At 63.0% G+C, this 45471-nt stretch carries 37 protein-coding genes (1 of these 37 running past the window's edge); 22 read left to right on the top strand and 15 right to left on the bottom strand.

All coding sequences use genetic code 11. The features are described 5' to 3' along the window. The 5 genes from HMPREF2604_RS00995 to HMPREF2604_RS01015 all read left to right on the top strand — a co-directional run. Positions 1–1945 carry the 3' portion of a hypothetical protein gene (locus HMPREF2604_RS00995; protein WP_070562399.1) on the top strand. 62 nt of this gene lie to the left of the window's left edge, so only the last 1945 of its 2007 coding nucleotides appear in the window; its start codon lies beyond the left edge, outside the window; its stop codon occupies positions 1943–1945. A gap of 36 nt (positions 1946–1981) precedes the next feature. Continuing rightward, a complete protein-coding gene (locus tag HMPREF2604_RS01000; protein WP_070522692.1) occupies positions 1982–2284 on the top strand; it encodes a rhodanese-like domain-containing protein in 303 nt (100 codons plus the stop codon). 297 nt (positions 2285–2581) lie between these two features. Beyond that, on the top strand, positions 2582–2911 hold the full coding sequence (locus HMPREF2604_RS01005; RefSeq protein ID WP_070562402.1) for a type II toxin-antitoxin system HicB family antitoxin: 330 nt from the start codon (positions 2582–2584) through the stop codon (positions 2909–2911). A gap of 61 nt (positions 2912–2972) precedes the next feature. Beyond that, positions 2973–3449, top strand: a complete 477-nt coding sequence (locus HMPREF2604_RS01010) for a MarR family winged helix-turn-helix transcriptional regulator (protein ID WP_070562405.1) — start codon at positions 2973–2975, stop codon at positions 3447–3449. Next, positions 3450–7424, top strand: a complete 3975-nt coding sequence (locus HMPREF2604_RS01015) for a Pls/PosA family non-ribosomal peptide synthetase (protein WP_070562408.1) — start codon at positions 3450–3452, stop codon at positions 7422–7424. Positions 7425–7505: 81 nt separating this feature from the next. Here HMPREF2604_RS01015 and ppk2 read toward each other — a convergent pair whose 3' ends face one another. The 4 genes from ppk2 to HMPREF2604_RS01035 form a co-directional block, all read right to left on the bottom strand. Then, on the bottom strand, positions 7506–8405 hold the full coding sequence (gene ppk2, locus HMPREF2604_RS01020; RefSeq protein ID WP_070562411.1) for a polyphosphate kinase 2: 900 nt from the start codon (positions 8403–8405) through the stop codon (positions 7506–7508). Positions 8406–8850: 445 nt separating this feature from the next. Then, a complete protein-coding gene (locus HMPREF2604_RS01025) occupies positions 8851–9030 on the bottom strand; it encodes a PorH family porin (RefSeq protein WP_070522674.1) in 180 nt (59 codons plus the stop codon). A gap of 491 nt (positions 9031–9521) precedes the next feature. Continuing rightward, positions 9522–11168 (bottom strand): chaperonin GroEL, encoded by a 1647-nt coding sequence (gene groL, locus HMPREF2604_RS01030; protein WP_070522669.1) that lies wholly within the window; start codon positions 11166–11168, stop codon positions 9522–9524. 290 nt (positions 11169–11458) lie between these two features. After that, positions 11459–13432: an OPT family oligopeptide transporter gene (locus HMPREF2604_RS01035; protein WP_070532206.1), complete on the bottom strand. Its 1974-nt coding sequence runs from the start codon at positions 13430–13432 to the stop codon at positions 11459–11461. A gap of 97 nt (positions 13433–13529) precedes the next feature. On the opposite strand from HMPREF2604_RS01035, the gene HMPREF2604_RS01040 reads away from it, so the two are divergent. The 8 genes from HMPREF2604_RS01040 (at position 13530) to HMPREF2604_RS01075 (ending at position 22805) form a co-directional block, all read left to right on the top strand. Then, positions 13530–14897 (top strand): dipeptidase, encoded by a 1368-nt coding sequence (locus tag HMPREF2604_RS01040; protein ID WP_070562414.1) that lies wholly within the window; start codon positions 13530–13532, stop codon positions 14895–14897. 227 nt (positions 14898–15124) lie between these two features. Beyond that, positions 15125–18040: a Na+/H+ antiporter subunit A gene (locus HMPREF2604_RS01045; protein ID WP_070562417.1), complete on the top strand. Its 2916-nt coding sequence runs from the start codon at positions 15125–15127 to the stop codon at positions 18038–18040. Continuing rightward, complete coding sequence (locus tag HMPREF2604_RS01050; RefSeq protein WP_070562420.1) at positions 18040–18540, top strand: Na(+)/H(+) antiporter subunit C; 501 nt, start codon at positions 18040–18042, stop codon at positions 18538–18540. The genes HMPREF2604_RS01045 and HMPREF2604_RS01050 overlap by 1 nt, the downstream gene beginning before the upstream one ends. Continuing rightward, entirely contained in the window at positions 18533–20329 is a 1797-nt protein-coding gene (locus HMPREF2604_RS01055) for a Na+/H+ antiporter subunit D (protein WP_070562424.1), read from the top strand. Before HMPREF2604_RS01050 ends, HMPREF2604_RS01055 begins: the two co-directional genes overlap by 8 nt. Continuing rightward, on the top strand, positions 20326–20844 hold the full coding sequence (locus tag HMPREF2604_RS01060) for a Na+/H+ antiporter subunit E (RefSeq protein ID WP_070562427.1): 519 nt from the start codon (positions 20326–20328) through the stop codon (positions 20842–20844). Before HMPREF2604_RS01055 ends, HMPREF2604_RS01060 begins: the two co-directional genes overlap by 4 nt. Next, positions 20844–21116, top strand: a complete 273-nt coding sequence (locus tag HMPREF2604_RS01065) for a monovalent cation/H+ antiporter complex subunit F (protein WP_010188770.1) — start codon at positions 20844–20846, stop codon at positions 21114–21116. Before HMPREF2604_RS01060 ends, HMPREF2604_RS01065 begins: the two co-directional genes overlap by 1 nt. Further along, complete coding sequence (locus HMPREF2604_RS01070; RefSeq protein ID WP_070522648.1) at positions 21113–21493, top strand: monovalent cation/H(+) antiporter subunit G; 381 nt, start codon at positions 21113–21115, stop codon at positions 21491–21493. The genes HMPREF2604_RS01065 and HMPREF2604_RS01070 overlap by 4 nt, the downstream gene beginning before the upstream one ends. An 88-nt stretch (positions 21494–21581) precedes the next feature. After that, entirely contained in the window at positions 21582–22805 is a 1224-nt protein-coding gene (locus HMPREF2604_RS01075; RefSeq protein WP_070562430.1) for a glycosyltransferase 87 family protein, read from the top strand. Between the two features lie 165 nt (positions 22806–22970). Here the strand turns inward: HMPREF2604_RS01075 and HMPREF2604_RS01080 are convergent, their stop codons facing one another. Genes HMPREF2604_RS01080 through HMPREF2604_RS01090 form a run of 3 tightly spaced genes read right to left on the bottom strand, consistent with a single transcriptional unit; the run spans position 22971 to position 25186 of the window. Then, positions 22971–24107: a glutamate--cysteine ligase gene (locus tag HMPREF2604_RS01080; RefSeq protein WP_070562434.1), complete on the bottom strand. Its 1137-nt coding sequence runs from the start codon at positions 24105–24107 to the stop codon at positions 22971–22973. 48 nt (positions 24108–24155) lie between these two features. Beyond that, positions 24156–24905 (bottom strand): LytR C-terminal domain-containing protein, encoded by a 750-nt coding sequence (locus tag HMPREF2604_RS01085; protein ID WP_070562489.1) that lies wholly within the window; start codon positions 24903–24905, stop codon positions 24156–24158. A gap of 26 nt (positions 24906–24931) precedes the next feature. Next, on the bottom strand, positions 24932–25186 hold the full coding sequence (locus HMPREF2604_RS01090; protein ID WP_070522640.1) for a DUF3263 domain-containing protein: 255 nt from the start codon (positions 25184–25186) through the stop codon (positions 24932–24934). 16 nt (positions 25187–25202) lie between these two features. Here HMPREF2604_RS01090 and HMPREF2604_RS01095 point away from each other — a divergent pair, with 16 nt between their 5' ends. From HMPREF2604_RS01095 to HMPREF2604_RS01110, 4 genes are read left to right on the top strand one after another with little or no spacing between them, the layout of a single operon-like run. Continuing rightward, a complete protein-coding gene (locus HMPREF2604_RS01095; RefSeq protein ID WP_070562492.1) occupies positions 25203–25817 on the top strand; it encodes a peptide deformylase in 615 nt (204 codons plus the stop codon). Then, positions 25817–26815 carry an N-acetylglutamate synthase, CG3035 family gene (locus tag HMPREF2604_RS01100; RefSeq protein WP_070562437.1) on the top strand — a complete coding sequence of 333 codons (999 nt, stop codon included), beginning with the start codon at positions 25817–25819 and terminating at the stop codon, positions 26813–26815. The genes HMPREF2604_RS01095 and HMPREF2604_RS01100 overlap by 1 nt, the downstream gene beginning before the upstream one ends. 5 nt (positions 26816–26820) lie before the next feature. After that, entirely contained in the window at positions 26821–27630 is an 810-nt protein-coding gene (locus HMPREF2604_RS01105; protein ID WP_070562440.1) for an exodeoxyribonuclease III, read from the top strand. Between the two features lie 6 nt (positions 27631–27636). Beyond that, positions 27637–29100, top strand: a complete 1464-nt coding sequence (locus HMPREF2604_RS01110) for a phospholipase D-like domain-containing protein (protein WP_070562443.1) — start codon at positions 27637–27639, stop codon at positions 29098–29100. A gap of 232 nt (positions 29101–29332) precedes the next feature. Here the strand turns inward: HMPREF2604_RS01110 and HMPREF2604_RS01115 are convergent, their stop codons facing one another. Genes HMPREF2604_RS01115 through HMPREF2604_RS01130 form a run of 4 tightly spaced genes read right to left on the bottom strand, consistent with a single transcriptional unit; the run spans position 29333 to position 32735 of the window. Continuing rightward, the gene (locus HMPREF2604_RS01115) at positions 29333–30508 is read right to left on the bottom strand and encodes a multidrug effflux MFS transporter (RefSeq protein WP_070562446.1); all 1176 of its coding nucleotides are present in this window, start codon (positions 30506–30508) and stop codon (positions 29333–29335) included. Then, positions 30505–31269 carry an ABC transporter permease gene (locus tag HMPREF2604_RS01120; RefSeq protein WP_070532165.1) on the bottom strand — a complete coding sequence of 255 codons (765 nt, stop codon included), beginning with the start codon at positions 31267–31269 and terminating at the stop codon, positions 30505–30507. Before HMPREF2604_RS01120 ends, HMPREF2604_RS01115 begins: the two co-directional genes overlap by 4 nt. Before the next feature lie 5 nt (positions 31270–31274). Further along, complete coding sequence (locus HMPREF2604_RS01125; RefSeq protein WP_070532162.1) at positions 31275–32207, bottom strand: ABC transporter ATP-binding protein; 933 nt, start codon at positions 32205–32207, stop codon at positions 31275–31277. Between the two features lie 39 nt (positions 32208–32246). After that, positions 32247–32735: an NUDIX domain-containing protein gene (locus HMPREF2604_RS01130; RefSeq protein WP_070532159.1), complete on the bottom strand. Its 489-nt coding sequence runs from the start codon at positions 32733–32735 to the stop codon at positions 32247–32249. Between the two features lie 84 nt (positions 32736–32819). On the opposite strand from HMPREF2604_RS01130, the gene HMPREF2604_RS01135 reads away from it, so the two are divergent. The 3 genes from HMPREF2604_RS01135 to HMPREF2604_RS01145 are packed head-to-tail and all read left to right on the top strand — an operon-like array spanning position 32820 to position 37968. Next, positions 32820–34256 carry a hypothetical protein gene (locus HMPREF2604_RS01135; protein WP_070562449.1) on the top strand — a complete coding sequence of 479 codons (1437 nt, stop codon included), beginning with the start codon at positions 32820–32822 and terminating at the stop codon, positions 34254–34256. After that, on the top strand, positions 34256–35347 hold the full coding sequence (locus tag HMPREF2604_RS01140; protein WP_070562452.1) for a glutamate ABC transporter substrate-binding protein: 1092 nt from the start codon (positions 34256–34258) through the stop codon (positions 35345–35347). Before HMPREF2604_RS01135 ends, HMPREF2604_RS01140 begins: the two co-directional genes overlap by 1 nt. Then, positions 35347–37968, top strand: a complete 2622-nt coding sequence (locus tag HMPREF2604_RS01145) for a tetratricopeptide repeat protein (RefSeq protein ID WP_070562456.1) — start codon at positions 35347–35349, stop codon at positions 37966–37968. Before HMPREF2604_RS01140 ends, HMPREF2604_RS01145 begins: the two co-directional genes overlap by 1 nt. Before the next feature lie 24 nt (positions 37969–37992). On the opposite strand, the gene HMPREF2604_RS01150 is transcribed toward HMPREF2604_RS01145, so the two are convergent. Beyond that, on the bottom strand, positions 37993–39213 hold the full coding sequence (locus tag HMPREF2604_RS01150) for an acetate kinase (RefSeq protein WP_070562459.1): 1221 nt from the start codon (positions 39211–39213) through the stop codon (positions 37993–37995). Beyond that, positions 39214–40578, bottom strand: a complete 1365-nt coding sequence (gene pta, locus HMPREF2604_RS01155) for a phosphate acetyltransferase (RefSeq protein WP_070562462.1) — start codon at positions 40576–40578, stop codon at positions 39214–39216. Positions 40579–40926: 348 nt separating this feature from the next. Here pta and HMPREF2604_RS01160 point away from each other — a divergent pair, with 348 nt between their 5' ends. Continuing rightward, positions 40927–43035 (top strand): glucose PTS transporter subunit IIA, encoded by a 2109-nt coding sequence (locus HMPREF2604_RS01160; RefSeq protein ID WP_070562465.1) that lies wholly within the window; start codon positions 40927–40929, stop codon positions 43033–43035. Positions 43036–43178: 143 nt separating this feature from the next. Continuing rightward, positions 43179–44006 carry a PRD domain-containing protein gene (locus HMPREF2604_RS01165; protein WP_070445754.1) on the top strand — a complete coding sequence of 276 codons (828 nt, stop codon included), beginning with the start codon at positions 43179–43181 and terminating at the stop codon, positions 44004–44006. On the opposite strand, the gene HMPREF2604_RS01170 is transcribed toward HMPREF2604_RS01165, so the two are convergent. Continuing rightward, entirely contained in the window at positions 44003–44851 is an 849-nt protein-coding gene (locus HMPREF2604_RS01170) for a class F sortase (RefSeq protein WP_070562468.1), read from the bottom strand. The genes HMPREF2604_RS01165 and HMPREF2604_RS01170 overlap by 4 nt on opposite strands. Before the next feature lie 203 nt (positions 44852–45054). Then, the coding region (locus tag HMPREF2604_RS14020; RefSeq protein ID WP_210383595.1) for a hypothetical protein at positions 45055–45471 on the bottom strand (417 nt) is incomplete at its 5' end.

Below are 45471 nucleotides of genomic sequence, written 5' to 3' on the forward strand. Positions count from 1 at the left end.
TCTGGAGTTAATTCAGACGGAAGGGCTGGACTCCTTCCGGAAGCCGGATCCAGAAATGGAAGAAGCATCGGCGGCGCTCTCGAAACTCTTCGGACAGGATGTGCCCGCGCATTCGGCCGTCACGGTCACGATGGATTCGAGCAATTTAGAGCTCCAAGAAAAGCTAGCTTTGCTGGCGTATTACCACGGCTTGGTGGTCTTCATTGGAACCACGGACATCCTCTTTAATGCGACTGGAATCCCCACGAGCAGCAATGGCCTTTCCTCCATCAGGAACTGCATGGGAACTATGTGGCGACAGGTCAGCAGACCGATGCTTGATCGCGCCTTTGAGGACGCCCTGCGCCTGCCGGTGTCCGAACAGACGTGGATTCAGGTAGTCAACTATGGCTCGGAAGAACGCAGCTACGGCCTCGATATGTCCATGCACGTGCGCGCAAGTGGTCAGTTCGAACTGATATGGTCCAGCCTCCCTCCAGAGGCCACTGAACCAGCATTCCGCACGCTCACTGTCGATACCTATGAAGAAGCACGAGAGATTCTGCTTTCCTTCAGTGATCACAACCCGTTGATCGAAGAACTTGCGTGGGAGCCGTTGCCTCAACGTGAATCTAAGCCAATCCTGGATGCTTCAGTCCGCCACGAAACACCCTGGCGCCGGCTGGACGCGGTGAAGGAGCTCCCCGCAGGCGTGATGGTCCACCTACACAAATGGCCAACGTTTTCCCTGGCCTACGGCCGCAATGCGCAAGGACAGTGGACCGCGAAGGTTTACGATAACCTCGGCACCGATAATGTGCAGACCTTCGACATCGCAGACGAAGTCATCGCAGTGGCGGAGCACTATTTGGACGGCAACGGCAAGATGATTTCCACAGTCTTCCCGGACTCTTCCTTGTCGGACCCGGCGCCGTACACCACGGTCACCGCAATGGAGCTTCCAGAGCGCGAGGAGCAGTGGACAGAAGCATCAGTATGCATGATGCACCGCATCCGTGCTGACCATAATGGCGAGCCCAGCCCTCGGATGCAGAAATATATTGAGAGGATTAACGCAAAGCTCGGAAGCGAAATCCTCCTCGCCGAGGAGCACGTGGAAGCACAAGCACTCACTCGGCTGCTCATCCCTGCTGATGTCAGGTCGGTCACGATAGAGAGGCTTACTCATCTGGCGCAGGATCATGGCATTTCGCTTGTTGTCGATGATTCCCTGGCACTGTACAACCCGTCGGGCAAGCCGCTTCCAGGGGCTGAGAGCTGCCAGTTGAAGCTACTCGCGGATAAGTTGTATGTGAACACCTGGGAGGTGGCCACATCCTCCTCCGTACTCGAAGCAGGGCTTCGCCTCTTCACAGGATGGAGGCTTGAGGTTCGATCCGGGAGTCAGGTGGACTTCCAGGAGCGTTATACCTTGGAAACAACCTATACGGGCGACAACGTTTCGCTTGACCTTGTCACCCCCGACGGGAACCTACACGAAATCCCATCCATCCCACTGCCCCTTGCTCTAGATTTGATGGTTGAATTCACCTACTCCCCGGCGCAGTTGGTGGACAAAGTGAATTGGCAAGATCAGAAGTCGTCCTCAGATATCCCTGAGGATGAGCGCTTCATGGTCAACGCCACGGTCTTCGGCTCAGCTGCGTATCTTTTCAACGATGACCTTCTCGAGGCAGTTCGCCAGGACGGCTTCCCCGAAGTGGGAGCGTGGGTAGCAGCCTTTGACCGAATAGTCCCGGGCGACTACTGCCAGGTCGACCGCGTGCAACCCTCAGAAACAGGAGCGGCACGCTACCTCGTCGAATGGGGCCACAACAACGGTGAGGAAGAAAACTTCCAGATGCTCCTAGAGGACATCGACGAAGCCTTGTCCCTCCTTGAACGGTTTGTGAACGGGGACCGCGCAGAGTTTGAAGCCCTTCCCTGGACGCGGCGAGTGGAGTAACAGCACTAGGCCCTATGCGTGACTAGGGTATGGGGCATGAGAAACGTAACGCCACAGGAAGTACCTGAGAACGCCCAGCTTATCGACGTCCGCGAGGACCACGAGTGGAACACCGAGCACGCCCAGGGCGCCACGCACATCCCGATGGGCGAACTAGTTGATCGCATCGACGAGATTGACCCGGACCAAGACATCTACGTCATCTGCCACCTAGGCGGGCGCAGCATGCAGGTCTGCCAGTACTTGGAGCACACCAAGGGCTGGGACGTCATCAACGTCGAGGGTGGAACGGATGGTTGGAAGGCCCAAGGCTGCCCTATGGTTTACCCAAACCACTAGTGGTACCATTTGCGGTACCATACAGGTGTGGTTTCCAAGATAGAAAAGATCCTCACAAAGATGCGGACCTCACGGACAAACGTCCGCTTCTCAGAGCTGCAACTTGTATGTGACTTCTATTTCGAACGCCAAGAAAGCGCCGGAAAGAAACGGCGTGGAACTTCGCACATCGTTTATAAAACCCCATGGCAGGGAGACCCCCGAGTCAATATCCAAGAGGGCCACAACGGGAAAGCGAAGCCCTTTCAGATTCGCCAAGTTTTAACCGCCATCGACCGCCTCCCCTAGGAGCAGATCATGAATCTCGCAGACAAATACACCTACCAAACCGCTTGGTCAGAAGAAGATGGCGAGTTCGTTGCCACAGTCCTAGAGTTCCCTTCCCTGTCATGGCTGGCCACAACCGCGGCCACCGCAGAAGCCGAATTGCGCAGCGTCGTCGAAGAAACTCTAGAAGATATGCAACGCAACAATGAACACATCCCAGAACCATTCGGGCAGCGAAGCTTTTCGGGGAAGTTCAACCTCCGCATACCTCAGTCACTTCACCGAGACCTGACCATCGAAGCAGAACGGGAAGGCGTTTCCCTCAACACACTCATCGTGCAGAAGCTAGCCTCTGCCTAAAACTAGTGGGCCGTAACCCATAATTTAGGAATGCCACCGTAGGCGCGTTAGAATCATCGGCATGCCTTCATTGAATTCTGTTTCCATCCCTACCGCGCTCCTGGAGTCCCCCTCCTTCCAGCTGGAGCGCCTCCGCCGCCGCACCCGCGAAGGCGTCGAGGCCGCGCTGCAAACACAGCGGACCACCTTGCGCGAATACTGGGTTCTCACCTGCCTCGTTGCGGAGACCGCGTCCTCCCAGTCCGCCCTGTCGGAGACCCTGGCCATTGATGCCTCCGACATGGTGCGCCTCCTCGATTCACTGGAGTCCCGCCACTGGGTCAAGCGTGAGCGTGACTCCAAGGACCGCCGCCGCCAAATCATTGCCTCCACCAAGAAGGGCGTCAAGGCCCACAAGGAGCTCGCGGTCTTGGTAGCGAAAGCGGAGGACGAGGCCCTCGACGAATCCACCAACAAGCAGCTCAAGCACCTGCGCAAGCTGGCCACCGCCATCATCGCGGCCGACGCGCCCGGTGATGCAGAAAGCAGTGATGCCTAAATGACGGAGCCCGATAATCTTCCTAGTACCGGAGGCCGCCACGCCCTCCAGGCGGACGAGCCCGAGACCCCAGCAACGCCCGAGGTTCCCGCGCACTACCTCCTAGGCTCCGAGGCCGCCCCCGCGCGCACTCTGTGGGACGTCGTGCGCACCACAGCAGAAAACTATCCAGAGGCTGCCGCCCTGGATGACGGCGAGATCCTGACCTACGCCGAGCTGCTTGCCGACGTCTCCGCCTGGGCCACCGAACTCCACGCCAGCGGTGTGCGGCGCGGGGACCGCATCGGCATCCGCATGACCTCCGGCAAGCGCGAGCTCTACCTGGCCATCCTGTCCACGCTCGCCGCCGGCGCGGCCTACGTACCCGTCGACGCCGACGACCCCGATGAACGCGCCGAGATGGTCTTCGGCGAGGCTGACATCGACGGCGTCTTCACCGACGAAGGTTTCCGCATGCTGCGGGAAGGTGGGGTGCGCCCCACGTTCGACGAAAAGGACGGTGGCGGCACCGCGCCCTTCGAGGAACCGCGCCCCGAAGACACCGCCTGGATCATCTTTACTTCCGGTTCTACGGGCAAGCCCAAGGGCGTGGCGGTGAGCCACCGTTCCGCGGCCGCCTTCGTTGACGCCGAGGCAGCCCTCTTCCTGGCGGATAACCCGCATGGCCCGCTCGGCTCGGACGACCGCGTCCTCGCGGGCCTCTCCGTAGCCTTCGACGCCTCCTGTGAGGAGATGTGGCTGGCCTGGGGTCACGGCGCCTGCCTGGTCCCGGCCCCGCGCTCCCTAGTGCGCTCCGGCATGGACCTAGGCCCCTGGCTCATTCGCCGCGACATCACGGTGGTCTCCACCGTGCCAACCCTGGCCGGCCTGTGGCCCGCCGAGGCCCTGGATAGTATCCGCCTCCTCATCGTCGGCGGCGAGGCTTGCTCCCAGGAGCTGGTGGACCGCTTGGCCACCGAAGACCGCGAAATGTGGAATACCTACGGCCCCACCGAGGCCACCGTCGTGGCCTGCGCGCAGCGCATGCTGCCGGGCCAGCCCGTGTCGATCGGGCTGCCGCTGAAGGGCTGGGACCTGGTGGTCGTCGATAAGCACGGCGTCCCCGTAAACACCGGTGAGGTGGGCGAACTCGTCATCGGTGGCGTGGGCCTGGCCGCCTACCTGGACCCGGTCAAGGACGCGGAGAAGTACGCGCCGCTGGAGTCCCTGGGCTGGGAGCGCGCCTACCGCACAGGTGACCACGTGCGCCTTGAAGAGGACGGCCTGTACTTCGTGGGCCGCGTCGATGACCAGGTCAAGATTGGCGGCCGCCGCATCGAGCTCGGTGAGGTCGAGGCCAACGTGGCGGCCCTTCCCAACGTGTATAACTCCGCCGTGGCCGTGCAGAAGACACCGGGCGGCGAGTCCGTGCTCGTCGGTTACGTGTCGCTGGAGGAGCCCACGGTGGGCTTCGACCACGAGGCGGCGCACGCCCGTCTCGCGGAATCCATGCCGGCAGCGCTCGTCCCCCGCATTTGCGTCATGGAAGAGCTGCCGATTCGCACCTCCGGCAAAGTAGATAAGAAGGCCCTGCCGTGGCCACTGCCCGGCGTGGGTGTGGAGGCATCCGGCCTCAACCCCACAGAGCAGTGGTTGGCGGAGCTATGGGTGGACACCCTGGGTGTGTCCGTCGAGGACGTCAACGCCGACTTCTTCTCCCTCGGCGGCACCTCCCTGGCCGCGGCGACCCTGGTCGGCCGCATCCGTGAGCGCTTCCCCACCGTGGCCGTGCGTGATCTCTACGACCACCCGCGCCTCGGCTCCCTGGCGGAGCAGCTTGCCGACGCCGAATCCGCCGAGGACTCCGGCCCCGCCCGCGAGGTAGCGCCCGTGCGCGCCGGCACGCGCATCGCGCAAACGCTCATCCAGATCCCGGTGATGACCATGGCCGCCACGAGCTGGCTGGCGTGGTTGCTCTTGGGCTCCAACGTGGCGAACCTGCTGGGAGTTGACTGGGCCATGACCACCCCGTGGTGGCTGGTGGCCATCCTGCTCGTCGTCTTCGTCACCCCGGTTGGGCGCATCCCACTGGGTGGTTACGGCGCGCGGCTTATCACCGCCGGCATCACGCCTGGCGAGTACCCGCGCGGCGGTTCCACGCACCTGCGCATTTGGGCCGCTGAGCGCTGGGTTAATGCCATAGGCGCCAGCTCCCTGGCGGGCGCTACCCGCGTCAATAACTATGCCCGCACCTTGGGCGTGAAGATTGGCCGCGGCGTGGACCTTCACTCCTTGCCACCCGTCACCGGCCTGCTGACCTTGGGCAAGCACGCCGCTATCGAACCGGAAGTGGACCTCACCGGCTACTGGCTGGACGGCGACATCCTCCGCGTCGGTGCCATTGAGGTCAAGGAAGGCGCGCGCGTGGGTGCGCGCTCCACGCTGCTGCCGGGCACCGTCGTGGGCAAGTACGCCCACGTAGAGGCCGGCTCCACCGTGACGGGGCGCAAGAAGGTCAAGGACGGCCAGCGCTGGTCCGGCTCCCCCGCCAAGAAGGTGGGCCGCTCCAAGCACCGCTTCCCGTCCCATTCCCCGAAGCGCCGTCCGCTATGGGTTCCTGTGTATGACTTCACGTCCGTCCTGCTAGCCGTGCAGCCCATTGTGGCGCTGGCGGTCGGCGCGGCTGTCGTCGTTAGCCTCATCGCGCTGACCGATGGCTCCGCCTTCGTCGGCTCCATCTTCTTCGCGCCGCTCGGCGCCCTGGTGGCATTTGCTACTTATATGCTGCAAACCTGGCTGGGCGTGCGCCTCCTTTCGATTGGCATCACGCCCGGTGTTGCACCGGTGCGCTCCGCCAAAGGTTGGCGCTTGTGGACCATCGAGAGGCTCATGGATGAAGCTCGCACTCAGCTCTTCCCCATCTATGCCTCGCAGCTCACCCCGGCGTGGCTGCGTTCGCTGGGTGCGACGATTGGCAAGGACGTGGAGATTTCCACGGCCGTCATGGTGCCCAAACTCACCGAGGTCAAAGACGGCGCCTTCCTGGCGGATGACACCATGATCGGCGGCTACGAGCTCGGCGGCGGTTGGATGCTCACGGGTGAGACCAAGGTGGGCAAGCGCTCCTTCGTGGGTAACTCCGGCATCACGGGTCCGGGCCGCAAGCTGTCGAAGAACTCGCTGGTTGCCGTTCTCTCGTCGACGCCGAAGAAGACTAAGTCCGGCGCCAACTGGTGGGGTTCCCCGCCGGAGCGCATGCGCCGCGTCGAGGCCCACGTGGAGGGCGTGCAGGGCGAGTCCCTCACCTACTCCCCGGGCTTTGGGGTCAAGGCCGCACGCGGTGCGATTGAGACCATGCGCCTGTTGGCGCCGATGACCTCGGCCATGCTGCTGGCGGGGACCCTGGCATCGCTCTACGCGCTTGCCGACGCCCTCGGCATCGCCGCCGCCTGGGCCCTCGGCGGCCTCATCCTCATGGTGGCGGGCGCTATCGCGATGACGGTCACAGTAGCCGCGAAGTGGATCAGCGTGGGCACGCAGACCGCCGGCGACCACCCGCTGTGGTCTGCCTTCGTGTGGCTCAACGAGCTGCAAGATACCTTCGTTGAGGCGGTTGCTGCGCCGTGGTTCTTTAGCCACACCTATGGCATGGGTGAGATCAACCTGGGCCTGCGCGCGCTGGGCGTCAGGATTGGCCGCGGTGCGTGGATCGACTCCTACTGGTTCCCGGAGACCGATCTCTGCATCGTGGGCGACGGCGCATCCGTCGGCCCGGGCACCGTGGTGCAAACGCACCTCTTCCAGGACCGCGTGATGAGCCTGGACACCGTGACCATTAAGGCCGGCGCGACACTTGCCTCACATTCGGTGGCGCTGCCCGCCTCAGTCATTGGCAGCGTGGCGACGGTTGGCCCCGGCTCCTTGGTGATGCGCGGCGACCAAGTCCCGGGCAATTCCGTTTGGCAGGGCAACCCGATTGAGCCCTGGAAGAAATAGATAAACAGAAAGGAGGCGGCAGGTTTTCCTGCCGCCTCCTTTTTATGCCTGACTCGCTAATAAGCGGTCGGGGTGCCGTGACTAGTCACCGATCTGGTCGCGTCCGCGCTTCACGATCTTGTCATCCACCTGACCAACGACCTCGTGGTCCTTGTTGGTGTATTCAAACTTCGAGAGCACGTAGCGCATAGCGTTGATGCGGGCACGCTTCTTGTCGTTGGATTTAATGGTGATCCACGGAGACTCTTCCGTATCGGTGTAGCGGAACTGCTCCTCCTTGGCGCGGGTGTAATCATCCCACTTATCCAAGGACGCTAGGTCCATGGGCGAAAGCTTCCACTGGCGGACCGGGTCAATCTGGCGAATAGCGAAGCGAGTGCGCTGTTCCTTGCGAGTCACGGAGAACCATAGCTTAGTCAGGGAGATACCCGAGCCTAGGAGCATGTTCTCCAGCATCGGTACCTCGCGCAGGAACTCTGCGTGCTGGGACTCCGTGCAGAAGCCCATGACGCGCTCCACGCCGGAGCGGTTGTACCAGGAGCGGTCGAAGAAGACGATTTCGCCGCCACACGGGAAGTGCTCAATGTAGCGCTGGAAATACCATGAGGTGGACTCGCGCGGGGAGGGCTTCTCGAGTGCCACGGTGCGGGCACCACGCGGGTTGAGGTGCTCGTTGAAGCGCTTGATGGTGCCGCCCTTACCAGCGGCGTCGCGGCCTTCGAAGAGAATGATGTGGCGCTGGCCGGTTTCCTTGGTCCAGTTCTGCCACTTCAGCAGCTCAATTTGCAGGGAGCGCTTAATGGACTCGTACTCGTCACGCGTCATGCGCTCCTCGTACGGGTAGTTCTCGCGCCAGGTTTCAACCGGTGAGCCATCCGGCATGATGAGCGAGGGATCGTCCTCATCGGAGTCATCGACGACGTAGCCGTCGGTCTGCGCAAGGTCGATCTCGGGGAGTTCGTCGTCTTTAATGTCAGCCATACCATTAATTCTATCTAGGAAGCAGGCATCTGGCTCGATAAAACGACTCGAGGCCGCTCAATTTACCCCCATAATGCCCGACGGGCGGCAGCCGCCGCCCAGAATGTACGTTTCTAACAAATAGTGCCCCCAGAATTCGATGATCTGGGGGCTTAATTGATCGTTCCGTACACGCCACCGCCATTGCCAGGCGGGCGAGCGGGGTCTGGATACAGGAAACCCCGCTGCCCTCAAGCGGGTCAGCGGGGTTAACGCTTAGTTCTGCGTGAGCAGCGTGCTGCTTAGAGCAGGCCGATCAGCTTGGAAGCGCCGTCAGCCATGGTGCCCAGACCGTAGAAGATGTTGAGCAGGAGGCCGATGATGCCGGTGGAAGAAAGGGTACCCATTTGAAATCTCCTTGGGATTGAAAGTGTGTGTTTAGTGCTTCCCTATGAAGGGAGCGAGCTTACTTCTTGGAGGACAGGCCCTCGAGAGCGGAGGTGTCCGGCTTAACGTCGTAGTTGTCGGCGGTAGCAGCGCCGGAGATGAGATCGAAGACGCTAGCGAAGCCGGTGAAGAGCTTCTTGATACCGTCAGCGAAGTCAGCGAAGTTGCCGAGCTGGTCACCGATGAAAGAAAGATCCATTGTGGTCTCCTCTTGTGAAGGCCGGGTCAAAAATGCCCGGAGGGGTTTGCAGTTTGCAGACACCCTCAGCGGGCGTCACACGGAACTATTCTGGCACACCTCCACGACTTTGCAAGCGCATTCGCGAGTGATTTTCCGCCTAAAGCTCTGTGAAAATCGCGCCTTCATCGCACGTATTTTATTCACCTTTTGTTAACCTAGCCAGCAACAATGCGCCTAACTGCGCAAATAAACGACGGCGGGTTTTCTGCCTCAAAAAATCTTCGTCGAAACGTAACGCAAGCCCCTAAAACGACGATTCATAGGACCGATTTACGGAGTAAACTCGCGACATTTTTCTCGCGATCGCATCGCGTTTTACCCCTATCCGGGGGAGCTAAAGGATACAAAAGGGTATCAAGACGAAGAAAGCTCCCCACGGTCAACCGTGGAGAGCATCTATTTTGCTAGTAGCTGAGGCCGCAAGGAACCTCAGCCCAGGGAGTAAAAGACTAGAAGCCCATACCGCCCATTGCGTCGGCGTCCGGCATGCCAGCGCCTGCGCCAGCCGGCTCCGGCTTATCAGCCACAACCGCCTCGGTGGTCAGGAACAGGGCTGCGATGGACGCAGCGTTCTGCAGCGCGGAGCGGGTGACCTTCACCGGGTCGTTGATGCCCGCAGCCATCAGGTCCACATACTCGCCAGAAGCGGCGTTGAGGCCCTGGCCAGCCGGCAGGGAGGCGACCTTGTCAGCGACAACGCCCGGCTCCAGACCAGCGTTCTGAGCAATCTGCTTCAGCGGAGCAGACAGCGCCTCGCGGACGATCTTGACACCGGTTGCCTCATCACCAGTGAGGTCGGAAAGGGAATCCAGAACCTCGGCTGCCTGCAGCAGAGCCACGCCGCCACCGGCGACGATGCCCTCCTCAACAGCAGCCTTAGCGTTACGCACGGCATCCTCGATGCGGTGCTTGCGCTCCTTGAGCTCAACCTCGGTAGCGGCACCAACCTTGAGGACTGCCACGCCGCCAGCCAGCTTGGCCAGGCGCTCCTGCAGCTTCTCGCGGTCGTAGTCGGAATCGGAGTTCTCAATCTCGGCACGGATCTGCTTGATGCGGCCGTCGATCTGCTCCTGGGAGCCAGCACCCTGAACGATGGTGGTCTCATCCTTGGTCACGACAACCTTGCGTGCCTGGCCGAGGTACTCGAGCTCGGTGGTCTCCAGTGAGAGGCCGACCTCCTCGGAAATGACCTGGCCGCCGGTGAGGATAGCCATGTCCTGCAGGGTGGCCTTGCGGCGGTCACCGAAGCCCGGAGCCTTCACAGCGACAGACTTGAAGGTACCGCGGATCTTGTTGACCACGAGGGTGGACAGGGCCTCGCCCTCAACGTCCTCAGCGATAATCAGCAGCGGCTTGCCGGTCTGCATAACCTTCTCCAGCAGCGGCACAAGGTCCTTGATGTTGGAGATCTTGGAGGAGACGAGCAGGATGTACGGATCCTCAAGGACTGCCTCCTGGCGCTCCATATCGGTAGCGAAGTAACCGGAGATGTAACCCTTGTCGAAGCGCATACCTTCGGTGACCTCGAGGTCAACGCCAAAGGTGTTGGACTCCTCAACGGTGATAACGGAATCCTTGTTCACGGAGCCGTTGCCCACGGTGTACATAGCTTCAGCGATCTTCTCGCCGATTGCCGGGTCAGCAGCGGAGATACCTGCGGTGGTAGCGATCTCTTCCTGGGTCTCTACTTCCTTCGCGGAGGAGAGCAGGGAGTCTACAACCTTCTTGGTGGCGGCCTCGATGCCGCGCTTGATGCCCATCGGGTTGGAACCAGCGGCTACGTTGCGCAGGCCCTCGCGGACAAGCGCCTGTGCCAGAACGGTAGCGGTGGTGGTGCCGTCACCGGCGACGTCATCGGTCTTCTTGGCAACTTCCTTGACCAGCTCAGCGCCGATCTTCTCGTACGGGTCCTCGAGTTCGATCTCGCGCGCGATGGAGACACCGTCGTTAGTAATGGTCGGGGCGCCCCAGGACTTCTCCAGGACGACGTTGCGGCCCTTGGGGCCGAGGGTGACCTTGACGGCGTCGGCAAGCGTGTTGAGACCACGCTCGAGGCCGCGACGTGCCTCTTCATCGAAGGCAATGATCTTTGCCATGTGTTTGTGCTCCTTAAGCTTTGTTGAGGACGACACTCACGTCTGATCTATGACGGACGCCCGCGACGGCACGGCTGGCGAGTGTTCTCCAGCCCCAACCACATAGATGACTCTGTTTATTTCTGGCACTTGCCATGTGGAAGTGCTAGCGACCATTCTGGCACTCAGACCTAGCGACTGCAAGGTTCAACACGAACGCTATAAGCGAACGGGCGGTGCAACAGCACCGCCCGTTAATACGAACCGCCCACTAAATCGAACCGTCCATTAAACCGAAGTCCTAGCTCCGCTTAAGCCTCGGCCTTCTTCGCCGTCCACTTGTACGCCGCAGCAATGCCGCCGACGAAGAGGATGACGCCGACGATCTTGGCAGCGGTTCCGCCCTCGAAGATCTCCAGCGGGGACTCGCCGCCCGACGCCGCGATAATGCCAGCGTTGACCACGCCGAAGAGGGACTCACCGACGATGAGGCCGGTGGCCAGCAGCGTGCCCATGCGCTTAGCAAAGTCCGGCTTGGACTGGCGCGCCGCCCAGCGGTTGTAGAAGGCACCCAAGATGGCGCCAATCGGCACCACAATCGTGATGGCCGCTGGCAGGTACATGCCCATGCCCACCGCCAGCGGGGACAGGGAGTACTTGTCGGTGAAGTGACGCAGGCACTCGTCGACGATGATGATGACGGCGCCGATCGCCGCGCCCAGGCCGATGAGATCCCACGGCAGCGAGTTATCAAAAATACCGGATGCCACCGAGGACATCAGCGCGGCCTGCGGTGCAGCCAGTGCGTCCTCACCGGCACCCTCCATGCCCTGAAAGCCAAAGCCGGTGAGCATGACCTGCAGAATCGGTGGAATCACCATGGAGCCGAAGAGGACACCGATGATGAGCGCTACCTGCTGCTTCCACGGCGTCGCGCCAACCAGCTGACCGGTCTTGAGGTCCTGCAAGTTGTCATTGGAAATGGTCGCGATACCGAAGACGATGGCCGCGGTAAACAGCGTGTAGGCCACCAGCGAGAGCGGCTCCGCTTCCGTACCGCGCGTCACGGCGGCAATCAGCAATGCGGCGGCGATGACCGCGATGATGCCGATAGATGAGATCGGCGAGTTGGACGCACCAATAAGGCCAGCCATGTAGCCGCAGACCGACGCGATAACGAGGCCCACAAGCAGAGTGAAGAGCACGGACACGGTGATGAGCACGCCCATGTGCTCATGGATGTCGGTGCCGCGCACGAAGTTCCACAGCAGCAGTCCAATCGGAACCATGAGCAGAAGGATGGTGCCAACGACATACGGTGCCGGAATATCGCGCTCCTCCACCGCCACCTGGTGGCCGTCCTTGCGGTTACGGGAGGAAGCGAAGGACTCAGCCATGCCCTTGACAATCGGACCGGAAATCTTAATCAGCGTCCAAATGGCGGCGATGGCCATGGTGCCCACGCCGATGAAGCGGATCCTGTCGGAGAAGACCGTGTCGACGGTGTCCATGATCGTGGCCGGATCACTCAGTGCCTCCCCACCGGTGAGAATGGGCAGCAGGATGAGGTAGGAAATGACCACGCCGACGAGCATGGCGATACCCACCGCCAAGCCCACGAGGTGGCCCACACCGACCAACGCCAGGGACAGCGAGGTGCCAAGCGTCGTCGCACCCGAGCCCAGCTTGAAATAAGTGGCCACCTCAGAGGCTGCAGCCTTCATCGCAGCAAGCAAAGCCATGACGGCGGAAAGGATGCCACCGAAGACGATGACACGCAGGCCCTTCGCGTTTTCCTCGTGCGCGGCCTCGCCGTCCTCGCCGGAGCTATCGCCCACCTTGAGAACCTCAGCCGCGGCCACGCCCTCCGGGTAGGGCAGATCGGAGCCCGTCACCAGCGCACGGCGCAGCGGGATGGAGTACATCACGCCGAGCACACCACCGATGGCGCAGACAGCGGCGGTATCGACGAAGGAGAAGCCCTGCCAGTAGCCCACCATGACCAGGCCGGGGAGCACGAAGATGATGGCGGACAAAGTGCCGGCTGCCGACGCGATGGTTTGCACAATGTTGTTCTCTTTGACGTTGTGCCCGGCGAAGCGGCGCAGCACCGCCATGGAAATCACGGCGGCAGGAATGGACGTGGCAAACGTCAGACCCACTTTGAGGCCCAGATACACGTTGGCGGCGGTAAAAATGAGAGTGATGAGCCCACCAATGATGATGCCCCGGAGCGTAAGCTCGCGGACCGTGGACTGGGAACCTTCGGCGGTGGTAGTCGCCATGTCAGGTCCTTTCTAAAAGAATTTGGACTAGAACCATGAATATATTACTACCTAACGCTCGGCAGGCCGATTCGAGGATGCGAGTAGGTTGGAAGGCATGAGCAACATTTCTGAGTTTGTCAGCAACGACCGCGATACGATTTTCCAGCAACTCAAGGAGCTCGTCTCCTTCAATTCCGTCCATAACGAGCCGGGCCTCGAGGACCAGCCCGCGAAGGCTGCCGAGTGGGTTCAGGCCGCGCTTGTCGACGCCAACTTCACCCCCGAAGCCATCACCACCGCTGATGGTTCCACGGCGATCGTCGCCAAGCGCCCCGGCAAGGAGGGCGCGAAGACGGTGCTGCTGTACTCGCACTACGACGTGGTTCCTGCCGGAAACCCCGACGCGTGGGACTCCGATCCTTTCACCCTGACTGAGCGCGAGGGCCGCTGGTACGGCCGCGGCGCCGCGGACTGCAAGGGCAACGTGGCCATGCACCTCGCCGCGCTGCGCGCGCTCGACGCTCACGGTGGAACCGATCTCAACCTCACCGTGCTCATCGAGGGCTCTGAGGAACGCGGCGGCGAGGGCCTGTCCGCGCTCATCGAGGAGCGCCCCGAGCTCTTCGCCGCCGACGCCATCCTCATCGCCGACGCCGGCAACGCCAAGGCAGGCGTGCCGACTTTGACCACCTCCCTGCGCGGCGGCTCCCAGATCAACGTCAAGGTCTCCACCCTCAACTCGGCAGTGCACTCCGGCCAGTTCGGCGGCGCGGCTCCCGACGCCGTCAAGGCCCTCATGCGTGCGCTGGATTCCTTAACGGATGAGTACGGCCGCACGACTATCGACGGTGTCGATTGTGAGGGCACCTGGCCGCTCGCCGAGGGGCAGGACACCGCCTACCGCGAGGAAGATTTCCGCGCCGACGCCCAGATGCTCGAGGGCACCGAAATCATGGGCGCGAAGGATCCGGCAGGCGCCACCGCCATCGCGGACATGATTTGGGCCCGCCCCGCCGTGACCGTGACCGGCTTTACCTCCACCCCGGTCTCCGAGGCGGTCAACGCCGTGCCCGCTACCGCCGAAGCCAACATCAACCTGCGCACCCCCGCCACCATGGACCCCCGCTCCACCGCGGAAGCAGTGGCCGAGCACCTGAAGAAGCACATTCCGTGGGGCGCGCACATCGAGGTCACCATCCTCGAGGCCAACCTGGGCTTCGAAACCGATCCGTCCAAGCCCGCCGTCGCCCTGCTCGGTGAGTGCCTGGGCGAGGCCTACGGTTCCGAGACCATCACCCAGGGCATGGGCGGCTCCATCCCGCTGACCGTGGAGCTGCAGGAGAAGCACCCGAACGCGGAGATTGCGCTCTTTGGTGTCGAGGAGCCGCAGTGCACCATCCACTCCGCTAACGAGTCGGTCGACCCGACTGAGATTGAGAACATTGCGATCGCTGAGGCTCTCTTCCTCCAGCGTTTCGCTTAAGCGGCACTATCCCGCCCGGCAGAGCCATCCGCCGGGCGCAGGCTCGCTTACTCCTGGATGCGTTGGTGGCGACGTGGCGGAACGCCAACAGGAGACACAGATATAACTGTATGAAACGAAAATGTGAAAATTGGGATTTCAGACTGTATCGTGAGCACTAGTGAACGCCCGCCGCTGCGGTGGGGTTTGCCCAGTCCCCGACAAGGAAAGGACGCCACCGCAACCTCGTGCTCACTCTCTTCAGCGCCTTGGTACTTACTACCATCGTCGCTCCATTCCTCCTTTTCTATCTCGGCCGCCGCGCCTTCGGCCTCCTTGCCGTCGTGCCCGCGGTGGGCTTCTTTTGGGTGCTCCAACAGCTCACCACTGGAACGCTGCGCGACGGCAACCAGCTGGCGTATGACCTCGACTGGATGCCCGCCGCGCACCTAACGATTAACCTGCGCATGGACGCGCTTTCCGCGCTGTTCAGCCTCATCATTTTGGGTGTGGGCGCGCTGGTCTTGCTGTATTGCTGGGGTTATTTCGACCACTCCCGGCGCCGCCTTGCCCTCTTCGGTAGCCAGATGGTGGGCTTTGCCACGGCCATGTATGGCCTGGTCATTTCCGATAATTTCCTGCTGCTTTATGTCTTCTGGGAAATCACCTCCCTGCTTTCCTTCCTCCTCGTGAGCTATTACGGCGAGCGCGCCTCATCCCGGCGATCAGCGCAGCAGGCACTCATGGTCACCGTCCTCGGCGGCCTGGCCATGCTCGTGGGCATTACCCTCCTCGGCCGCCAGACCGGTGCGTGGTCCTTCAGCGATATCGCCGCCACCGAGGACCTGGCCAACACGCCTTTCCTCACCGTGGCCATCGTGTTGATTCTCTGCGGTGCGCTCTCCAAATCCGCCATCGCCCCCGCCCACTTTTGGCTGCCCGGCGCCATGGCCGCGCCGACCCCGGTCTCTGCCTACCTACACTCCGCAGCAATGGTGAAGGCCGGCATCTACCTCGTCGCACGCCTAGCACCCTCGGTGCATGACATCCCCACCTGGCACCTCGTGGTCATCCCCTTGGGTGCCTTCACCATGCTGCTCGGCGGCTGGATGGCGCTCAAGCAGCGTGACCTAAAGCTGGTTCTGGCCTACGGCACCGTCTCGCAGCTGGGTTTTATCACCGCCATCATCGCCATCGGCTCCCGCGAGGCCATGCAGGCAGGCCTGGCGCTGACCTTCGCGCACTCCCTCTTCAAAGCAGCACTCTTCATGATCGTCGGCGCCATCGACCACTCGGCGGGCACGAGGGACATCGACAAGCTGGCAGGCCTGGGCAAGAAGAAACCCGCGCTGTACATCCTGGCCATCCTCCCCGCGATGTCGATGGCCGGTATCCCGCCGCTGCTGGGTTTTGTGTCCAAGGAGGCCACGCTCGAGGCGATTATGCACGAGGAGCTCTTGGTCGGCATGCCGCGCAACATGCTGCTCGTGACGGTCGTCGTCGGCTCCGCGCTGACCATGGCCTATGCGCTGCGCTTCCTCTGGGGTGCGTTCTCCTCGAAGGGGCAGGAGGAGCCCTCTGAGGCAGTAGCGAATATGCACCACATCGGCCCCTTCCTGTGGATCCCGCCGACGGTGCTGACTCTGCTGACCATCTTCTTTGGTCTGCTGCCGCTGCCCTTGTCCCACGGCATCGCGCAGCACCTGGACAACACCTTTGGCGCGGAGCAGGCCTCCGAACTAGCGCTGTGGCATGGCTTTACCATCCCGTTGCTGCTCTCCGTGCTCATCATCGTGGCCGGTTCTCTCCTGCACTGGCAGCGCCAGGCCCTCGCGAAGGCCCAGTTCACCTACCCGGCCTTGGGCTCGGCCGATGACTCCTACGACGCCGTCATCAACGCCCTGCGCCAACTCTCCCTGCGCATCACCGCCTCCACGCAGCGCGGTTCGCTGCAGTTCAACCTCACGGTCATCTTTGCCACGCTCATGGTGCTGCCCATCGTCATGCTCATCCGCGGCGACCTCACCAACGTGCACATGATCGTGGCCGAGAACCCCTGGCAGGCCATCGCCGCGGTGGTCATCATCATCGCCGCCATCGCCGCCACGGTGCTGGATAACCGCCTCTCCGGCGTCATCCTGGTCGGCGCGACGGGCTACGCCTTGTCCTTCATCTTTGCGCTTCACGGCGCGCCGGACTTGGCGCTGACGCAGCTCCTCGTGGAGACCATCATCATGGTGCTCTTCATGCTCGTGCTGCGCCGCATGCCGGCGAATACCGAGTGGAAGCAGGACCCCAAATCCGGCCGCCTGCGCGCGTGGCTGGCGGTGGGCGTGGGCCTGGCCGTCACCGTGGTGGGCATGTTCGCCATCAACGCCCGGCGCGAGGAACCCATCTCGCAGTACATGCCGGAATTGGCCAAGGAGATCGGCCACGGCGCCAACACGGTCAACGTCTTGCTCGTGGACCTGCGCGCGTGGGATACCTTCGGCGAAATCACGGTGCTCATCATCGCGGCGACGGGAATCGCCTCACTGATCTACCGCACGCAGAGTTTCACCCGCTCTTCCCGCCGCCCGACCTTGCAGGTCACCGGCCGCCGCTGGCTGGCCGCGGGCGTGGAATCAGAGAAGGCGCTCAACCGCTCGCTCATGGTGGACGTGAGCACCCACATCCTCTTCCCCTCGATGATGGTGCTCTCCCTGTACTTCTTCTTCGGCGGCCACAACGCCCCCGGCGGCGGTTTTGCCGGCGGCCTCGTGGCGGCCTTGGCGCTGATTCTGCGCTACCTGGCCGGCGGGCGCGCGGAGCTCGATGAGGCGCTGCCTCTCGACGGCGGCCGCACCATGGCGGTCGGCTTGCTGCTCTCCCTCAGCGCAGTCATCACCCCGATGCTCTTGGGCTACCCGCCGCTGACCACCGGGTACACGAAGGTCGGGGTGCCACTCATCGGTGATGTATCCCTGCCTTCGGCGCTGATTTTCGACGCCGGCGTCTACCTCATCGTCGTCGGCCTCACGCTCTACGTCCTGTCCTCCTTGGGCGCCAAGCTCGATGAGGAAGAAGAGATACGTAAGCAACGCGCCCGCGACCGCGCCCGCTCCCTGGCACGCCGGGCGAACGAGAAAGAAACCACTGCCACTGCAGAGAAAGGACGCGCCTAATGGATGCCAACCTCATGCTCCTACTCGCTGCGGGCGTACTCTGCGGCGCCGGGGTGTACTTGTTGCTAGACCGCGCCATGACCAAGATGCTGCTCGGCATCTTGTTGCTGGGCAATGGCGCGAACCTCTTCGTGCTCATGGCCGGCGGCAAGGCGGGCTCGCCGCCTATCGACGGCCGGACTTCCCTGCCTTATGGCGAGGAAATCGCCGATCCGCTGGCCCAGGCGATGATCCTCACCGCGATCGTCATTTCGATGGCGCTGACCGGCTTCATCCTCACCTTGGCCTACCGCCAATACCGCTACCGCACCGCGGACGTGATTGAGGATGACACCGAGGACACCGCCATCGCGGCGATTGCCTCGCGCCCGGGCAATGCCTCGGCCGCCCCCGACCACGATGCCTCCAATGATCCGACCACCGGCCGTAACACCAAGGAAGGCGATAAGTTTGGCCCCGAGTTCTTCGAGGCTCCCGTGAAGGAGGCCACCGATGAGTGAAACTATCTCACCCCTGGTGGACCTGCTGCTGCCCTACGTTAGCTTCCTGATTCCCCTTCCGATCATCATCCCCGCACTGGCGGCCGCGTTGGCGATGCTCTTTGCGCGCAATGCTCATGCGCAGCGCCGCATCGCCTTCTTCTCCCTGCTCACGCTGGCCGGGGTCAACGCCGCCCTGATCTTCATCGCGGATACCACCGGCATCCAGACCCTCCAGGTGGGCGGCTGGGACGCCCCGGTGGGCATCACGCTCGTGGCGGACCGTTTGTCCACGGTCATGCTCTTTACCTCCTCCGTCGTCCTGTTCTCCGTCATGTGGTACGCCATCTCGCAGGGCGTGCGCGACGGCACCAAGGACGAACCGGTGGCGGTATTCCTGCCTAACTACATGTTGCTGACCATGGGCGTGAACGTGTCCTTCCTGGCCGGTGATTTGTTCAACCTCTACGTGGGCTTCGAAATCTTCCTCGTGGCCTCGTATGTGCTGCTGACCCTCGGCGCCTCGCCTGCGCGCGTGCGTGCGGGCGTGGGATATGTCATGGTCTCCATGGCCTCCTCGCTCATCTTCGTGCTGGCCTTGGCTTATATCTACGCCGCGGTGGGCACGATGAACATGGCCCAAATTGGTATCCGCATGGAAGATATCCCGGCGGGCACCCGCTCCGCAGTGTTCGCCGTGCTACTCATTGCCTTTGGCATTAAGGCAGCCGTCTTCCCACTGGACGCCTGGCTGCCGGACTCCTACCCCACCGCACCTTCGCTGGTCACCGCAGTCTTCGCGGGCCTGCTCACCAAGGTCGGTGTCTACGCCATCATCCGCGCGCGCACCTCCATCTTCACCGCTGGTGGGTTAGATAACCTGCTTATGTGGGTCGCGCTGGCCACGATGCTCGTGGGTATTTTGGGTGCCATCGCCCAATCGGATATCAAACGATTACTGTCCTTCACGCTGGTCAGCCACATCGGTTATATGATCTTTGGCGTTGCCCTCGGAACCGCGCAGGGCTTGTCAGGCGCCATCTTCTACGCTGTGCACCACATTCTGGTGCAGACCGCGCTCTTCCTGGTGGTGGGCCTCATCGAGCGCCAAGCCGGCACCTCTTCGCTGCGGCGCTTGGGCTCGCTGATTTATTCCGCACCGCTCATCGCCATTTTGTACTTCATCCCGGCCATGAACCTGGGCGGCATCCCGCCCTTCTCCGGCTTCCTGGGCAAGATCATGTTGATTCAGGCCGGCGCGAACGAGGGTTCCTGGATGTCGTGGGTCCTCATCGGCGGCGCTGTCCTCACTTCGCTGCTGACCCTCTACGTCATGATCCTCGTGTGGGCCAAGGGCTTCCTGCGTGATCGCAGGGATGCCCCCGAAGGCAACCTCGCCATGGCGCGGCCCTCCCCGCTCGGGGAGGTCACCGAGTACGTCGAATTGGAGGAGCGCGCCGATGTCGGCCGCGTACCCTTCGGCATGCTGGCTTCCACGTCCCTGCTCGTCATCGCTTCAGTATCGATGACCTTCCTCGCCGGCCCCATCTCCGGGGTTACCACCCGCGCGGCGACGTCCGCGCAGGATGACTCCATCTACCGCTACGCCGTGCTGGGGGATTCCGCCGAGGACCCAACGCGGCACTTGGACCCCGCCGAACGCTACGAGGAGGGCGCCGATTCGCGGAAGAACCGCAGCGAGCCCCTCCCGGATCCGGAGCCGGTGGCGCCGACAACGAGGACGTCGCCAAGCGCCACGCCTGCATTGCCCACCTCCGTGGATAAGGAAGAAAAGGAGGTTTCGCGATGAGATTCTCCGGAATTAAGCACCGCTTCCGCCCGTGGTTCATGGTGTGGATCATCGTCATGTGGTGCATGCTCATGGGCGAAGTCACCGTGGCGAACCTGGTGGGCGGGCTGATTGCCAGCCTGTTCATTGTCTTCGCGCTGCCGCTGCCGGCGATGCCCGTGGCGGGGATTTCGGTGAGCTGGGGCAAGCTGATTGTCTTCATGGCGCAGTGGTTTATAGAGCTCATGGAAGCTTCCATCAAGGTGGGCTGGCTGGCCGTGCGCCCGCAGGAGGTGCCGAAGACCGCGATTGTCAGGCTCCCGATGCGCGTGGAGAATGAGTTCGTTCTGGCGCTGGCGGTCAGCTTGTACAACCTGCAGCCGGGCGGCACGGTGTCCGATATCGACATTGCGACCCGCATGCTCACCATCCATCTCCTCGACGCCGATTCTGAAGCCCACCTGGAGCGTGAGATCGCCGCGGTGCGCAAGCTGGAGGCCGATATGATTGCCATCTTCGAAAGGAGCCACCCCTGATGGATACTGACGTGTATAACATCCTGCTCACCGTGGCCGCGGGCTTCCTCGTGGTGGCCTTCCTCATCACCACGTGGCGCATCGTCATCGGGCCCAACTCGCTCGACCGGCTCATCGCGATGGACGGGCTCGTGGCCATGTTCCAATGCGCCCTGGCCACCTACATCTGTTGGACGCTGGACACGACGGTCTCCAACGCGATGTTGGTGGTGGCGCTCCTCGGATTCATTTCGACGGTCTCCGTTACTCGCTTTAGGAAGAGGGACTCATGAGTTATGCAGTAGTTGCCGATATCCTCTCCATCATCCTCATTCTCCTTGGCTCGATACTCACCTTGGCGGCCGCGATTGGAGTGGCGCGTTTTAAGGACACGATGGCGCGCGTGCACGCCATTGCCAAACCGCAAACCACCGGGCTCATCTTCACGATTTTGGGTGCCATCATCAAGGTGACGGGTTCGGAGAGCTTCAGCGTTGCTGAGCGCGGCGACTTGGGCATCCTGGTGCTGCTTGTTCTTTTCGCCATGATCACCAGCCCGGTGACCGCGCAAAGAACCACGCGCATCGCCCGCCGTGAGGGCTTGTACGGCCCGCCGGAGTCAATGCTGCGCAATGAGGCCCCTGCCGCGCGTTCCATGCGCCGAAAGTAGGGACACGGGCGCCTTCTCCCAGGAAATGAGGGCGAATTAATATAGGCTGCAAAAGGCAATAATTGGTGGTCATCCGAGGAGAGTCGACGTGAAGAAGCTGCAAGGCGTACCAACGATATGCACTGTCCTCGCGCTGTGCATCGCTGTGATGGTGTACAAGTTCAGCCAGTTCGATGGGCCCCATGCCTTCATCAATATCCTCCCCTTCGACCTCTCCATCTACCGCATGGCGGGCGAAGACCTCAACGCGGGCGGCCTGCTTTACGACGCCCCCTACATCTTCGAGTTCCCCTTCACGTACCCGCCCTTTGCGGGGTTGCTGTTTAAGGTTTTGCCCTTCTTCAGCAAGGGTGCGCTGACCTTTATGTGGCCCTCGCTCATGTTCCTGGCGGTGTTGGCGATCATCATCATGATCTTCCGTGAGCGGGGCATGAAGGTGACCCCGGCGGCCGTCCTGGTAGCGGTGCTGCTCACCGCCCTGACCCCGGCGAATGAGGCGATGCACGGCTCGCTGTACTACGGGCAGGTCAACGTATTCTTGATGCTGCTCGTGGCCCTAGATTTCCTGCCGATTAAGCGCCGCCTGCCGGGCGTGGGTATTGGCTTGGCCGCGGGAATCAAGCTGACCCCGGCTTATATGGGGTTGGCTTTGCTCTTTGAGAAGCGCTGGTGGGCCGCCGCGGGGGCGGTCATTACCTTCCTGGTGACCGTCGTGCTCGGTTTCCTCTTCGTGCCCGATGCAATGGATTTTTGGACCGACGCCATGTTCAACTCCTCCCGCGTGGGCGAGCACGCCAACCCCGGCGCGAAGTCGCTGCGCTCGCTCATGTACCGCGTTCTAGGCGTCGACGGCGGCATCTGGTGGCTGCTGGCGGTCATCGTGGTCTTTGCGCTTACCTGCCTGGCGCTTCGCACCGCATACCTGCGCGGCAACCGCTCGGCGGCTTTCGCGTTGACGGGCCTGAGCACCTGCTTGGTCTCCCCCTTCTCGTGGTACCACCACTTCGTGTGGACCATCCCCTTCGTGGTCATGGTCTTCGTATCGGTCAACCAGGCGCTCAGCGCGCGCCTGTCCGGTAAGTTCGGCGAGCAACTCGCCGGCCTCGCCTCCGTGGCGGCACTGTTCGTGGTGTCGCTGCCGTTTATGTCGGTGCCAGTGTGGTTCACCATGTCCACGGCCAACCTCGATGCGATCAAGTCCTTCCAGCCGTGGGCGACCTCGCTGTGGACGCTGTCCTGCGTTGCCTTCATCGCCGTCTACGCGGTGTGGGGCTTCGTCGCGCCGCGCAAGCGCGCGGTGGCGGAGAGCTAGGGGACGTTTCGATCAAATAAGGGGGCAAAACCCGCCCGTTTTAGCGCACTATTTGATCGAAACGTCCTCGTCGAGGCGAGGCAGCTTCCCAAAAGGACGTTTCGATCAAGTAAGGCCCGGAAAACCATCAGTTTCCGGGCCTTGATTGATCGTTCGGTACTCAGGCTAGAGCGGCAAGAGCTGCTCCATCTCATCCGCGGTGGCCTTGACCACCTTCTGCCAGCTGCCGGTCTCCTCGTACAGGCGGCGCTGGCGCTCATAGCCCGCCCCGGAATCGATGATTTCCTGCACCAGCTGCAGCTCCCGGGCACAGCCCAGCTCCTCGGACAACGGGGCCAGCTCCACCAAGAGATCCGCCAGCTCGTCTTTGATCCAGCGCTCATCGGTCTCGCGCGAGGTGATGACCAGCGCGTCCATGCCATAGCGCGCACCGCGCCACTTATTCTCCGCCACGTGCCACGGCTGGAGAGTCGGCAGCTTCTCGCCCGCGTCGATCATGCGGTCATAGTGCACCACCAGGCAGTGCGTCAGCGCCACGATGGCGGAGAGCTCGCGAAGGTTGGAGGCGGCGTCGGAAATGCGCACCTCCACCGTGCCCCACTTGGAGGCCGGGCGAACATCAAAGTGCATCGATCCCGTGTGGTTGATGACACCCGAAATCGCCTGGTCCCGCATGTAGGATTTCCACTGCTCCCAGTTCTCAAACTGGTAGGGCATGCCCGCAGTGGGCAGCTGTTGGTAGAGCATCGTGCGGTTGGAGGCATAGCCGGTATCGAGCCCTTCCCACCCCGGCGAGCACGCGGAGATGGCCAGCAGGTGAGGGTACTTCGTCATCAGCGCATTAATGATGGGCCACACGCGTTCCTCGTGGCTGATGCCGACGTGCACGTGCGTGCCCCACAGCAGCATCTGCTGGCCCCAGTACTGGGTGCGGTTGATGATTTCGGAATAGCTCTCCTTCGCGGAGACGGGGTTCTTCCGGAAGTCCGTGAAGGGGTGCCCACCCGAGGCCCACAGGCGCACGTCCATGGAATCGGCCGCCTCACGCACTGCGCTGAGCGACGCCCGAAGGTCCCCCATCGCCTCCGGCACCGTCCGGCACACCCCGGTTACCAGCTCCACCGTGTTTTGGAGGAATTCCTTTTCCAGGTGCACGGAGGGGTGGGAGGCGCGGACAACGTCGATAAGCTCGGCGCCGCGCGGCACGAGATCCCAGGTCACGGGGTCAACGAGGGCAACTTCCCACTCGACACCCAGCGTGGGCTCGGGCGAACGGGCGAAGTTCTCTTCCGGAATATTCACCCATTCATCCTATCCACCAACAGGGTGAATTTAATAAGTTTTTATTCCCTAGGCTTGGGGAACGGCGAGGACCACGACGACGGCATCGCCCTTGGTGTAATCCCCGGTCAGCTCGGCCGGGTACGGCGCGATGGCTTCCGCCGGAACGTTGCCGCCGTAGTACTGGGCGGCGACTTCCTTGGCCAGGTTCTCGGCCGCGGCATCACCCTGCGGGAAGAAGATGGTGGTCTTCGGTGCGACGAGGACCTCATCGCTGATGTTTCCTACCTCGGCGACCTTAAACTTTTCGCGCTTGAGGCGCTCAGCCTCATCGGCGGCGTAGTTGACGCGGCCGGAGTTGTTGTAAACGTTGACGGGGATCTCCGCCTGCGGGCGATCGGCATTGCCTGCGGGTGCACCGGCCTCGGCGTTCTCACCATGCTCAGCGCCGGCCTCAGCAGCGTTCTCCGAGTCAGCGTCGGCATCAGCCGGGCGCTCGTTCTCGTCGGCGTCCTTATTCTTGTCGGCTTCGCCCGCAGCGCCGCCGGTATGGGCGTCGCCCTCGGCGCCACCGGTGGCGGGTCCGGACACGGCGGCGTCGTTGGCGGGCGCGTCCTGGGCGGTGTCCTCGGAGCTATCCGAGGTCATGGCGTAGAGAGCCCACATGCCGAGCATGACGGCCACGGCGATGAGCACCATAGCGACACCACGCAGCGGGAGCTTGCTAGCGGAGGCCGGGGCGGCGGCCGAGTCGGACTCGGCGGCGTGGCGCGCGCGGTCAGCGGACGAGGCAGAGTTTTCCGGATTCACATTAGTCACATTGGTCACTCTAGTATCTGTGGGCCCTAGTCCGGCGCATTGTCGCGTGCGGCGCGCCGGATGTCCTCGCGGGCGTCGCGAAGCCGGCGCAAACGGGTGACCAGCAGCGGGTAGGAGGCGTGCGCGGCGGGGTTGTCGAGCAGCACATTGAGGCGCTGGTGATAGCGCACCGGAGTAATGTCCAGCTGCGTGCGGATGGCCTCCTCCTTCGCGCCGATATCGCGCGGGGCGTGGGACTCGAACTCCAAAATCGCGGCGTCTAGGTCTGACAGGGAATGCATGCTTAAACTGTATTCCATGACTATTCGTCCCATCGTTATCCACGGCGACCCGGTCCTCCACAACCCCACCGATCCGGTCACCGAGCCCATCGACTCCCCCGAGCTGCAGGAGCTCATCGCAGACATGCACGAAACCATGGATGCCGCGCACGGGGTCGGTCTAGCCGCAAACCAGATCGGCGTGAACAAGCGCCTCTTTGTCTACCACTGCCCCGACACCGACGGGCCAGATGGCACCGAGCTTCCCGAAGGCGGCATGCGGCGCGGCTGCGTGATCAACCCGGTGCTGGAGACCTCCGAGATTCCGGAAACCATGCCGGCTGACGACGGCTCCGAAGACGAAGGCTGCCTCTCCGTTCCGGGCGAGGGCTTCCCCACCGGCCGCGCCGACTGGGCCCGCGTGACCGGCAAGAATGAAAAGGGCGAGGACATCTCCATCGAGGGCTATGGCTTCTTCGCGCGCATGCTGCAGCACGAAACCGGCCACCTCGACGGCTTCGTTTACACCGACGTGCTTACCGGCCGCTACAAGCGCCAGGCCAAGAAGGCCATTAAGCGCAACGGCTGGACCGAAGCCGGGCTTACCTGGCTGCCGGGCGAGGACGAAGACCCCTTCGGGCACGAGGACTAATGTCCCGCATCTTCCGCTCCGATGCCGTCCAGGTGGGCGAGCGCGTGGTGGCCCGGCGCGATTTCGGCGGCGTGCACAGCGATGTCATCGGCCACGTGCTCAGCGTAGATCCGCTGGTCATCCGTCCACAGGAGGTGGGCGGCTACCCGTCTTCACTCGACGCAGTAGAGATTCCGCCGGAGCAGCTCAAGATTATTAAGCGCCTCTCCCCGCGCACGGTGCGCAATTCCGATATCCGCGCCGTGGAGGTGGCCACCGCAGCCGCCTTCCCGGGCAAGGAGCACACGTGGACCTCCGATGGCCAGTGGCTCATGCGCGCGGGCGATGGCGTGACGGGCCGCTCCAATTCGGCGGTGCCGCTGGGACCTTCTGCGGGTTTCCTGCCGGTGCCTTTCGATGAGATTGAAGCCTACTATGCGCGCCACGATCTTCCGGTGTGCTTGGCCATCCCGGAGCGCATCGGCAAGTCTGCTGAGAAGCTCGTGGCGGCGCAGCCCGAAGCGTGGGAGCTCGAACCGGAAATCCTGGTGATGGTCCGAGACCTGGATGAGCTGCCCGTGCTTTCCGACGTCCACTTCGCCATCGATGAGCAGCCCGATTCCGAGTGGCTCAACCTCTACCACTTCCGCGGCCAAGCTCTGCCACCGCTGGCACTGGAGTACCTACGCAGCCACATCGAGGGCACGATGGGCTTCGGACGTCTCCTCTCCCCTGCGGGCGAAACTATCGCTATTACGCGCGGCACGCTCACCGAATCCGGGGACGGCACCGTGTGGCTGGGTTACTCCGCCGTGGAGGTGGCCGAAGGCTGGCGCCGCAAGGGCCTGGGCACCGCGCTGGGCGCGCACATGCTGGCCTGGGGCAAGGCACAGGGCGCGGAGAAGGCCTACCTGCAGGTCGTAGCGCACAACACGGCAGGCATTCGGCTCTATGAGAAGCTCGGCTTCTTAGAGCAGCACCGCCACCGTTACGCCCGCCGCCTGCCTCAAGTACCCTAAACTACATGCGCATAGCTTCGTGGAACATCAACTCCGTTCGCACCCGCCCGCAGCGCGCGGTGGATCTTCTGGCAAAGCACGACATCGACGTGCTTTGCCTGCAAGAAACCAAGGTGGCGGATGCAAAGTTCCCCCGTGAGCCTTTTGAAGAGGCCGGCTACCACGTCACCTGCCACGGGCTGAACCAGTGGAATGGCGTGGCCATTGTGTCTAAGGAGGAGCCGGAGAAGGTCCAGACCTTCTTCCCCGGTCAGCCGGGGTTCCACAAGGACACCGCCAAGGAGCAAGCGCGCGAGGCCCGGGCGGTATCGGCCCGCATCCGCGGGATTGAGATCTGGTCCCTCTACGTTCCCAACGGACGCGAGATCACGGACCGCCACTTCGACTACAAGCTGGACTTCCTCTACGCGCTGGCACGCTATGTGGAGACCCGCGCGCAGTCGAAACTCTTGCTCACGGGTGACTTCAACATTGCTCCGCGCGATGAGGACGTCTGGGATATGTCCCTCTTCCGCGGCAAAACACACGTCACCGAACCGGAGCGCGCGGCCTTCCAGATGTTGGAGGAGGCCGGGCTTGAGGAGGTCACACGCCGCTTCACCGAGGAAGACCGCTGGACCTACTTTGATTACAAGTCCTTGCGCTTCCAAAAGAACGAGGGCATGCGCATCGATTTCCAGCTGGCCAGCGAGCCGCTTGCACACCTGGTCCAAGGTGCCCAGGTGGATATGGTTGAGCGCGCCGGCGACAAGACCTCCGACCACGTGCCACTGATCGCAGATTTCGATGTCCCCGATTTCGCATCGGTGCGCTAGCCTGCCATGAACCTCAACATCGATCTCTCCGTCTGGCAGCTTGTGCTGCTGATCATTGACTACGGCATCAAAATCATCGCCATCGGCGTGGTCCCCGAAGGCCGCCGCCCGTCTAGCTCCACCGCTTGGCTGCTGGCCATTCTGGTGCTGCCTATCGTAGGCCTGCCCCTGTTCTTGCTCATGGGCTCGCCCTATATCAACCGCCGGCGCCACCGCATCCAGCAAGAGGCCAACGCACTGCTTAACGACGTCACCGCCTCCACCCCCAACCACCCCTCCGGGCGCCTCTCCCCGGAGGTGGAATCCCTCATCCAGCTCAACCGCAACCTCACCGGGCACCCGGCTCTGATTGGGCATAACAAGGGCTTGCACGCTTCCTATGAGGAGGCCATCCTGGCCATGGCCCGTGCGGTGGACCGCGCTGAGAAATACGTGCTCATTGAAATCTACATCCAGTCCTGGGATGAGGTGACCGATGTCTTCTTCCAATCCCTCGCGCGCGCCCGCCAGCGCGGCGTGGAGGTCAAGCTGCTGCTGGATCAGATTGGCAGCCTGAAATACAAGGGTTACTTCACGCTGGGCAAGCGCCTTACCGAGATTGACGTCGATTGGCGGCTCATGCTTCCGCTGCAGCTGCACAAGGGCCGCTTCCGCCGCCCGGACCTGCGCAATCACCGCAAGATCGTGGTCATTGACGGCCACACGGGTTTCTTGGGCTCGATGAACATGATTAAGCGCGAATACAAGACGAAGGACCGCGCATGGATCGACTACATGGTCGAGATGACCGGCCCTGTGGTGACGTCCTTGGCCTCGGTGTTCGCGGTGGATTGGTACCTGGAATCGGAGGAGCAGCTGTCTTTGGACATGCAGCCCTATGACGACGCTATGACGGCGGACTCCAACCACCTCCAGTTGGTCCCCTCCGGGCCCGGTTACACCACGGAACCTAACCTGCGCATGTTCAACTCGGTGGTGCACCACGCTAAAGAGAAGCTCATCCTTTGCTCGCCCTACTTCATTCCGGACGAGTCCCTCTTGGAAGCGGTCACCACCGCGTGCTACCGCGACGTTGAGGTGGAGCTCCTGGTTTCAGCGAAGGCGGACCAGTTCATGGTCAACCACGCGCAGTCCTCCTACTACCAAGCACTTCTGGAGGCTGGCGTGCGGATCTTCCAATTCCCCGAGCCCTTCGTGCTGCACTCCAAGTTCATCCTGGCGGACCCGAATCTTCCGGAGCGCGATCCACTGTGCATGTTTGGTTCCTCCAACATGGACATGCGTTCCTTCGGCCTCAACTATGAATCAACGATGCTGGTGGCCAAGGGCGACCTCATCGAGAATTTCACCCAGCTGGCCAGGAATTACAAGAAGGTCTGCCACGAGCTCACCCTCGAGGAGTGGAACGAGCGCGGACTGCTGCGCCGCTACGTGGACAACGTCATGCGCCTGACCTCTGCGCTGCAGTAGCAAGCACATGCGGGCCCACACCTTGCTGCGGTAGGGCAGCATGGACCTGCAGATGGTTCCAGCCAGAAGTCTCCAGTCAAACGGTTCCAGTCAAACGGTTCCTCTGGGGGCAAACAAACCTTCTGCGAGGCGGTAGATGGTTCGTTTGGGGGCAAACGAACCATATGACTAGAACCATCTCTGAGAATGACAAGGCGCCATCTGGGAGATGCCTTATGCTCAATGGCGTACGCTAGGCGGCGCCTTGGGCCAGCCGCGTAGACACCACAAGGCCGCACAGCGAGATGAAGCTGCAGCACACCATTCCGGTGGCCATGGTCAGCGCCGCATTTGAGCCCCAACCCATGAGCGGGCTGATGGCGCTGGCCAGCAAGGACTGACCAAAGCCCATGATGGCGGACACGCTGCCCGCACGCGGACGCATGAGGCCCGTGGCCAGAGCGGTGGCGTTGCCCATGATGAAGCCGGTCGGCGCCACACACGCAAAGAGCACGAGGAGGCACACCCACACCGGGGCGCCGAGCAGCACCGACAGCAACAAGAGCGCCCCACACGCAAGAACGCCGCAAACACCGACGCGCAGCATGACCGCCGGGGAGACCGAATCCATGGCTCGCGAATTCACCAGCGTGGCCATAAAGAGGCCCACGGAGTTGATGCCGAAAACCAGCGAATAGCCCAGCGGCGAAAAGCCCCACTGGTTCTGCACCACGAAGGCCGAGGCCGCGATGTAGCAAAACATCGAGCAGAAGCCGAAGGCCATAGTCACCAGGTAGCCCCACACCCGGGCATTGGTCAGGACCGCCCAGTAATTGCCCGCCACCGTGCGGAACAGCCCGGCGCGGGAGCGGCCGCCCGCGGTTTCCGGGACGATGGCGATCGCCAGCACCAACTGCACCGCATGCAGCCCGGCAAGCACCCAAAAGATGCCGCGCCAGCCCAGCGGCTCCGCCAGGACACCGCCGAGCACCGGGGCCACCGCCGGCGCGATGCCCTGCAGCGCCATGAGCAGCGAATAAGCCTTCGCGGCAGCCGCGCCGTGCACGAGGTCAGGTACCACCGCGCGGGCGAGCACCACGCACGCGCCGCCGCCGAGGCCCTGCAGCACGCGGGCGGCCACGAGCACCGTGGCGGTCGGAGCCAGCGCCGCCAGCACGGAGGCCACCAGCGCGAGGCAGGCACCGGCGATGAGGAGGCGTTTGCGCCCGATGGCGTCGGAAAGCGGGCCCATCACCAACTGTCCCACGCCCATCCCGATGAAGAAGCCCGAAATGGTCAGCTGGACCATCGCCCGGGTGGTGCCCAGATCGGAGAGGATCTCCGGCATCACCGGCAAGTACATATCAGTGGCAAAAGGCGCTGTTGCGGACAACAGCGCCAAGGTAGCCAGGAGTGGAAAAGGAATCACGCGTCGCGCTGCTCCAGCACGATGACGCCGAAAATCCACAGCACCGCGGCCCAACCGAAGAAGACGAGGGCCTCAAAGCCTACCGATGACCACGGCGCGTTCTCATCTACATAGTTCACCGCCCAGTTCTGGAAGGCAGTAAAGGGCATGAAGTGAATGGCCTTATCGCCCACCGTCGGCAGCACACGCACGATGTTTTCCAACCCCAAGTACAAGATGAGGGAAATCGCCACCGTGCCGGCGGTCTGCCGCAACAGCATGCCCAGGCCCTGCACGAAGGCAACCACGCCGAAGGCCGCGAGCGGGAAGGACCACAGCATGTATTTGCCGTCCTCGCTGGCAAAGGGCTGGAAAGCCTCCGCCGCCGATTCATTCGTCGTCATATCCGCCAACACGAAGATGTACACCAGGCTCAAGAAAGCAATAATGGCCGCGATGACGCCGTAGAGCAGCAGCTTGGCACAGGCCACTGTCCAGCGCTTCGGGTTGGTCATGAAGGTCAAGGATTGCGTCTTATAGCGGTATTCCGTGGTCACCACCATCGCGCCCTGGATCATTATGATCGGCATGCCCATGAGCAAGAGGATGGAGGCCAAGGCCCGCTCCTGCAGCGGGCTAATGCCCAGCACCGCCTCCCCCGCGTTGAGCGAGTTCAGCAGCGTCCAGCCGGTCACGATGAGGAAGATGAGCGCCGTGGTCCACCAGAAGGACTTCGTCGTGCGCAGCTTCGTCCACTCCGCATGCACAGTGTTGAAAAACATTAGCGCTATACCCCTTCCTTCGGTGCCGCCGCCTGGTACTGCACCGCGCGTTCCGTCATAGTCACGTAGGCCTCTTCCAGCGAGGCGCGGTGGAGCGTCAATTCCGTCAGCGGCACACCCGTGGAATAAGCCAGCTGACCCACGTAATCCGTGGTTTGGTTCGGAATGACCAAGGTGCGGCGCTGCTCCTCATCAACGGACTCGCTATACGTGATGCCGGCCTCCTTCAGCGCCGAGCCGAACTCGCGCAGGTGCTCCGAGCGCACGATAACCGAGGCACTGGAGTTTTCCTTGACAAAGTCATAGGTGCGTTGATTAGCCAAGAGCCTGCCGCGGCCAATCACCACGAGGTGGTCCGCGGTTTGCGCCATCTCCGCCAGCAAGTGCGAGGAGATAAGCACCGTGCGGCCCTCCGCCGCCAGCGCCCGCACGAGCGAGCGCACCCAGCGAATACCTTCCGGATCTAGGCCGTTGACCGGCTCATCCAGGATCAGCACGCCCGGATCCCCCAACAGGGCGGCCGCCAGGCCGAGGCGCTGGCCCATACCGAGGGAGAAGCCGCCAGCCTTCTTGCCGGCAACATCAGCCAAGCCCACAAGACCCAGCACCTCGTCGACGCGGGAAGTAGGAATGCCATTGGCCTGCGCCATCCACAACAGGTGGTTGGCGGCGGTGCGGTTGGCGTGGACGGCTTTGGCGTCGAGAAGCGCGCCCACCTCACGCAGTGGGTTCTTCAGCTCGCGGTAGGGCTTGCCGTGCACCAGAGCAGTGCCAGCGGTGGGCTTGTCCAAGCCCAGAATCATGCGCATCGTCGTTGATTTTCCAGCGCCGTTTGGTCCCAGAAAACCGGTCACTTGTCCCGGCTTCACCTGGAAGGTGAGGTCATCGACGGCGCGGACAGACTTGTACTGTTTGGTCAGTCCGGCTACTTCAATCATGCCCTACAGCGTGCCACAGGTTCCCGCCGCGCGCCTGTATCAGCTGCTGATTTCCTCCCAGCGCTCCAGCAAACGCGGCAGCGCTTCCCGGAAGGGAGCCAAGAGCTCTAGCTCTTCTACCTGGCTAAACGGCACCCAGCGCAGCTCGGCGGATTCCTCATTGGCGGTCACCGCCAAGCGCCGGCCAGAAAGTGTCCGCGCCAACACCGTGGTATAGGTCCAGCCTTCCTCGAAAGGCCCAGAGGTGACCAGCGCATCCAGCACCTCGACGTCTGAGGCCGAGATTCCGGTTTCCTCCGCCGTCTCCCTCAGCGCTGCCTGCTCCGGGGACTCCGGCTTATCCCGCGCCCCGCCCGGAATTCCCCAGGTCCCGCCATTATTCGTCCACGTGGCACGGTGCTGGAGCAACACCTCATCCCCCGCCACCAAGAAAAGGCCAGCAGCTCCAAACTTGCCCCATACCGGCACCCCGCCCGGCCCCTTAGACCAGCCATCACCGGAGAGTTCTGGGTTTACGCGTGTACACATGCCTTCCACGATACGTCAGAAGCAGCCCGCGCCACCCTGCCCCAAATCATCGCGCGACGCGCTCAAGGGCGCTATCCTAAGGGAATGACCGGCCCGGCCACCGAACTGCGCGAGCACTCCCCCGAATCATGGGGCGATCACTGGCTCGATGAAGTCACCGAGCCCGCCAGCCCGGCGTTTAGCCGCCCGACGCAGCTGGCCATGAGCTCCTTCGCCGGCCCCGCGCGCGTCATCCGGCGCCTCTACAGTTTTGCGGCCACCACGCCCGGCAAGCTTTTTACGGTCACCGTCATCCTCACCGTCGCGCTGGCGGCAGCCGGCTTTTCCATGTCTTCATCCTCGGCTTCAAGGCACGATGACCTGGATACCTTGCTGCCCTCCACCGAGCCGATGTCGAATGCGGCTCACCACCTCTACACCAACCTGTCCCTGGCGGATACCGTGGCCACCACCGGCTTCGTGCAGGCGGGTGTGGAGCCGGAGGTGAACCGCAACCGCTATAACGAGGCCATCGATGCCGCCTCCGTCGCCGCCACGGAGGCCATCGTGGGCACCTCCGCGGAGGATGAGCGCGTGCGCGAGCTCGTCACGTTTATCCAACGCAAGCTGCCGGTGTATACCGCGCTCGTGGAAAAGGCCCGCGTCAATCACCGCGCGGGCCACGCCGTGGCGAATTCCTATATGTCGAACGCCTCGGCGCTCATGCGGACCCAGATCCTCCCCGCCGCCGCGGAGCTGTTCACCTTGACGTCGGAAAAGGTGAGCCAACAGCAGCAGCGCCTGACCCGCCCGCAGTGGGTGCCACTATCTGGTCTGGTCGCCGCTCTCATCTTCCTCGGCCTGGCGCAGTGGTGGCTGTGGCGGCTGACCCGCCGGCGCTTCAACCGCGGTTTCGTGGTGGCCACGGGCCTGTTGTTCCTGGCGCTGGTGTGGGCCTCCGCCTCCAACTTCGCCACGTGGGCCTCGGGCCACCAGGGTTTCGAAACGGTGTCGCGCCCCTGGGACTCGCTGACCGCCTCCCGCATCGAGGCCCAGCAGATGCGCACCTCGGAGACCCTCGCCCTGGTCCTGCGCTCCTCTCAGCAGGACATGTCCGTGCACTTTAATTCCACGGTGTACTCCGTCAACCAGGCCCTGCGGGACTATGAGCAGGCGCTTGTCGACGACGACTTCCCCTCCTCCGATCCCACCCTGATTCCCCACGCGAAGCAGGCAGTGGAAGATTGGACGACCACGCACGAGAACTTCATGGAGGATCTCTCCATGGGTGACTACGATGCCGCGCTGTACCAGGCCACCGCCATCGATCCGGACGGTGCCCCCACCGCCGCCAGTGCTTTCAACGCCGTGGATAATTCCTTGGCCGCGCTCATCGACCAGGCCCGCGACGCCATGCGCACCTACCTGGTCCAGGGGCTCAACGCCATGACCATGGTGTCTACCGGCGTGCTCCTGGCCACCTTCGGCGCGATTATCGCCGTGTGGTTGGGAATCCGTCCCCGTCTGCAGGAGTACCTGTGATGCGCCGCCCTACCACGAAACGCCCAGCCTGGACCGCGGCCCTGCTCGTGCTCAGCAGCGCCGTGGCACTCAGCGCTTGCGAGCCGGAGCCGCCCAGCGCGCCGGATCCCATCCTGCCGTCTACCGCGAACCTCGATTCCACGCCGGGCCCGCCGCTACCGGAGGATGCCATCATCGAGCCCGCCGGCAGCGGTGAGGTGTCCAAGCAAAGCGATGCCGAAGCCTACGGCTCCTACCGCCCGGACGATAAGACGCCGAGGGAGCGCGTGCCCGAGATCCTGGAGCGCGGCCGGCTCATCGTGGGCGTGGACCGCTCCAATAACCTGCTCAGCTACCGCGATACCGCCACCGGCGAGGTCCGCGGCTTCGAGGTCGACATCGCCCGCGAAATTGCACGCGATATCTTTGGGGATCCCAACAAGGTGGACTTCCGCTTCGTGGAAGCTTCCGAGCGCGCGCGTGCCCTCAACGACCGCACGGTAGACATCGTCATCCGCACCATGACGATTAGCCCCACACGCCAGCGCGAAGTCGCCTTCTCCATTCCCTATATGCAAACGGATGCCCGCTTGCTGGTGCTGAAGAACTCCGGCATTCACTCCATCGCGGATACCGCCGGGTTGACCTTGTGCGCGACGAAGGGTTCCACCATGGTGGACGCGATACGCAAGCACGCGCCTACTTCCGATATCTTGGAGACCCGCGCCTGGGGCGATTGCCTCATGGCGCTGCAGCTGGGGCAAACGGACGGCATCGTGGTGGATGATGCCCTGCTCTCCGGGATGCTGGCGCAGGATCGCTACACGGAGATCGTCGGCGATCCCCTCGAAAGCCAAAGCTATGGCGTGGCCGTGCGCAAGCCCGATGGCTCTTATGACTCGCGCCCGCTCATCCGCCAGGTCAACTCCACACTGGAGCGTATCCGCAAAGACGGGACCTGGCAGCAGCTCTTTAACGAGTGGCTCGGGGATTACATGGATCAGCCCGTGCTCCCGGCGCCGAAGTACCTCGACGAGACCCCGCCAGCGACGGAATCGGAATCGAGTTCCCCAACCAGCAATCAGCCCGGTGAGAAGAAGGAGGGGCACTAATGTCGCACCGCTTCAGCGAGGATGAGCTCGACCACCTCACGCCCGAAGAGCACGAGACTGCGCAGCCCGAAGCCGCAGATCCCGGAGCCGTGGAGCCCGAAACTCCTGCCGACGCCACCCAGGCCGTGCGCTTCGATCCCTTCGCCGATGAGGAGGACGATTTTTCGGAGGACCACCACCTCACCGCGTCGCCCGCGGAATCCGGCGGCCAGAACGCAGCAGCGCCCGGCGCCAACAACGCGGAAGCCTCAGACCGCACCGCGGCAGTCCCCTTCGATCCCTTCGCGGATGACCTCGAGGAAGAGGAGGACCTCGGCGCCACCGGCGCCGTCCTCTCCCCAGCGGACCGTCCCGGCGCGCACGGCACCGCGACGGGCAAACCCGACGACGGCGAATACGTCGATTCGGATAACATCGCGGCACTCATCGAGGAGCTGGGGCAGCTGCGTGATCGTCGCAAAGCAGAGGACCCCTCGCGGGCCTCCCGCCGCCGCGCGCTCGATACCTTCCGCCAGCGCCGCGCCACCAAGCGCACCGACCGCGAGGTGGCCGATGGCATGGCTACCTTGCCCTTCGTGGTCCCGGTAGATCCCAGCGAGGCGCTCATCGATCCGCAGGATGCGCCCCGCGCCGCCCCGCCGCAGCTCAAGCCGGGCGACATGGTGGCCGGCCAGTATGAAATCCTCGGCGTGCTCGCCCATGGCGGGTTGGGGTGGATCTACCTGGCCAATGACCACTTCGTCTCCGGGCGCATCGTGGTGCTCAAGGGCATGCAATCCACCAACTCCGCCGAAGAGACAGCGACTGCGGAGGCGGAGCGCGAGTTCCTCGCGGACATCACACACCCGAATATCGTGAAGATTTTCAACTTCATCGATGACCCCCGCGTCCCCGGCGGCTTCATCGTCATGGAATACGTGGGCGGCCCCTCGCTCAAGCAGCGCCGCAACGACCAGGTCAATGACCGCTTCCCGGTCGACACCGCGATTGCCTACATCCTGGAAATCCTGCCCGCCTTGGACTACCTGCACGCCCGCGGCGTGGTCTACAACGATTTGAAGCCCTCCAACATCATCGTCACCGAGGACCAGGTCAAGCTCATCGATCTGGGCGCGGTCTCCGGCATCGGCGCCTTCGGCCACATCTATGGCACACAGGGTTTCCAGGCCCCGGAGATCGCCACCCAGGGCCCCTCGGTGGCCAGCGATATTTACTCCATCGGCCGCACACTGGCCTGCTTGACGTTGAAGCTGCCGGTGGAGGATGGCGTCTATAAGCCCGGCCTACCCTCCCCTACCGAGGAGCCGCTGCTGCGCCGCTACCTCTCCTTCTACCGCCTGCTGTTGCGCGCTACCGATCCTGACCCGGAGCAGCGCTTCGCGTCCGTGTCCGAGCTCCGCAACCAGCTCTTCGGAGTGCTGCGTGAGGTCATCGCGCTGTGCGATGGCATCCAGCACCCAGCCCAACACTCCGTCTTCTCCCCGCAGCGTACGACCTTCGGCACGAAGCACTTGGTCTTCCGCACCGACCAGCTCATCGACGGCATCGACCGCACCGTGCGCATCACCGCCCCCGAGGTGGTCTCCGCGCTGCCCATCCCGCTCATCGTCCGCTCCGATATCGGCGCCCCGCTGCTGCAGGGTTCCTCCTACACCGAGCCACAGGAAGCCTTGGAGACCCTGCGACAGGCCATGCAGACTCCGGAGTACGAGGAGTCCGCGGAGATTCCCCTCGGCGTGGTGCGCGCCATGATTGATCTGGGATACATCGGCCAGGCACGCGAGTGGCTGACCTCCATCGAGGAGCGCTTGGGCAAGGACTGGCGCTTCCACTGGTACTCGGGCGTGACCGAGCTGCTGCTGGATAAGTACCGCGAGGCTCAGGCCCATTTCGCCCACGTCCTCGACGTGCTGCCCGGTGAGGCCGCCCCGAAGCTGGCCATCGGCGCGGTCAACGAGCTCATCCTGCAGCAGCTGGGTTTTTCAGAAGCCGCGCTTATCGACGCCTCCGTCGCCCGCGCCTGCGCCAACCTCACTACGTCGCTGGCGGATCTGCCCAACGATGCTTTCGAGGATCAGCCCGGCATCTGGGATCACGTCACCGATGATCCGGCCCACCTGCGCTTCAACTCTCTGCGCCTCTACGGCATCGTGTGGGCCACGAACCCGACGACGGTCTCCTCCGCCTTCGGCCTGGCCCGCCAGCTGCGCGCCGAGCACCAGGTTGAGCTCGCCGTGGCCACCTTGGATAAGGTGCCCAATGCGTCGCGCCACCACCGCATGGCCCGTCTGACCACGGTCCTGCAGCTCATCGTGCACGATCTCTCCGAGTCCCGCATCCGCCGTGCTGCCCGCCGCTTGGAGGAGATTCCGCAGAACGAGCCGCGATTCTTGCAGATCAAGATTGCGGTCATCTCCGCCGGGCTGACCTTCTTGCGCGAGGCAGGCCTCGACGCCGCGGCCTCCCCCAACGATCTCTTCGAGTTCCCCTTTACCCAGCGCGGCCTGCGCTATGGCCTGGCGGATACCCTGCGGGCACTGGCCCGCCAGGCACCGTTTGCCCGCCACCGCTACGCGCTGGTGGACTTGGCCAATAAGGTCCGCCCGGTCACGATGTTCTAGACGTCGGCATAGCCGACGCCCGGCCTAGTACAGGCCCGCCTCCCGAGCCATGGCCGCAATGCCCGCGGACTTCTGCGCGATGGCCAGCTCCTCGTTGGTCGGCACCACGAAGACCTTGACCTGGGAATCCGCGGTCGAAATCATGCGCGGCTCCTTCGAGCGCACGAGGTTGGCTTCCTTATCGAAGTCAATGCCGTACATGTCCAGGTTGTACAGCGAATCCTGGCGGACCTCAGTATCGTTCTCACCCACGCCGGCGGTAAACGTAATCGCGTCCACGCGGCCCAGCGCAATCATGTATGCACCGATGAAGCGGCGCAGCTGGTGGATGTAGATGTTATAGGCCAGCCAGGCATCCTGGTCCTCGTTATTGATGCGCTCGCGCAGCACGCGGAAATCGTTGACACCCGCAATGCCCTTCACACCGGAGCGCTTGTTCAACAGGTTATCGATCTCATCGATCGACATCCCTGCCTCACGGGAGAGGTGGAAGATAATACCCGGGTCAATATCGCCCGAGCGCGTGCCCATGGCCAGACCCGCCAACGGGGTCAGGCCCATCGAGGTATCAATCGGGCGGCCGTTGCGAATCGCCGCCGCCGAGGCACCGTTGCCCAGGTGCAGCGTGATCTGGTGGACGTGGCCCGGGTCGCGGTCCAAGAGCTTCGGCACCTGCTGCGAGACGAACTCGTGGGAGGTTCCGTGGAAGCCGTAGCGGCGGATATCGTACTGCGAGGCCACATCGTTATTGATGGCATAGAGCGCGGCCGCCGGCGGCATGTGGTTGAAGAAGGCCGTATCGAAGACCGCCACGTGCGGGATATCCGGCAGCAGCTTGCGCGCCACGCGGATGCCGTCCAGGTTGGCCGGGTTGTGCAGCGGCGCGAGCGGGATGAGGTCCTCGATCATGGACTCGATCTGATCCACGATGAGCTGCGGCTCGCTGAACAAGCGCCCGCCGTGCACAACGCGGTGGCCCACGGCGATGACCTCGACATCCGTCGGGCCTACGCCGTGCTCGTGCATGATGCCGAAGGCGCGGTCAAGGCCGAAGGAGTGGGTAGGAATCTCCAGCTCTTCCTTGTATTCCTCACCGCCCGTCTTGACGGTCACCGCACCCTGCGGCTCACCGACCTGCTCCACCAAGCCGGAGACCAGCGGGGTATCCGTGGCCGAGCTTTCCGGGTCCACCAGCTGGAATTTAACCGAGGAGGAACCCGAGTTGAGAACGAGTACGTACGCCATCTATTTCACTCCTGCCTGGATAGCGGTAATAGCCACCGTGTTGATGATGTCCGGAACCGTCGCACCACGCGAGAGGTCATTGACCGGCTTGTTCAGGCCCTGCAGAATCGGGCCCACCGCCAGTGCGCCACCGGTGCGCTGCGCCGTCTTATAACCGATGTTGCCGGCCTCCAGGTCCGGGAAGACGAAGACCGTGGCCTTACCCGCAACGTCGGATTCCGGCGCCTTCTTGGCAGCCACGCCGGGGTCACAGGCAGCGTCGAACTGCAGCGGACCATCCACCGCCACGGAGGAATCGATGCCGCGAGCCACCTCGACGGCCTGCGTCACCTTCTCCACATCCGGGCCAGCGCCCGAGGTGCCCGTGGAGTAGGACAGCAGCGCCACGCGCGGGTCCAGGCCGAACTGCGCGGCGGTCTGCGCGGAGACGATGGCGATCTCACCGAGCTGCTCCGGGGTCGGGTTCGGGTTCACCGCGCAATCACCAAAGGCCCACAGGCGGCCCGGCATCACCATGAGGAAGATGGAGGAAACCACGGAAGCCTCCGGCTTGGTCTTGATGATCTGGAAGGAAGGCTTAATGGTGTGCGCCGTGGTGTGCGCCGCACCGGAGACCATGCCATCGGCCAAGCCCTTGTGCACCATCATCGTGGCGAAGTAGGACACGTCCTTCATGGTCTCGCGCGCCTGCTCCAGCGTCACGCCCTTCTTCTTACGCAGCTCCGCAAAGTCCGCAGCGAATTCCTCCGCCAACGGGGATTCGAGGTGGTTGATGATCTCCACACCGCTCAGGTCGATCCCGAGTTCCTGGGCGCGCTTTTCGACGCCCCCGTCACCCAGAATCGTCAGCTTCGCCACCTTGCCCTTGATGAGCTCACCGGCGGCCTGAAGGATGCGGTCATCCTCCCCCTCCGGCAGCACGATGTGCGCCCCGATTTCGCGGGCCTGATCCAGAAGCTGCTTCTGGAAGAGCTCGGCGCACATATAGGGCTCGATGTCCTCCAGGGAAGAAATCGCACTGGGAACGGAGGAGACGTCGCCCACCGCGCCCACCACGGTGGCGCCCACCGAGCGCGCGTGCTCAAGCGCCAGCTCCGCGGCGCGGTCAGGCGCGTCGGAAACCAGCACGAAGGGCAGGCCCAGAGCGGCCGCGGCCTTGGCGTCAAAGTCCATAACGCCTGTGCCCTGAAGGACCAGGTTGCCCGCGGGGGCGTTGTCCAAAACCTCGCTGAGCGTGGTTCCCAAGTCATCGACCTGGGCGAAGGTGGCTCCTAGTTCCTGAGCCACAGCAGCAACGTCCAAGCCGTCGAAGCCGCGCCCGATGACGCTGATAAAGGCAGAATTGCGTGAGGACTTGGCGGTCATGACCAACCTTTCTCTGCATAGAAGGTGTGTACCCGGGGTCACAATTTGGGACACACAGTGACACTACGACACTTTCACAGTACGGGAACACATCCCTGCTCGCCGCCCGCTTGACGCTTTTCCTCATCAACTTCCCAGGCCACCGACACCTAAGCCGGGACCACAGTGTGCTATCCCACAGTAACTTGTCTCCCGTGAGCACCCCGGAGTAGGCTCCTAACCAGGATTGTTACTTCGGGCAAGACCTAGGCTCCCCACTCTTAGCCGCGTGGGGATGGTTCGCTATGAACCATTGTGGCCTAGGTCTTTTGTGGTTTTCACAGGCCCTTAACTCGCGAAAGGATTCTCATGTCGACTGACATTCGCTCGGCAGCCGAGGCCATCCTGGATGGCATCGGCGGGGCGGAGAACATCACCTCTCTCACGCACTGCGCCACCCGCCTGCGCTTTGAGCTGGCTGATGCCTCCAAGGCAGACAAGGAAGCACTCGAGGCCATCCCCAAGGTTATGGGTGCCGTGCCCCAGGGCGGCCGCAACTACCAGGTTGTCATCGGCGGTGACGTGGCCACGGTCTATGACGAGATCAAGGCCCTCCCGCAGATGAAGAACCGCAACCAGTCCGGCGGCCAATCTAATGACGATGTCAAGGCCGCCGCCCGCGCCAAGTCCAAGGGCAAGCTGCCGTGGATGGACGCCTTCTTCGAGTACCTCTCGGATTCCTTCCGCCCCATCCTGGGCGTGCTGCTGGGCGCTTCCCTCATCATCGCCTTCGCCTCCGTCCTGGATGCTTTCGGCGTCGTGGACTTCCGTTCCCCGGACAAGCCGGCCTCCTGGTTCTTCGTGGACGCCATGTGGCGCTCCGTGTTCTACTTCCTGCCGGTGATGGTGGCCTACAACGCTGGTAAGAAGCTGCGCATCGACCCGTGGGTCCCGGCCACCATCATGGCGGCGCTCTTCACCCCGGAGTTCCTGAATCTTTCGGAGAACCCCGCCGTCCAGTGCGTCACCAACGACACCCTCGGCGCTGAGCAGTGCTCCATCGAAATCTTCGGCATGACCATGCAGCTGCAGGACTACGGCGGAAACGTCTTCGTCCCGCTCATCATGGCGGCCGTCGCCGCGCTCTTCTACAAGGGCTTCCAGAAGATCATCCCGTCCGCGGTGCACATGGTCTTCGTTCCCTTCCTGACCCTGCTCGTCCTCATCCCGCTGACCGCCTTCATCATTGGCCCGTTCGGCGTGTGGGCCGGTAACGGCATTGGCGCTGGCCTGTCCTGGATGAATGACAACGCCCCGTTCGTCTTCGCCCTGGCCATCCCGATGCTCTACCCGTTCCTCGTCCCGCTGGGCCTGCACTGGCCGCTCAACGCCCTCATGCTGGTCAACATCCAGACCTTGGGCTATGACTTCATCCAGGGCCCGATGGGCGCATGGAACTTCGCCTGCTTCGGCGCTACCGCTGGCGTGCTGGCACTGTCCATCCGTGACCACGACACCGTGATGCGCCAGACCTCCGGCTCTGCCCTCCTGGCTGGCCTGCTCGGCGGCGTGTCTGAGCCTTCCCTCTACGGTATCCACCTGCGCTACAAGAGGATTTACCCGCGCATGCTGGTGGGTTGCTTTGCTGGTGGTCTGACCGTGGCCCTGCTGACCCTGGGCACGAACGGCATTACTACCGACGCCTTCGTCTTCACCTCCCTGCTGACCATCCCGGTCTTCACCCCGATGGCCAAGTACGCCATCGCCATCGCAGTGGCCTTCTTCGTGGCCTTCTTCCTCATCCTCTTCACCGACTACCGCACCCCGGAGGAGCGCGCTGAGGCTAAGGCCGCCCGCGAGGCAGCCGAGAAGGCCGAGCTCGACAACGCCAACGCCGCCGACAACGCCGCGCTTGCCGACGCCCCCGCAGCAACCGCCGCTGCCGGCGCTGGCGCCGGTGCCGCCACCGCAACTGCCACCAAGGCTGATGCTCCGGCCAAGGCCGCTGCGCCCGCCGCTGGCACCACCACCGACATCGCCTCCCCGGCTGCCGGCAAGGTTGTCCCCATGGCTGAGATCAACGACCCGGTCTTCTCCGCCGGCACCCTGGGCGACGGCGTGGGCATCGTCCCCGAAAACAACGAGGTCTACGCCCCCGTCAGCGGCACCGTGATGAGTGCCATGAAGTCCGGCCACGCCTACGGCATCAAGACTGAGGACGGCGTGGAGGTCCTCGTCCACATCGGCATCAACACCGTGAAGATGAAGGGCGAAGGTTTCGCCCCAGCCGTCAAGAAGGGCGACACGGTCAAGCAGGGCGAGCTGCTTGCCACCGTTGACTTCGCCAAGGTCACCGAAGCCGGCTACGACACCACCATCGTCCTTGCCGTGACCAACACCAAGACGCTGTCCGCCGTCACCCCGGCTGGTCTGAACCACGCCGCCGCTGGCGATACGGTCATCACCACGACCCGCTAAAGGACCCACTAGGGAACCTTTAGCACGCCTCTAACGATCCCTGACTAAGCTGGCTCGATGGAACCACCATCGTGGCCGGCTTTAGTCGTTTTAGCCCCAACCGGCTAGCCTTAACCGGTTAACCCCAACCAGAAAGGTGCCTTGTGCAACTGTTGCGAGTGTTCAATAACAACGTCGTGCTCGCACGCCGCGGCGCGGAGGACGTGATCGTCACCGGACGCGGAATCGGCTTCCAGGCTCACCCCGGCACTGAGGTTGACCCGGCGAAGGTGGTCAAGGTCTTCGTACCGGATTCTGGCCGCGACCCGGACCACCTGGCCGCCATGATCGCCGGCATCCCCGGCGAGTACGTGCAGTTAGTCATCGATGCCATGCACTCCGTCGACATGTCTGAGGCACTGCGCAGCAAACTCACTCTGGTCGTGGCGATTGCGGATCACATCCACGGCGCGGTCAGCCGCGGCAACACCGTGTCCTATCCATTGGAAGCTGAGGTACGCCACCTCTACGCCGATGACTTTGCCCTCGCACAGCAGCTACTCGACGCCATCAACAGTGGCCTGCACAAACCACTGGCTCCTGATGAGGCCGTGGCCATCACCCTGCACCTAGTCAACGCTGGGTTCGCGGTGGGGGATCTCTCCGGCACCTACCGCATGACGGGCCTCATCCAACAGATCCTGGCCGTCATCGGTTCCCACAACGATACGGAGCTCAACAGCGAGGACATCTCCGTCGCCCGCTTCATTACCCACCTGCGCTATCTCTTCGTGCGCATGGCGGAGCACCAGCAGCTCGACTCCGACGACCGCCAGGTAGCCACCGCCATCTCCGCCCGCTACCCCGATGCCGTCGAGACCGCCCAGATGGTAGCCAACCTGATTGAGCTGCGCCTCGACAGCGCATTAACCCCCGATGAAGTCTCCTACCTGACGCTGCACATCGCGCGCCTGGAGGAGGCCTCCGCCTAAGCCACCGGCACCTCAGCGCCACCTTCCACCGGTGCCACCGGCTCGGCTACGGTGATGATGTTGTCCTCGTAGCCCAGCTGGCCACCAACAAACTTGCCACCGCAGGTGATGAGGACCAGGCGGTTCTCTCCCTCCGTGTCATTGACCACGTCCGGGAAGCCCGCGCCCTTCTGCAGACGGTACGGTGCCTCAGTCACGCGGAAGCGGCGCTCCTCACCATCGATGAAGACGGTGAACTCCTGGCCCTGCTCCAGGGTGGTGAACTTCTCGGCGAAACCTGTTCCCTGCCCCTGGTAGTTGATGTGGCCGGTAATAACGCTGGAGCCAACCGGGCCAGCAACTCCCGGGACAGCGGATGCGGAGTACCAGCCCAAGCGCTGCACATCGCGCGGGGGAATCAGCATGCCGGTATCAGTGACCTGAATCGGGTCCACCGCGGCGAACTCATCGTTGATGCCCAGGGACATGGCACCAAAGCCACGGAACTCACCCGGTGCGGCATCAATCTCCTGATCCTGCTCACCGGAGTCATCCACGAAGGGATCACTGTTCGTCGTGGGTGCGGCAGACTCAGAGCTTTGCGACGTCTCCGCCGAATCCCCTGCATTATCTTCCGCAGAATCATCGCCATTGCGGCCCGCATAGATCACCAATTGCACGATGACCAAGATGATCGCAATGAGCGCCACCAGACCAATGAGGAGCTTCTTATTGCCCTTCTTCGGCTCGCCCGCTGACTGCTCCTCACCGGCACGGTGCTTCGCTGCGGCAGCCTCCCCGGCAGTCTCACCCGTGGAATCGGAGGGGTATTCCGGAATATCGTTCTGTTGGCTTTCGTCAGCCATAATCTCTGCTCCTTGTTCCTGTCTTCTAATTATGGGCGTCTAGCTTCTAAAAGTCTTCGCTATGGGGTTTCGCTGTAAACAATAGTCTAAGAGTCATACGACGAATCCCCTCCAGCGTTTTCACCCTGGAGGGGATTGTCCTAATCATTGTCTGCCCCTACCACGCCCAGCCGGTGAGGGCCGGGATGGTGTTGCAGTGCGGACTACTTGATGAAGTCCTGCATGCCTGGGTCAAGCTGGGTTGCACCAGAAGGTACGTGCTTGATCTCCACGCGGTGCGTGTTGGACGGCACCGGCTGACCGAAGTCCTGCGGCTGGTTGGCAGCATCCTCCGGCGGGGTTGCATCCAGGACGGTAACCTCGCGGTCATCGCGGCCGGTGTTGTCATGGGACTCACCGTGGTTGTTGCCACCATCGTGGCCACCATTGCCACCATCATGGCCACCGTCGGAGATGATCTTGATCAGGCCCAGACCCGGGATGAGCAGCAGCCACCACGGCAGGTCCTTCTTCGAGCTGCCCTTGTCTCCATCATTGTCCTTGCCGTCGCCCTTATCCGGGGTGTCGGAAGGCTTGTCGGAGTCAGAGGTAACCGTCTGGTTCTTGTCGTTGATGTCCTT

The sequence above is a fragment of the Corynebacterium sp. HMSC055A01 genome (genome assembly GCF_001809405.1).
In the GTDB taxonomy this organism is placed as follows: Bacteria; Actinomycetota; Actinomycetes; order Mycobacteriales; family Mycobacteriaceae; genus Corynebacterium; species Corynebacterium hesseae.

Coding starts and splice junctions, on each gene's coding strand:
- HMPREF2604_RS01000 (WP_070522692.1), top strand. CDS start 1,982: ATGAGAAACGTAACGCCACAGGAAGTACCTGAGAACGCCCAGCTTATC.
- HMPREF2604_RS01005 (WP_070562402.1), top strand. CDS start 2,582: ATGAATCTCGCAGACAAATACACCTACCAAACCGCTTGGTCAGAAGAA.
- HMPREF2604_RS01010 (WP_070562405.1), top strand. CDS start 2,973: ATGCCTTCATTGAATTCTGTTTCCATCCCTACCGCGCTCCTGGAGTCC.
- HMPREF2604_RS01015 (WP_070562408.1), top strand. CDS start 3,450: ATGACGGAGCCCGATAATCTTCCTAGTACCGGAGGCCGCCACGCCCTC.
- ppk2 (WP_070562411.1), bottom strand. CDS start 8,405: ATGGCTGACATTAAAGACGACGAACTCCCCGAGATCGACCTTGCGCAG.
- HMPREF2604_RS01025 (WP_070522674.1), bottom strand. CDS start 9,030: ATGGATCTTTCTTTCATCGGTGACCAGCTCGGCAACTTCGCTGACTTC.
- groL (WP_070522669.1), bottom strand. CDS start 11,168: ATGGCAAAGATCATTGCCTTCGATGAAGAGGCACGTCGCGGCCTCGAG.
- HMPREF2604_RS01035 (WP_070532206.1), bottom strand. CDS start 13,432: ATGGCGACTACCACCGCCGAAGGTTCCCAGTCCACGGTCCGCGAGCTT.
- HMPREF2604_RS01040 (WP_070562414.1), top strand. CDS start 13,530: ATGAGCAACATTTCTGAGTTTGTCAGCAACGACCGCGATACGATTTTC.
- HMPREF2604_RS01050 (WP_070562420.1), top strand. CDS start 18,040: ATGGATGCCAACCTCATGCTCCTACTCGCTGCGGGCGTACTCTGCGGC.
- HMPREF2604_RS01055 (WP_070562424.1), top strand. CDS start 18,533: ATGAGTGAAACTATCTCACCCCTGGTGGACCTGCTGCTGCCCTACGTT.
- HMPREF2604_RS01060 (WP_070562427.1), top strand. CDS start 20,326: ATGAGATTCTCCGGAATTAAGCACCGCTTCCGCCCGTGGTTCATGGTG.
- HMPREF2604_RS01065 (WP_010188770.1), top strand. CDS start 20,844: ATGGATACTGACGTGTATAACATCCTGCTCACCGTGGCCGCGGGCTTC.
- HMPREF2604_RS01070 (WP_070522648.1), top strand. CDS start 21,113: ATGAGTTATGCAGTAGTTGCCGATATCCTCTCCATCATCCTCATTCTC.
- HMPREF2604_RS01090 (WP_070522640.1), bottom strand. CDS start 25,186: ATGCATTCCCTGTCAGACCTAGACGCCGCGATTTTGGAGTTCGAGTCC.
- HMPREF2604_RS01095 (WP_070562492.1), top strand. CDS start 25,203: ATGACTATTCGTCCCATCGTTATCCACGGCGACCCGGTCCTCCACAAC.
- HMPREF2604_RS01100 (WP_070562437.1), top strand. CDS start 25,817: ATGTCCCGCATCTTCCGCTCCGATGCCGTCCAGGTGGGCGAGCGCGTG.
- HMPREF2604_RS01105 (WP_070562440.1), top strand. CDS start 26,821: ATGCGCATAGCTTCGTGGAACATCAACTCCGTTCGCACCCGCCCGCAG.
- HMPREF2604_RS01110 (WP_070562443.1), top strand. CDS start 27,637: ATGAACCTCAACATCGATCTCTCCGTCTGGCAGCTTGTGCTGCTGATC.
- HMPREF2604_RS01120 (WP_070532165.1), bottom strand. CDS start 31,269: ATGTTTTTCAACACTGTGCATGCGGAGTGGACGAAGCTGCGCACGACG.
- HMPREF2604_RS01125 (WP_070532162.1), bottom strand. CDS start 32,207: ATGATTGAAGTAGCCGGACTGACCAAACAGTACAAGTCTGTCCGCGCC.
- HMPREF2604_RS01130 (WP_070532159.1), bottom strand. CDS start 32,735: ATGTGTACACGCGTAAACCCAGAACTCTCCGGTGATGGCTGGTCTAAG.
- HMPREF2604_RS01135 (WP_070562449.1), top strand. CDS start 32,820: ATGACCGGCCCGGCCACCGAACTGCGCGAGCACTCCCCCGAATCATGG.
- HMPREF2604_RS01140 (WP_070562452.1), top strand. CDS start 34,256: ATGCGCCGCCCTACCACGAAACGCCCAGCCTGGACCGCGGCCCTGCTC.
- HMPREF2604_RS01145 (WP_070562456.1), top strand. CDS start 35,347: ATGTCGCACCGCTTCAGCGAGGATGAGCTCGACCACCTCACGCCCGAA.
- HMPREF2604_RS01150 (WP_070562459.1), bottom strand. CDS start 39,213: ATGGCGTACGTACTCGTTCTCAACTCGGGTTCCTCCTCGGTTAAATTC.
- pta (WP_070562462.1), bottom strand. CDS start 40,578: ATGACCGCCAAGTCCTCACGCAATTCTGCCTTTATCAGCGTCATCGGG.
- HMPREF2604_RS01160 (WP_070562465.1), top strand. CDS start 40,927: ATGTCGACTGACATTCGCTCGGCAGCCGAGGCCATCCTGGATGGCATC.
- HMPREF2604_RS01170 (WP_070562468.1), bottom strand. CDS start 44,851: ATGGCTGACGAAAGCCAACAGAACGATATTCCGGAATACCCCTCCGAT.